Raw genomic sequence first — 57,671 nt, forward strand, 5'->3', positions numbered from 1 at the left:
GGCCTCCTTTGCGGGTTTTTTTCTTTTCCCCCCCCCCCCCCCCCCCCCCCCCCCCCCCCCCCCCCCCCAACACCCCCCCCCCCCCCCCCCCCCCCCCCCCCCCCCCCCCGTCGCCGTCGGCCAGGGGCGCCTACCGGCGCGGCTGCTGCGGCACGCGTGGCAGCACGAACGGCGGCCCGGAGTAGATCAGGTCGGCCTTCAACTCCTGGTACGCCCGCTTGGGCTGGTAGTTCTCGTCGTACACGGTGGCCAGTCCCTCGGGCGGGTTCTTGAACCAGCCCGGCACCCAGGAGTGCCTGTCGGTGAAGCCCCAGAGCGTGAACGACAGGCAGTGCGGCTCGGCCAGGCAGGCCCGCAGCAGCACGGTGAAGTTCGCCGCCGACGCCTGCAGCCTCGGGTTGATTTCGGCGGAGTCGCCGGCCCGGACGCCCTCGGTGAGCTGGCTGCGCACGTCGACCTCGGTGAACGCGGTCGCCAGCCCCAGCCCCGCGAACTTCTTCAGCGCCGCGGCGACCTGGAAGGTGTCGTAGTTGCCGTACTGGGTGCCCAGGTGGCCCTGGCTGCCGATCCCGTCGATCGGCACGCCCTGGACCCGCAGGTCACGGGCCATCTCGTAGACGAACTGCGTCTTGTCGTTCGCCGGGTCGCCGGAGCCGAAGGCCTCGATGTTGTAGTCGTTGTAGAACAGCAGGGCGGCCGGATCGGCGGCGCGTGCCCAGCGGAACGCGTCGGCGACGTAGCCCGGCCCGAGGTGCTGGGCCCAGAATCCCTTGTAGTGCAGCGTGGACGGGGTGTCCCACGGGTCGCTGACCGCCTCGTTGACCACGTCCCACTGCCAGATCCTGCCCTTGAAGTGGGTGACCACGGCGGTGATGTGGTCGCGCAGGATCTGGCGCAGCTCCGTGGTGCTGATCGAGCCGTCGGCGACCCCGCTGGTCAGCCAGGCCGGCAGTTGGTTCTGCCAGACCAGCACGTGCCCGCGGACGCGCTGGTGGTGCTGGCGGGCGAAGACGAGACCGGGCACGCACCCGGCCGGCCGTGTGGCTTCCGGAACTTCCGAAGGTTCTTCCGCAAGTAGCCCGAAAGATTACGGAGGTCGATGTCGCCCGTCAACCGCCGACGGCGCGGTCAGTCCTCCCGGTAGGTGGCCCGGTCGAAGTCGGCGTACCCGCCGTCGCCGCCGAGGTCCTGCACCCACAGGCCGAGGAAGGCGCCGGTGAAGCCCCAGGCCGCCGGTTCGCCGTCGATGATGAGCGCGGCGTGCTCGTCGGAGAGGATCGTCGCGTCCAGGTCCACCGGCAGCTCCCGCCAGCCGGCGCCCAGGTCGTACCCGAAGCGCGCCACCGGGCCGTCGAGCCGCGCGCGCAGCCCGACCCGGACCGCGTCACCGACGTCGACGGTGAGGTCCGGATGGGCGGTCCGCCGGCCCTGGTCGCAGCTGAGCAGCTCCAGCACCACCCGGCCGTCGTCGGCCCGGGTCAGGTAGAGGTAGTGCCAGTTGAGGGTGTTGTAGTAGGCGGTCAGGCCGGCCAGGTGCCGGTGGTCGACGGGATCGAACTCGACCACGGTCTCCAGCTCGCACCGCTCGGCGCCCACCCGCCGGCCGACCAGGCTCGGGGTCTGCCTGCCGACGGGCGACTGCCCACCGTGGATCCGCAGGTGCGACGGGCGCGCCCGGAGGTCGAGCCAGTCCGGGCTCGCCGGCCGGCGCAGCGTCGACCAGCAGGCGGCCAGGGCGGGCGCGTCGAAGTGGTCGGTCGCCGGCACGTCCGGCCAGGGATGCGCGGGCAGGTCCGGCGCGGGGATGGCGTCGGCCGGCACCCCGCCCGGGATCCGCGGCCACCCCCCGGCGGGCCAGTCGACCCGCTGTATCGCGGTCTCCCGGCCGAGCACGCACCTGCCCCGGGGCGAGTACGGGCGTGCCACCAGGTGGGCCAGGTACCAGTCGCCGCGCTGCGTTTCCACCAGGCAGCCGTGGCCGGCCTTCTGCAACCGCAGGTCGGGGCGGCCCGCGGAGGTGAGCAGCGGACCGGTGGGGTCGGCCAGGTACGGTCCGAGCAGGTGCCGGGAGCGGGCGACCGTGACCTGGTGCTCCCAGCTGGTGCCGCCCTCGGCCGTGACGAGCCAGTACCAGCCGTCCCGCCGGTACAGGTGCGGCCCCTCGGTCAGGCCGGCCGCCGTGCCCTGGAAGATGATCCGGGCCTCGCCGACCAGCCGCCGCCGCTCACGGTCGTAGCGCTGGATCTCGATGCCGGCGAAGCGGTCCCGCCCCGGCCGCCAGTCCGCGCTCATGCTCAGCAGCCAGGTGCTGCCGTCGGCGTCGTGGAAGAGCGAGGCGTCGAAGCCGTGCGCGTGCAGCTTCACCGGATCCGACCACGGCCCGCCGATGTCCGGGGCGGTGACCAGGTAGTTCTGCGGGTCCCAGTAGCCGCTGGCGAAGCTGGCGACGTCACTGTAGACCAGGTGGAAGAGGCCGTCGTGGTACGTCAGGTCGGGCGCCCACACGCCGTTGGAGTCGCCGCAGCCGCGCAGGTCCAGCAGCCGGCGGTCGGTGATGATCCCGCCGAGCGCGCGCCAGTGCACGAGGTCGCGGGAATGGTGCACGCGGACCCCCGGGTACCACTCGAAGGTCGAGGTGGCCAGGTAGTAGTCGTCACCCACGCGCAGGATCGAGGGATCGGGGTGGAACCCGGTGAGGACGGGGTTGCGGATCGACCGGGCGGTCGTGGTCACGTCTGCGATCTCGGTCGACATGTACGGCTCCTCGGGGTCGCTTCGGCGCCGAATTTCCGGAACGTCCACGCCGGAAGTTTCAGGAATCCCGCCCACCGTATCGGCATGCGGCGACGGACGACAGAGCCTTGACCCTGACCGGAGCGCGCCGTAACGTACCCGCCATCACCCCGAAATATGTCGGCACTTCGATGGAAGTTCCGGGACCAGTTCTCGCGGCCGTCGTCGGCTCAAGCGATGTCGAAGGGGCGGCCCGTGACCTCAGACGATTCCCGGAAAGTCACCATCGCGGCGATTGCACGCCTGGCCGGCGTCTCGGTGCCGACCGTCTCGCGGGTCATCAACGGCCGCTCCGACGTCTCGCCGCAGACCCGGGAACGGGTCGAGGAACTGCTCGCCCGGCATGGTTACCGCCGCCGCCCGCCGCGGATGCGGGCCAGCTCCGGTCTGGTCGACCTGGTCTTCAACGACCTGGACAGCCCGTGGGCGGTGGAGATCATCCGTGGGGTCGAGGACGTCGCGCACGGGGCCGGCGTCGGCACCGTGGTGTCCGCGATCCACCGGCGCAGCTCGTCGGCCAAGCAGTGGCTGCACAACATGCGCATCCGCTCCACCGAGGGGGTCATCTTCGTGACCTCCACCCTGGAGCCGCCGTTGCAGGCCGAGCTGCGCCGGCTCAACATCCCCGTCGTCATCGTCGACCCGGCCGGGGTGCCGCCGCAGGAGGCGCCCACAATCGGTGTCACCAACTGGGTGGGCAGCCTGCGCGCCACCGAGTACCTGCTCGGTCTCGGCCACCGGCGGATCGGCTTCATCGCCGGGCCGCCCCAGCTGATGTGCAGCCGTGCGCGCCTCGACGGCTACCGGGCGGCGCTGGAGGCCGCCGGTCTCGGCGTCGACGACAAGCTGGTCTGTTCGGGCAACTTCTATCACGAGGCCGGGTTCGCCGGCGGCAACCGGCTGCTGGGCCTGGCCGACCCGCCCACCGCCATCTTCGCCTCCAGCGACCAGATGGCCCTCGGCGTCTACGAGGCCGTACGACGACGCGGCCTGCGGGTGCCGGACGACGTCAGCGTCGTCGGCTTCGACGACCTCCCCGAGGTCCGGTGGTGCTCCCCGCCGCTGACCACCGTCCGGCAGCCCTTGGCCGAGATGGGCATGCTCGCCGCCCGCACGGTCCTGCGCCTGGCTCAGGGGGAGCGGATCGAGAGCCCCCGGGTGGAGCTCGCCACCGAACTCGTCGTGCGCGACAGCGCCGGTCCCCTGGTTGCCTGACCACGGCGAGGCGCTGCGGCCTCAGCGGTAGGGGCGGCAGGACGACCGGATGACCAGCTCCGTGGGCAGCCGGATGTGCGTATCGCGTTCGACGCCGCCGATCAGGTCGATGAGCAGGCGCAGCGCCTCGGCACCCATGCGCTGCAGCGGCTGCATGATCGTCGTCAGCGGCGGGTTGACCAGCGCCGACTCCGGGACGTTGTCGAAGCCGATCACCGACAGGTCGTCGGGCACCGTGAGGCCCATGCTCCGGGCGACGTCCATCGTGGAGATCGCCGAGAGGTCGTTGCCCGCGAAGATCGCGGTGGGCCGGTCGGGGAGCGCGAGCAGTTCCGCGGCCGTGCCGGCGGCGCTCTCGATCCGGAACCCGCCGACGCGTACGAGCCGTTCGTCCACCGGCACGCCGGCGTCGGCCATGGCCTTGCGGAAGCCGGCCTCGCGCAGGCGGGCCGACTCGAGGTCGGCGCGTCCGCTGATGTGCCCGATGCGGCGGTGACCGAGGGACAGCAGGTAGTTGGTCGCGAGTACGGCGCCGGCGAAGTTGTCCGAGTCGACGGTGGGCAGGCCGGACGGGCCCGTGTGCGGGTCGACGGCCACGACGTGGAAGCCGTGTTTGGTCTCGACCACGGTCGGCGTGACGATCACGGCCCCGTCGATGAGGGTGCCGGACAGGCGGGCCAGCGAGCGCCGTTCCCAGCCGATGGCCGCACCCTCGCCGTCGCCGCTCGAGTAGGCCAGCAGTTGGTAGCCGCTGCCGGCGACCTCCCGGGACGCCCCCTTGAGCAGCTCGGTCGAGAACGGCTCGAACTCGGCGACCAGGATGCCCAGCACGTTCGTGCGGTGGCTGCGCAGGCTCTGCGCCCCCAGGCTGGCCTCGTAGCCGAGCTCGTGGATCACCTGCTGAACGCGCTCCACGGTCGCCTGTGCCACGCCGTACCGCCCATTGACAACCTTCGATACAGTTGCCACCGAGACGCCGGCGGTACGTGCCACGTCCGACATCTTGACGCGCTCCGGGAACACCACGCCGACGATGATAGAGCCGCCGCGGCGGCCCCGTCATCGGCGACTCGAAAACGTTATCGATACCGATTGACATCAAGTTACACGGCTGTAAAACTCCCCCGCAGGCCGAGTACCGCGACTGACTAGTCGAGGAGACATCGATGGCGACGAAGCGCCGTGCAGGTGCCGTCCTGGCACTGCTTATGACAAGCACTCTCGTTGTCGCCGGGTGCAACAGCGGCGGCGACGACGAAGCCTCCACCACGAGCGAGCTCTACAAGAACCCGGTGACCCTGACCTGGTGGCACAACGCGCCGCAGGACGGGCCCGGCAAGACCTACTGGGAGAAGGTCGCCAAGGACTTCTCCGCGCTGCACCCGACCGTCAAGATCGAGATCGAGGCGATCGAGACCAACCAGCTGCAGCGCACCCGGATCCCCGCCGCGCTGCTGAGCAACGACCCGCCGGACGTCTTCATGTCGTGGGGTGGCGGCGAGCTGCGCGAGCAGGTCGAGGCCGACTACCTCAAGGACATCACCGACCAGGTCAAGACCGAGGTCGCCAACATCGGCAGCGCGGCCGAGATCTGGCAGGTGGACGGCAAGCAGTACGGCCTGCCGTTCCGGATGGGCATCGAGGGCATCTGGTACAACAAGGACATGTTCGCGAAGGCGGGCATCACGGCTCCACCGGCCACCTTCGAAGAGCTCAACGCCGCGGTCACGAAGCTCAAGGCCATCAACGTCACCCCGATCGCCGTGGGTGCCGGTGACAAGTGGCCCGCCGCGCACTGGTGGTACAACTTCGCGCTGCGCGACTGCTCGGTCGACACTCTGAAGAAGGCGTCCACCGACAAGGCCTTCGACGATCCGTGCTTCGTGAAGGCCGGCCAGGACCTGAAGGCGTTCATCGACACCAAGCCGTTCCAGAACAACTTCATCGCCACGCCGGGCCAGAACGACCCGACCAGCGCCAACGGCCTGCTCGCCAACGGCAAGGCCGCGATGGAGCTGATGGGCGACTGGAACCGGGGCACGCTGGACAACGTCGCCACGGACAAGGCCAAGCTCGCCAAGTTCCTCGGCTGGTTCCCGGTGCCGGCGGTCTCCGGTTCCGCCGGTGACCCCAAGGCGGCCCTCGGCGGCGGCGACGGGTTCGCCTGCGCCAAGAACGCCCCGGCCGAGTGCGTCGAGTTCCTCAAGTACATCGCGAGCCCCGAGGTGCAGAAGGGCTACGCCGCGACCGGCCAGGGCCTGCCCGTGACCAAGGGTGCGGAGGCCGGCATCCAGGACCCCGCCCTGAAATCCATCCTGCAGGCCACCGCCGAGGCGAGCTACGTCCAGCTCTGGCTGGACACGGCCTACGGCAGCACCGTCGGCACCGCGATGAACGACGGGATCGTCGCCATCTTCTCGGGTAACGGGACGCCGGAGAAGGTCGTCTCGGGGATGAAGGCAGCCGCAAGCAAGTGACCTCCACCGACGAGACCCGGTTCCCCGCCGGCGGCGTCTCCGCGCCGCCGGCGGGCCTCCGGCCCGCCGGGCGCACATCGTCCCGCCGGGCCGAAACCCGCCGTAAGTGGTACGAGATCATCGGGCTCACGACACCGGCGCTCGTGATCTACGTGATGTTCGTGCTGGTGCCGATGGGCTTCGCGGTCTACTACAGCCTGTTCCGGTGGCGTGGGGTCGGACCACCCACCGAGTACGTGGGCTTCAAGAACTATGTCCTCGCCTTCCAGGACCCGATCTTCGTCGACGCGCTGCGCAACAACGCGATCATCGTCTTCGGGTCGCTGCTGATCCAGGGACCTCTCGCCCTGGGCATCGCCCTGCTGCTCAACCGTCGCTTCCGCGGGCGCGCCGTGTTCCGCCTGCTGGTGTTCGTGCCGTACGTGCTCGCCGAGGTCACCGTCGGCATCATGTGGAAGCTGATCCTGACCGACGGCGGCACGGTCGACGCCCTGATGCGGTCACTCGGACTGGGCGGCCTGGTGCAGGCGTGGCTCGCCGACCTCGACATCGTCATCTGGACGATGCTGTTCGTCCTCACCTGGAAGTACGTCGGCTTCGCCATCATCCTCCTGCTCGCCGGCCTGTCGAACGTGCCGGACGAACTGACCGAGGCCGCGGCGATCGACGGCGCGAGCTGGTGGCAGACCCAACGCCACGTCACGCTCCCGCTGCTCGGCCCGACGATCCGGATCTGGATGTTCCTGTCGATGATCGGTTCGCTGCAGGTCTTCGACGTGATCTGGGTGACCTCGGTGCCCGCGGTGCGGTCCCTCGGGGCGTCGGACACCATGGCGACGTACATGGTGGACAACGGCTTCTTCGCCCGGCTGTGGGGCTACGGCAACGCGGTGGCCGTGATCCTCTTCGTCATCTCGTTCGTCGCGGCGCTGCTGTTCCAGCGCTTCCTCCTCCGCCGGGACATCGAGGGCGCCATCACCAGAAAGGCGAACTGACTGTGGCCACGAACTCCGTCCTTACCCGGTCCGCCGAGCGCCGGCCGGTGCAGTGGAGCACGCCGCTCACGTACGCGCTGGCGCTCGCGGTCGCGGCCGTGTCGATCGCCCCGATCCTCTACGTGGTCGTCGGCGGTTTCCGCACCACCCCGCAGATCGTCGCCGACCCGGCCGGCCTGCCCGACCCGTGGGTCTTCGACAACTACGCCCGGGTGCTGACGAAGAGCAACTTCTGGCAGCAGGCGTTCAACAGCGGAGTGATCGCCCTCGGTACCACGCTCGGCGTCGTGGTGCTCGGCATGGCCGCCGCGTTCGTGCTCGCCCGGTACGCCTTCCGGGGGCGTGAGGCGCTCTACACCTTCTTCACCCTCGGCCTGCTCTTCCCGGCCGGGGCGGCGATCCTGCCGCTCTACCTCATGCTGCGTGACCTGGATCTGATCAATTCCTACTATGCGGTGATCCTCCCGCAGGTCGCCTTCCAGTTGCCGCTGACGATCGTGATCCTGCGGCCCTTCCTGTCCGCCATCCCCCGCGAGTTGGAGGACGCGGCGGCGATCGACGGCGCGAGTCGGCTCGGCTTCCTCTGGCGAATCGCGCTGCCGCTGTCGCGGCCCGCGCTCGTCACCGTCGGTGTCCTGGCTTTCGTGGCCAGTTGGAACGCGTTCCTCCTGCCGCTGCTCGTCCTCGGCGACGTCAGCCTGCACACCCTGCCGCTGGGCGTGCAGAACTTCTCGAGCCAGTTCTCCACCGACACCGCCGGCGTCCTCGCCTTCACGTCGCTGGCGACGCTGCCGGCGCTGTTCTTCTTCACGCTCGCCGAGAAGCAGATCGTCGGTGGCCTGCAGGGTGCGGTCAAGGGCTGAGCGGCAGCGGTACGAGCACAACCAATGGAAAGGCACAACATGACAGAGGTCCACGCGGTGGTGGACGGGCCGGCACCGGCCCAGGCAGGTCCGGACCACGACCGGACGGACGGGCAGGCCGGCGAGGCACGCGTACGTGAGCTGCTCGGCCGGATGACGATCGAGGAGAAGATCGCGCAGCTCGTCGGCTTCTGGGAAAAGGAGGACGGCGAGGCGGTCGCACCCCTGCAGGGCGAGTTCGGCGACACCGTCAAGCTCGAGGACTTCGCCCGGCACGGACTGGGCCATCTCACCCGGGCCTACGGCACCCGCCCGGTCGACGCCGCGGCCCGCGCGGCCTGGCTGTGGAAGTTCCAGCGGGACCTGGTGACGGGCACCCGGCTGGGCATACCGGCGATCGTCCACGAGGAGTGCCTCACCGGGCTCTCGGCGTGGAAGGCGGCGACCTTCCCCACGCCGCTGGCCTGGGGTGCCGCGTTCGATCCCGAACTGGTCACCGAGATGGCTGCGGCGATCGGGGCCTCGATGCGGGACCTGGGCGTCCACCAGGGGCTCGCGCCGGTGCTCGACGTGATCCGGGACCCGCGCTGGGGCCGGGTCGACGAGTGCATCGCCGAGGACCCGTACCTGGTCGGCACCATCGGCACGGCGTACGTGCGTGGCCTGCAGTCGCAGGGGGTGCACGCCACTGTGAAGCACTTCGCCGGCTACTCCGCCTCGCGCGCCGGGCGCAACTTCGCCCCGGTGCACGCCGGCCCCCGCGAACTCGCCGACGTGCTGCTCCTCCCGTTCGAGATGGCGATCCTCGACGGCGACGCGCGCAGCGTCATGCACTCCTACGCGGAGATCGACGGCGTGCCCGTCGCCGCCGACCCGACGATGCTGACCGGCGTCCTGCGGGACAGGTGGGGCTTCGACGGCACGGTGGTGGCCGACTACTACGCGGTCGCGTTCCTCAACCTGCTGCACCACGTGGCGGGCGACCACGCGGAGGCGGCCGCGCAGGCGCTGACCGCCGGGGTCGACATCGAGCTGCCGACGGGCGACGCCTACCTGACCCTGCGGGAGACGGTGGCGGCCGGCACGCTCGACGAGGCGCTCCTCGACCGGGCGGTGCTGCGGGTGCTGCGCCAGAAGCGGGACCTCGGGCTGCTCGACGCGACCTTCACGGACGAGCCGCCCCAGGCGGCCGACCTCGACTCGCCGGAGCACCGGTCGATCGCCCGCCGCCTCGCCGAGGAGTCGGTCGTCCTGGTCGCCAACCGGGACGTCCTTCCCCTGCCCGCGGGCCGGCGGGTGGCGGTCATCGGCCCGAACGCGGACCGGCAGGGCGCGCTCTTCGGGTGCTACTCGTTCCTCAACCACGTACTCGTCCAGCATCCCGGCGTGGAGACGGGTATCGAGGTGCCGACGGTGCTCGACGCGATGCGCGTCGAGCTCGGCGCCGACCTCGTCACCCGGGCGCGCGGCTGCGACGTGGACAGCGACGACCGGTCCGGTTTCGCCGAGGCCGTCGCCGCGGCAGCCGCCGCGGAGGTCGCCGTACTGGTCGTCGGTGACCACGCCGGCCTCTTCGGACGCGGCACCGTCGGCGAAGGCTGCGACCGGGACGACCTGGAGCTGCCCGGGGTCCAGCGCGAGCTCGTCGAGGCGGTCCTGGCGACCGGCACGCCGGTCGTCCTCGTGCTGGTCACGGGCCGGCCGTACGCGATCGGCTGGGCGCTGCCGCGCTGCGCGGCGGTGGTACAGGCGTTCTTTCCCGGTGAGGAAGGCGCCGCGGCGATCGCGGGCGTGCTCTCCGGGCGGGTCAACCCGTCCGGCCGGCTGCCGGTCAGCCTACCCGGGTCGGCCGGGGCGCAGCCGTACTCGTACCTGCATCCCACGCTCGGTGAGGGCAGCGAGGTGACCAACCTGCCGGCGGCGCCCGTGGCACCGTTCGGCCACGGCCTGTCCTACACGACGTTCGCGCACGCCGGCCTCACCGCGCCCGCCACGGTGCCGACCGACGGGCCGCTGCAGGTGACGGTGCGGGTGACGAACACCGGCGCGATCGCCGGCGACGACGTGATCCAGCTCTACGGCCGCGACCTGGTGGCCTCGGTGACCCGGCCGGTGGCGCAGCTGCTCGGATACCGGAGGGTCCACCTGGAGCCCGGCCGGTCCGTCACGGTCGAGCTGACCGTCCCCACCACCCGCCTGGCCTTCTCCGACCGCACGCTCACCCGGGTCGTGGAACCCGGTGACGTCGAACTCTGGGTCGGCACGAGCGCGCGGCGGGACACGCAGGCGCTGACCACACTGGTCGGTGACACCGTTCCGGTCACCAACGCCTCCCCGCGCTGGACGACCGCCGAGATCAGGTGAGGTCGCTCCGCTGCGGCCGACCAGCAACCATCATCCGCGGAGCGACCCGGCCGGTCGACAGTCAGAACAGCGTTGACGGCCCGACCGGCGCCGGCTCGGGCAGCGGCGCGACCCCGAGCAGCCGCGCCCGGACCTGGTCGTGGAACCGGCGGGCGAGCTCCGGCGCGTCGGCGTTGTCCGGCGTGTGCACGAACACCGTCGGCGACCGGCCCTCCCGCAGCCAGCCGGTCACCACGTCGAGCCACGGCTGCCACCCCGCCACCGTCCGCGCCGGGTCGTCGCGGCCGAGGTACCGAAGGATCGGCCGGTCGGTCAGCGCGCGGGTGCGCAACGGCGTACGCGGCTTCTTCAGCCACGCGTCCCGCTCCGCGTCGCTGGTCGGCGGGGTACGGAAGAAGGCGGTGGTGTCGAAGGGCACCCACTCCGCGCCGACCGTGGCGAGCGCCTCCTCCAGCGTCCGGACCGCCCGCGGGTCGTCGAAGAACGCCGGGTGGCGGACCTCCACGGCGTACCGGTGCGCGGCGGGCAGCCCGCGCAGGAAACGGGCGAGCGCGGGCACGTCGGCGGGGCCGAACGAAGCCGGCAACTGGACCCACAGGGCGTGGGCGCGCCGGCCGAGCGGCTCGATCGCGTCCAGGAAGCCGCGCAACTGCTCGTCGGCGCCGGTGAGCCGGCGTTCGTGCGTGACGACCTTCGGCAGCTTGAGTACGAACCGGAAGTCCGGGGCGGTCTGCCGCGCCCACGACGCCACCGTCTCCCGCGACGGCGTCGCGTAGAAGGTGGTGTTGCCCTCGACCGCATTGCACCAGCCGGCGTACGCCCGCAGTCGCTCGTCGGCCCGCAGCGGGTGTGCCAGGAAGCGTCCCTGCCAGGACCGGTGCGTCCACATCGCGCATCCCACGTGCAGGCGCATCCGACCCTCCCTCGTCCACCCGGCGACCCGGCCGCGGGTACGGTATCCGCCCGGACGATGCGGCGGCGTCGCCGGGGCGGCTCAGCGGACGATCACGAGGTTGGCCATGTCGACCACCGGCCGGTAGCCGAGCGCGGCGTAGATCTTGTTCGAGGTCGGGTTGGCCTGGTCGGTGAAGAGGCAGGCCCGGGCGCCCTCGGCCAGGATCCGCCGGGACACCTCGGCGACCGCGTTGCTGGCCCAGCCACGCCCGCGCTCGGCCGGCGGCGTGTACACCGGACCCACCCGGGCCACCCCGAACGCCGGCGGGTTGGCGGCGGTGAGGTGCACCCGTCGCCCGGCCTCGTCGACCCAGAACCACACCCGCCCGCCCCGGATCCGGCGCAGTATGTCCGCCCGGTCGGGCACCTCGTGCGCGCTGGCGCCGCGCGGACGTCCCGCCTGCTCGTCGGCGTCGCCCATGAACGCGGCGAACCACTCCGTCGCCAGCTCCAGGTCGTCCTCGGTGGCGACCGTCAGGTGCCCGGGCACGGGCGCCGGCGGGACCAGCTCGCCCAGCTCGTGCAACCGGGTGTGCTGGCCGACCTCGACCCGGCCGCCGCCGAGCCGGGCCAGCTCGGCGGCGCACAGCTCGGCGGCGGGAAGGGCGCCGTTGACCGCGAGCACCTCCTCGCCGCGCTCGTGCAACGTGGCGGCCAGCGCCATCGCCGCCGCGTCCGGCATCGGCAGCAGGAACGGCGGGTACGGCGCGAACGGCGCCGCGCGCATGCCGACGCCGACGATCGCGCCGGCGGTGCCCCGGACCACCAGCCACCAGTCCCGCGCCGGCGGCACGAGTCCGTCGGCCCGGTGGGCCGACAGTCGGTGCGCGACGGTGGTCACCACCGTGCTGACCACCGGGTCGGCGGCCAGATGGTCGCCGGCCGCGGCGAGGAACTCGCCGGCATCACGGAGGAACTGCAGACGGGGGCGGGTCGTCGGGTGCGCGCTCATCAGCGGACGCTAACCGGGCCGGACGGCACACCGCACCGGGATTCCGCCGCCGCCGGCCGGCGCTCAGCGCAGCCCGCGTACCGCCCGCACCGCCGCGTCGACCTCGTCCTCGCTGTTCGCGATGGTCGCGCCGAACCGCAGGTACGACCGGTTGTACGGGGTGCTGCTGGCGATCACGCCGGCGGCGGCGAGGCGGCCCACCGCCTCACCCACCGGCACGTTGGCCACGTCACAGCAGGCGATGCCGGCGGAGAGGTCGGCCGAGCGCGGGGTGACCAGCCGTACCCCGCGGATGCCGGCCAGGCCGTCCTTGAGCCGGTCGGCCAGTTCCCGGGTCCGCGCGGCGACCCGCTCCCGACCGATCTGGCGGTGGAACTCGAACGCCGCGGCCAGCGCCCACCGGTGCTCGAAGGAGTGGTAGCCGCCCGGCGTGTGCGCCGGGCCGCCGGACGGCGGCCGCGGGCCCGTGCCGCCGTACAGCCACGCGCCGATGCTGCGCCGGTCGAAGGAGGGGATCACCGGGGTCATCCGGTCCCACGCCCGCGCGCTGCCCCAGACCAGTCCGGTGCCCCGCGGCCCGAGCAGCCACTTGTGGCAGCCGGAGACCAGGACGTCGCAGCCGAGCTGGGCCGGGGTCACCGCCTCGGCGCCGAAGCCGTGCACCCCGTCGACGCAGACCAGCGCCTCCGGGCTGCGCGCCCGGACCACCTCGGCGAGCTGCCGGATCGGCAGCCTCACCCCGGTGCTGGAGTGCACCCAGGTCAGCGCGACGACCCGGGTACGCGTGGTGACCGCCGCGGCGAGGCTGGCGGCGATCTCGTCGACCGAGGTCACCGCCGGGTCCCGGTAAAGGCGCACCCGGCGGACCCGCACCCCGTCCCGCTCGGCCCGCAGCCGCAACGACTCGTGGGTGGCGTAAAAGTCGTGCTCGGTGGTCAGCACCTCGTCGCCGGGAGCCAGCCGTACCGAGGTGTAGAGCAGGCCGAGGCCCATCGTGGTCGAGTCGGTCAGCGCGATCTGCTCGGGGCGGGTGTCGAGGTGGTCGGCGGCCGCCGCGAGCACGCCCTGGTCGAGCTGTTCCTCGTTGGCGCCCAGGTAGCCCAGCGCGTCCCGGTCGAGGCCGTCCCGGTACGCGGCGACGGCGGCCCGGACCGGGGCGGGGTGCGCCGCGAAGACGAAGGTGGCCAGGTGCGCCCGGCTGCGGTCGAGGGCGAACTGGGCCCGCACGCTCGCCCAACTCGTCGGGTCGAAGGCGGGTGCGCCGGCGCTCGGGGTCGCGGCCGGCGGCGGGTCCGGTTCGCAGCCGGCGGCCAGACCGGTGACGCCGGCCGCCGCGGTCACGCCGAGCAGACTCCGTCGGGTGAACTGCATGGCATCCATCGTCCACGGTGAACGTCACGTCCCGGTCACCGTGGCGCCGGGGCCTGCGGCTCGCGTCTGCCGCGTACGCTGCCGCGGGTGAGCGCACCGACCCGCATCCTGGTCTACGGGGTGTACGGCGCCGGCAAGTCCACCCTCGCCGCGCGTCTGGCCGAGCGGCTCCGGCTGCCCTGGTACTCGGTCGACGACCTGCTCTGGCAGCCCGGCTGGGTCGAGGTGCCGGTCGCCCGGCAGCGCAGCCGGATCGAGGAGATCTGCCGGCGGGACCGCTGGATCCTCGACGGGGCGTATCACGGATGGCGGGACGTCCCGCTCGGCCGCGCCGACCTGGTGGTTGGCCTGGACTACCCGCGCTGGCGTTCGTTCGGGCGGTTGCTGCGCAGGACCCTGCGCCGGCTGGTGACGGGGGAGGAGATCTGCAACGGCAACCGCGAGTCGTTGGGCAGCGTCTTCTCCGGGGAATCGATCCTGGTGTGGCACGTCGCCGCGTTCGGCCGGGCCCGCCGCCGCATGCGGGCCTGGCAGGCCGACCCGTCCGGGCCAGCGGTACTGCTGTTCCGGTCCCCGGCGGCCCTGGAGGAGTGGCTGGCCGGCCTGCCGCGGCGCTGAGGGGCGGCTCACGCCGTCATCGGACGGTGATGACCACCTCGGCGTCCAGGGTCGACTCCGTCTGCGGGGAGCGCCGTCTGACGCCCGGCCACCCCGTCCGTTCGGTGAATCCACGCGTCGTCCCGCGCCGAGGGACCTAACGTCGGTCGGCAGGGACGATCGGCCGGGCGACGGGAAGGGACGGCGGGATGGGGCGCGACAGCGCGGGGTGGCGTCCGGCCTGGCCGCGACCGCCGCAGCCGGCGCCCCGGGACCGTACGGTGACCCCGTTCGAGATCTTCTTCGACGTGGTCTTCGTGTTCGCGCTGACCCGGATCATGGCCCTGATCGGGCGCGAGCCGACCCCGGCGTCCATGGCGCAGGGGCTGCTCCTGCTGGTGCTGCTCTGGTTCGCGTGGTCGTCGTACGCCTGGCTGGGCAACCAGACGCGGGCCGACGTGGGCCTGGTCCGCGCGGGTTTCCTGGTGGCCATGGCGGCGCTCCTCGTCGCGGCGCTGGCCATGCCCCAGGCCTGGACGTCCGGGCCGGGCCTGGACGGGCCGCTGCTCGTCGCATCGGCGTACGTGCTGCTGCGCGTGGTCCATCTGGTCCTGTACCACTGGGCGGGGGCGGGCGTGCCCGGACTGCGGGCCCGGATCCGGTTCTTCGGGGCGGTCAGCGCCGTCGGCTGGGTGCCGCTGTTGCTCGGCGCGTTGCTGGGCGGGGCGGCGCACGCCGTGCTCTGGGTGGTGGCGTTCGTCATCGAGATCGGCGGCCAGCGCCTGTCGTACGCGTGGCGTGGCGCCTGGCCGCTGCACAGCGCGAGCCACTTCGTCGAACGGCACGGGCTGGTGCTGATCATCGCGCTCGGTGAGTCGTTGAGCGCCGCCGGGGTGGGCGCGGCGTCGGCGGTCACCGCGCCCCCGGTCCTCGGCATGGCGCTGGTCGGCCTGGCGGCGACCGCCTGCCTGTGGTGGCTCTACTTCGTGCACGCGGCGCCCACCGGCGCCCGTGCGCTGGCCGGGGCGGCGGGGGAGCGGCGCGACCGGGTGGCCGCGGACGCCTACAGCCAGACCCACCTGTTGCTGATCACCGGGGTCATCTACCTCGCGGTCGGCGTCGAGCAGGTGCTCGCGCACGTGGCCGAGGCGCACCTCGGCGACCGGCCCGGTGAGCCGAGGCTGAGCTGGTCGGCCGCCGTCGCCCTGTTCGGCGGGGCCGCGCTCTACCTGGCCGGCCGGCTGCTCTTCCGCCGGTTCACCGGACAGCCGGTCCGGCCGGACCAGCTGGCCGTCGCCGTGGTCGCGCTGCTCCTGCTGCCGCTGGGCCGGGTGCTGGCGCCGGCCGCGGCGCTCGGCGTGCTCGCCGCCCTCCTGCTCGCCGGGGTGCTCGCCGAACGGCTCGTCGCATTGCGCCGGGGCGGCCGGGCGCCGGTGACGGGTGGGAGTCGAATATCCGATCGACGTGACGGAGGCGGCACCGGGCTCCCCTGACGCGCCGCCGGCAAGTACTCTCCGCTCGGAGAGGAACGCGATGATCAGTCGTCGAAAGTTGATCGCCACCGGTGTGGGTGTCACAGCCGGCCTGGTGACCGCAGGATGCACCAGGGGTGGCTCGTCCGCCGCCACCTGGTCGCAGCCCGGTCAGGCCGGCGAGAGCAGTCCCGCCGCGGGCGAGGTACGGGTGACCGTCACGCCGGCCGCCGATGCCACCAAGGTGTCGCCGCTGGACCAGGTCGTGGTGGCGGTCGAGGCCGGCAGCCTCAAGGACGTCACGGTGACCGCCGGTAGCAAGACCATCGCCGGGAAGCTGGACGACGACGGCCTCACCTGGCGGTCGACCGGCAAGCTGGCCTACAACAAGACGTACACGGTCAGCGTGTCGGCGGCCGACGCCGCCGGCACGGTGACCCAGCACAAGAGCACCTTCCGCACCCTCAAACCGTCGGGGGTCGCCTCCGTCGTGTTCCAAGCGAACAAGCTGGCCGCCCTGCAGGACGGCGGCACGTACGGGGTCGGCCTGCCGATCATGGTCAACTTCAGCCGATCGGTGAAGAACCGCGCCGAGGCGGAGAAGTCGATGCTGGTGGAGACCACGCCGGCGGTCGAGGGGCGGTGGCGCTGGATCGACGGCCAGAACGCGCACTGGCGGCCGGCGAAGTACTGGACGCCGGGCACGAAGGTCTCCGTCAAGATCAACCTGTTCGGCAAGGACCTCGGCAAGGGCGTCTACGGCGGGACCAATGCCAGCACGAGCTTCACCATCGGCCCGTCCCGCATCGCCATCGCCGACGCCAGCACCCACCGCATGAAGGTCTGGATCGACGGGAAGATGGTGCGGGACATCCCGATCAGCATGGGCAAGGGCGGCACCGCGATCGGGGCGAACGGGGAGGAGATCAGCTACTGGACCCGATCCGGCCCGCACGTGGTGATGACCCGGGAACCCTCGCACCGGATGACCTCGGCCAGCTACGGGGTCACCGATCCGAAGGACCCCAACTACTACGACGAGGTCATCAAGCTCTGCCTGCGGATCTCCTACTCGGGCGAGTTCGTGCACATGGCCGACTGGAACATCGGCGTGCAGGGCAGCCAGAACACCTCGCACGGCTGCATCAACGTCGGTCCGGACAACGCCCGCTGGTTCTACGACACGTTCCGGCTCGGCGACGTGGTCGACGTGCGCAACACCCCGCGGCGGATGACGCTCACCGACGGTGTGGGCGACTGGACCATCCCCTGGGACAAGTGGTGACCTCCGGGTCACCGGCCGGGGTCGCCATCGGATGACGGCGGCCCCGGCCCGTTCCGGCCGGAACACCGTCACCTCCTTCCCCAGCCGACACACGGACGACGCGAAGGGCGGGCGGCCGCCGCCCGAGCCGCCGCCGCGACCAGGACCGGGCAACCGGTACGTCCGCGACCGCCCGGGTGTGGAACCGACGCCAGCGGGAAGGCACCCCGCGGCGCCCGCGAACCGCTCGTGCGCCACGGCGTTGGGGGAGGCATGAGCGCCAGGACGTTCATCGTGGTCGGCGGAACCAGCGGTCTCGGTCTCGCGGTCGCCCGGCTGCTCGTCGACGAGCACCAGGTGGTCGTGCTCGGCGACGTGGCCGACGAGGTCGACGCGACGGCCGAGGAGCTCGGCTGCGGTGCGATCCTCTGCGACATCTCCTCCTACCAGCAGGTACGGGACGCCTTCGCCGAGGCCGCGGACCGGTACGGCACCATCGACGGGGTGGCCGACTGCGCCTCCGTGTGGGCCGGCGGAGACCTGGCCGAACTGCCCCCGGAACGCATCCGCCGGGCGATCGAGGTCAACGCGCTCGGCACCACGTACGTGCTCAAGGTGGCCCTGGACCACCTGCACCGGCAGGGCTTCGGCAACGTGGTGTACGTCGGTGCGATCGCGGTGACCCAGCCACGCCCCGGCATCCCCGTCTACCGGGCCACCAAGAGTTACGGCAGCAGCCTCGTCGAGTCGCTGGCCGAGGCGCAGCACAGCAACCGGGTCAAGGTGATGCAGGTGCTGCCGGGGCCGATGCCGACCCGGTTGCAGGAGCGGGTCGGCGACCAGTTCCTCGACGAGGTCTACGCCCTGCCCGACCAGGTCGCCACCGAGGTCGTACGCCTGCTCCGGCTCGCCCCCGACGACCTGTACGTCTCCGGCGAGCTCGTGCTGCGCGCGGACGGGCGGTGGTAAGCGCCACCGACGCCACCGCCGAGCCGTCCGTCTCGGCGTGGTCGCCGCTGCGCACCGCGGTCTACCGCAGCCTGTGGCTGGCCCTGCTGGCCGCGAACATCGGCACCTGGATGCAGACCGTCGGCGCCCAGTGGCTGCTGGTGCACCAGGCGAACGCGTCCACCCTGGTCGCCCTGGTGCAGACCGCCAGCCTGCTGCCGATGCTGCTGCTGGCCCTGCCGGCCGGCGCGCTCGCGGACACCTTCGACCGTCGGCACCTGCTCATCTCCGTACAGCTGTTCCTGGTCGCGGTGGCCGCGGCGCTGACGCTGCTCACCGCGACCGGCCGGATGCCGCCGGCCCTGCTGCTCACTCTCACCTTCGCCTTCGGCGTCGGTCAGGCGCTCACCCTGCCGGCCTGGGCGGCGGTGATCCCCGAGCTGGTGCCGCGCGAACAGCTACGGGCGGCCTCCGCGCTCGGCTCGATCAGCGTCAACGTGGCCCGGGCCGTCGGGCCGGCCACCGCGGGTGTGCTCATCGCGAAGGTGGGCGTGGCGCCGGTGTTCGGCCTCAACGCGGTCGCGTTCGTGGTCTACGCGCTGGCGCTGTTCCGGTGGCGACCCGGCGACGCTCGCGCGGTGGAGGTGCCCGAGCGGTTCACCGCGGCGCTGCGCGCCGGCGGCCGGTACGTGCGGCACTCGCCGACCGTGCGCCGGCTGCTACGCCGCGCGCTGGTCTTCGTCATCCCGGCCAGCGCGCTGTGGGCGCTGCTGCCGCTGGTGGCGAGCCGCCGGCTGGGCCTGGACTCCAGCGGGTACGGCCTGCTGCTGGCGGCACTCGGGGTGGGCGCCATCCTGGGCGGCCTGCTGTTGCCGTGGATCCGCACCCGGCTGACCGCCAACCAGTTCCTGCTGGTGGCCGGTGCCCTGTACGGGGGGACGCTGATTGTGGTGGCCTCGGTCCGGATCGTCCCGGTGGTGCTGATCGCCCTGCTGCCGGCCGGGCTAGCCTGGGTGACCGTGCTCGCCAACGTCAACGCCGAGATCCAGCTCTTCCTGCCCGGCTGGGTACGCGCCCGCGGGCTGGCCGTCTACCAGGTGGTCCAGGGTGGCGGGCAGGCGGTCGGCGCGCTGATCTGGGGTCTGGTGGCCGACATCGGCGGCCTGGTCATTGCCTTCGGTGTGGCGGCCGCCCTGATGCTGGTCGGCGCGGTGACCTCGCAGATCTGGCCGCTGCCCGACCTGCGCGGGGTGACCCGGGACCCGGCCGCCTACCGGCCGCCGCTCACCCTGGCACTGCAACCGGATCCCCGGGTCGGGCCGGTGCTGGTGACCGTCACCTACACGATCCGGCCCGAACGGGAGGCCGAGTTCCTCGACGCGATGGAGCACGTCCGGGGGTCGCGGCAGCGTACCGGGGCGATGCGGTGGGGGCTGTTCCGGGCGGGTGAGACGCCGGACCAGTTCACCGAGGTCTACCTGGTGCCGTCGTGGGACGAGCACCTGCGCCAGCACGGCGGCCGGTTGACCGAGGCGGACGAGCGGGCCGAGTATCGGGCGCGGGATCTTGCCGACGGCGCACCGGAGGTGCGGCACCTGCTGCCGGCCGCGGCCGAGTGGACGGTCGACGTCGGCCGGCAGGCGGCCTGACCGAAGCGGCCCAGCCACCGGGGCCGGCGGCCAGGTGAGCCCGGTGGCTCCGCCACGTCCCGGCGAGCTCTCAAGGCCGACCACCTCACACCCATTGACATGAACCTATGTCCGGATGGGATCATTCGGCAAAGCCGGCGGCGCGGTCACGAGCCGGCGCCGCGACTGCAGAGGAGTCCGAATGCGTCCACGTTCCCTCCGGCTCGTCGTATCGTCCCTGGGCCTGGCGGCGACCACCCTGATCGCCGCGACGGCGACACCGGCCCTGGCCCGTCCGGACGGCGCCCGGCCGACCGCCCCGGCGCCGTCCACCGTTGCACCCGTCCACTCGGCCACCGACCGGCTCGCCCGCGAGGTGGCCACCGCGCTCGCCGACCCCGCCGTCCGCAACCGGGTCGTCCCGGCGGTCACCGCCGGACCGGTGGACCTGATGACGGCCCGGCTCGACGCGCGCGCCGACCGGGCCACCCGTACGGTCAACCAGGCCGTGCTGGCGGCGAAGGGCCTGCCGGCGGCCACCGGCTCCGTGCTGCAACTGCGGCTCGGGCACCGGGACATGGCGGCGATGCTGACCCGGGACGCGATCCCGCTGGTCGCGGCGGCGTCGACCGACGACGCGCCGACCGGCGTGGTCGGCTACGAGCCCGCCGGGGGGCAGGTCCTGCTGGATCCGGTCCGACTGCCCGACCGGCCGGTGCTGGTGGTCGAGGTCGACGTGACGAAGGCGATGGCACGGGGCCTGGCTCAGGTCCGCCAGGAACTCGCCGCGCAGGGCCTCACCGGAGCCACCTCCACGCTGACCACGCAGTCCGGCTACTGGGCGACCAAGGTCAACGCCATCCGGCTCAACGACGACAAGGAGCCGTGGGTCAAGGGCAGCGCCGAGATCTTCAACGTCGTCGGCGGCTTCGGGCTCGACGGCAAGGCCACGGTCACCGTCGTGGAGATGCCCTACCTCGACAACGACGGCACGACCTACTACCCGAACCAGTTGCTGGTCCACTTCAACAACTACAAGTACAACCTCGCCGACGTGGTGATGTGGGAGGACGACGGCGACACCAACTACCGCGACCTGGCCAAGGCGCTGATCACCGCGCTGCTGACCGTCGTCGACTACGGCACGTACACCCCGCTGGTCAACGCGATCATCGACGCGATGCCCGCCAGCTGGTGGACCGACGACCCGGACTACGTCGACTCCTGGTACACGCTGAGCACCGGTAGCTCCGGCCGGCTCAACGGCGCCGCCGCCAACGGCTGGATGGACGTCGTCCCGTACTGGGTGCAGCAGCTCTGAACCCCCGCGTGGTCGCCCCGGCGCGGGCCGGGGCGACCACACACCCCTACGATCGCCTGATGTTCCGGCCGACGTACCCGATCCGCACCGCGCGGCTCACCCTGCGCCCGGTCACCCTGGACGACCTCGACGACGTGTACGCGTACCAGCGGCGACCCGACGTCGTCCGCTGGATGCTCGCCGAGCCGCGTGACCGCGAGCAGTCGCGGGCGTCGGTGGCCGCCATGGCCGGCGAGGACGCGCTGCGCGCGGAGGGCGACTGCCTGACCCTGGCCGTGGCCACCGACGCCGGGGTGGTCGGGACCGTGGAGCTGGTCTGGCGCAGCCAGGCCGACCGCACGGCGGAACTCGGGTACGTCTTCCATCCCGACCACGGCGGCCGGGGGCTGGCCACCGAAGCCGCCACGGCGCTGCTGGACTGGGGGTTCGGCGAGTTCGGGCTGCACCGGGTCTACGCCCGGTGCCACGCCCGGAACGAGGCGTCCGCCCGCCTGATGACCCGGCTCGGCATGCGCCAGGAGGCGCACCACGTCCAGAGCTACCTGTTCCGGGGGGAGTGGGCCGACCAGCTCGTCTTCGCCGTCCTGGCGCACGAGTGGCGGCCCCGGACCGCGTGAGGCCACGCCAGGCAGGGCGGTTCCCCCGCCCCGCCCGGCGTGGCGCCTCAGCCCGCGCAGTTGTAGTTGCGCGCCGGCTGGGTTAGCTTCTCCTGGCTGCCGAACTTCGCGTAGAGCCGCAGGTAGCAGGGCAGCTCGATATCGCCGTAGTAGCTCGTGACCTGGTTGTCGTAGTACGTGGTGCCGCTTTCCGCGACCTGCCAGCTGCCGCTGTCGCCGGACTGGATCTCCCAGTAGACGTCGCCGGCGCAGCCCTCCAGGCCGCGCGACCAGGCGATGATGTTGGCCCCGTTGTAGATCTCGGACTGCACCAGGGTGCAGGTCGCCGCCTGCGCCGGCGCGGCGCCGACGAACAGCCCGGCCGTCAGCAACGCGCCCGCTCCGACCGCTGACATCAGCTTGCGCATGGTCCGGCACCTCCATAGTGGATCGTGGATCGTCCCTCGCAGGGTAGCCCGCCGAGAAAACCAGCTTCAATATCAGAAAGCACATTGGCGAAAAGTTTCACGGGGTGGCCGGGTTCCCCGGGCGGCGGTCGACGTGGTGCGTACCCTGGTCGGCGACCTTCCGCGACCCTGGAGCCCCGCCGATGACCAGCCCTGGATCCCGCACCGCCCGCGCCGCCGACGTCGACGCCCTCGCCGATCTCGTCGAGTCGGCGTACCGGGGAGACCGCAGCCGGGCCGGCTGGACCCACGAGGCGGACCTGCTCGACGGCCAGCGCGCCGACGCGGACATGGTGACCGCCGCGGTGACGAACCCGGACGGGACGGTGCTGGTCGTCGAGGACGGGACGGACATCGTCGCCTGCTGCCAACTGGAGCGCCACGACGACCACGCCTACTTCGGCATGTTCGCGGTCTCCCCACGGCGTCAGGGCGACGGGCTCGGGCGGCACCTGCTCGCGGAGGCCGAGCGGTTCGCCCTGCAGGAGTGGGGCGCCGGCGAGATGCGGATGACGGTCATCACCCAACGGGAGGACCTGATCGCCTGGTACCTGCGGCGCGGCTACACCCGTACCGGCGAGCTGACCCCGTTCCCGTACGGCGACGAGCGGTTCGGCCTGCCGCGCCGGCCCGACCTGGCGTTCGAGACGCTGATCAAGAAGCTCGGCTGACGGCCCGCACGCCGGGCCGTCGCCGCTCGGTCGGTCGACCGTCCCGACCGTCGACACGGGGATCCTCCAGACTGGAGGCGCCGGCCAGAATGGCCCGGTGACGAACGCGAAGCAGGCCAGGCGCAACGGCTCCCGGGACCGAGTGGGCCGGGGAAAGTCGGCCCCGCCTCGGCAACCGGCCGCCCAGCCCCGGCCGGACCTGCCGCCACCCAGCGGAGACCCCTCAGCCGTAGCCCCTCGGATCGTGCCCTGGATGGTGCTGGTGGTCGGCGTCGTGCTGCTCGCCGACGTCAGCCTGCCGGCCCGCTGGGTCTACGTCTGGACCGCGGACGACACGCCGGGCTGGGCGCGGGCGGCCTTCCTCTGGTCCGGCCTGACCGCGGCGGTCACCTTCGTGCACGCGTGCATCGCCGCGCAGGCCGCCGCCGTGGCCCGGAACGCGGGCGCGCGGGAGCGGCGTGCCGCCACCTCGGTGTACCGCGTGTCGGGCGCCTTCACCGCCGGCGGCGCGCTCGCCGGGACGCTGCTGGCGTTCGTCTCGGCCGACCAGTTGCCGGCCGGGCTGAAACTGACCGCGCTGGCGAGCGACCTGGCGATGGTCGGTACCGTGGCCGCCCTGGTGGCGGCGTCCCCGTATTACGTCATCCGCACCTGGACCGCGCTCGGCAACCTGTACGTGCTGGACCGGCGGAACTTCCGGAACGCGGTCATCGCGTTGGTCATCTTCGACGCGTGGATCGGGGACCGGATCATCCGGCTGCTGCCGGACGGTCTCGGCTTCCTGCATCTGATCACCGCGGTGCTCTGAGAGTGCGGGGAGGCGCCGCTTCCTCGCCAGCCGGCCGGGGTGCGACAGTCTCCGCGAAGCCTGCCGCTACCCCGATGTTCGCGCCAGGAGCCCTGCCACGGCGTCGGCCGTGGCCGGGTGCGCGGCCACCAGCGCCACGGCCCGGCCCGCCCCGGCCGAGGCCGCGCCCCGCCGCCATTCGCCGGTGCAGCCGAGCAGCGCGGCCACCGCGTCCACCGTCTCCGGATGCCCGGCGAGCAGCGCGGTCACCGGGCCGGCCGGGGCCACCCGTACGTCCGACGGCGCCTGACCGGTGGCGGCCCGCCACGGCGGCACCCAGGCGTCCAGCGCCGGCAGGGTGCCGGGGAAGGTGCGCTCCGCCTCGCGTACCAGCAGGGGCACCAGGTCCGGCCCCTGCTCCCGCAACGTCGTGATCAGGTTGGGCAGCCAGGGCAGCAGCACCGGGTCGGGCAGTCGGGCGAACGCCGTCGACATCGTCTCGACCACGAACGGGGCCAGCGCCGGCACCGGCTCCAACGCGTGCACGAACCCGGACAGGTACTGCGGGAACGCCGGCACCACCAGCGGGTTCGCCAGCAGCTCCGCGCAACGGGCGCGCAGCTCGGCGAGGGGCAGCAGGCCGAGCTGGTGGCGGGACGCCCAGAGCAGGGCAACCTTCGCCGGCGCCTCCGGGTGGGACTGGGCGACGGCCAGTTCCAGCTGGGACCGGTCGCAGCCCAGCGAGAGCGCGAGGCCCTCCATGCTGAACAGGAAGCCCAGCATGGCCCCGACCTGCCGGACGCCGGTCGCCTCGTCGACGAATGCGGTGGGCAGCAGGGTGCAGTAGTGCGCGTACCCGGTGGTCACGAACGCCTCGCACCAGGCCGGCAGCCGCGCCGCGGTGCTGCGGTAATGAGCGAGCAGCCGACGGATCCGCCGGAGCACCTCGGGGGCGTCGTCCACGGTGCGTTCGGCGGAAAGCAGCTCCACCGCCCGCACGCCGAGCTCATCGACCAGACGTGGGCTGTCGAGCAGGCGGATGGCGTCCTCGACGGCGGCGAGCGCGGTCGCGGCGGTCGCGTCCGCCCGACGGACGGATCGGCGCAGCCGCTGCTCGAGGACCTGTTCGACCGTGACGCCCTCGTAGCCCAGCTCGATCAGGGCGCGCTGGTGGCGACCGAGCGCCAGGTCCCAGCTCTCCTGCAGCGACCGGTGCCCGAGCCGCCGCTCGCCCATGATCGGGCGGACCGCGTCGGCGGGCAGCAGGTGCCGCAGCATCCAGAGCAGGTCCGAGCAGGCCGGCAGCGCCGGGTGCGCGCGCAGGTCCAGCAGGGCCCGTTGCACGGTCCGCCGCTCCAGGTCCAGGCCGAGCGGACGGAGGCGGTCGAGGACGTCGCGCGCCAGCGGGGGGAGCGAGTCGTACCCGACCTGGCCGACCCGGTCGCCGCCGAGCAGGATCTCGCAGAGCCGACGGACGTCCCGCCGGCCCGGTACGACGTCCTTCTCGATGCAGGTCACCGCGGCGTCGGCGAAGTCGTACGGGGTGGGCCGGGCCCGGTTGCGCAGCCCGGCGAGCAGGATCGAGGTCTCGAAGACGGCGATCGCGTCGGCGGTGCTGGCCAGGTAGCCGTTGCGCCGGGCGAGCCGGACGATGTCCACGCACCAGCCGCGCAGCTCCGCCTCGTCGAGTCCGTCCAGCGGGGGTGGCGCGGCCAGGAAGCCGGTGAGCCGGTCGGCGACCGGCGCGGCGGCCGCCGGGGTGACGGCGGCCCGGCCGCGCCGGCCCCGTTTCGTCCCACCCTGCTGGCCGTGCAGCCGGTGCGGGACGAGCCCGGCACGGCTGAGCGACTTCGTCCACGCCGCCGCGGCGATCGACACCGAGCCGGGGGCGAGGCCGAACTGCGCCTCGATGGCCGAGTGGCTGGACGGGATCAGCCCGTACCGCCAGTTGGTGCCGGTGCGCGGGCTGATCACGAAGTCCGGCGCGGCCGAGTCGAGGCCGAACTGCGCGACCCGGCTGGCGGCGTGGAACGCCCCGCACACGTACAGGCAGTCGGCCGGGTCGGCACCGGAGGCGGCCAGGTGCTGCCGGATCCGGGTCCACATGTGGCGTTCCCGGTCCTCGTCCCGGTCCAGCCGGTCCGCCTCGGTCGGCCGTAGCCGCCGGAAGAGGCTGCCGATGAGCACCATCACCTGCCGGTAGGTGTCGTGGTCGGCGTCCGCGAGCGGCCGCTCGACGTACTGGTCCCACCACGCCGACCAGTGCCGCACCTTGCCGTGGTGCAGCAGGTAGGCCTCCAGTTCCGCGAAGCGGGGCCGCAGGTCGCCGATCTCCACGCCGACCGCGTCGCCGTGCAGCGCCGCCTCCTCGGCCGCCTCGGTGCCGACCGTCGCGCCGGCCTCCGGACCGACCGGTGCGGGGCCGGTCTCCGGTCGGGGCGTCCACTGGAAGACGTGGTCGGTGGAGCGGTCCACCAGCACCAGCTCCACCCCTGGTGTGTCCAGGGCGTACGCGATGGCCTGATATTCGGCGGAGGCCTCGGTGATCGGGGCGACCACGCTCAGCGGCGCCCACTCGGCGGGGAACCCGGCCAACTCGGTGGCGAAGGCCTGCACGGCGACCGGGAGGCGGCAGTTGCGCAGCTCGGTCAGGAGCGGCTGGAGGTCCTCGCACAGTTCCAGGTAGACGACCTTCGGCTGCTTGGCGCGCAGCCGCCGGAGCATGGCCAGCGCGGAGGCCGGCGAGTGGTGGCAGACCGGGAAGATCTCCAGCCGCTCGCCGAGGGCCCGGTCGACGTCGTCGACCATGCCGGCGAGGATGCCGGCCAGCGCGTCGGGGGAGTCGGCGAAGGCGGCGGCCGCGTCGGCGAGCTGTTCGCGCAGCGCCCCGAACAGGCCGGTACCGGTGGGCGCGGTCATGACAGCGAGGCGATCGCCTGGCGACCGCCGTCGAGGAAGCCCGCCCAGTCGCCACCGTCCTGCTTGGCCCGCGGCTCCACGACCCCGTGCAGGTACTTGTTGAGGATGGCCAGGTCCTCGGGGCTGCGCCGGGCCAGCGACCCCATCAACGACCCGGCCAGGGTCTCCGGACGCAGGGTGCGGTCACCGAAGAACTCGCTGTGCAGGATGGCGTCCTCCAGCACCCCGATCTGCTCGGCGGTGGACAGCGCCGACTCCAGCTTCTCGTCGTCGCTGGCCGCCGAGGCGGCCGCCGCCCGCAGGTCGGCGAAGGTCTGCAGCAGGATGTCCAGCAGCGTGGGCGGCACGTCCAGGTCGATGGCGTGCCGGCGGAGCAGTTCCTCGGTACGGAAGCGGACGATCTCGGCCTCGCTGCGCTTGTTGGTCACCACCGGGATCCGGACGAAGTTGAACCGCCGCTTGAGCGCCGACGACAGGTCGTTCACGCCGCGGTCCCGGCTGTTCGCGGTGGCGATGACCGAGAAGCCCGGCCGGGCGAAGACGATGTTGTCCCGGTCCAGCTCGGGAATCGAGACGTACTTCTCGGACAGGATCGAGATCAGCGCGTCCTGCACGTCGCTGGTGGACCGGGTCAGCTCCTCGAAGCGACCCACGACGCCCTGCTCCATCGCGGTCATGATCGGCGACGGGATCATCGACTCGCGGGACTGGCCACGAGCGATGACCATGGACACGTTCCACGAGTACTTGATGTGGTCCTCGGTGGTGCCGGCGGTGCCCTGCACGACCAGCGTGGAGTTGCGGCAGATCGCGGCGGCCAGCAGCTCGGCCAGCCAGCTCTTGCCGGTGCCCGGGTCGCCGATCAGCAGCAGGCCCCGGTCGGACGCGAGGGTGACGATGGCGCGTTCGACGAAACTCCGGTCGCCGAACCACTTCTGTCGGATCTCCCGGTCCAGGCCGTCGGCCCGTTCCGAGCCGAGGATGAACAGCCGGACCATCCGCGGGCTCAGCCGCCACGAGAACGGCTTCGGGCCGGTGTCGACCGACTCCAGCCAGTCGAGCTCGTCAGCGTACTTGACCTCGGCGGGGGCACGCAGCATGTCGGACATCAGGGGTGGTCTCCTAGGTGAGGAAGCTCTTGAGCTCGACGACGAGCTTGCGGATGTGGCCGGAGATGACCGGGGTGCCCAGGTCCTTGAAGCGCTGCCGGAACCAGGGGTTGACGCTCTGCTGACCGGAGCTGTTGACCGAGCCGACCGGGATGAACCGCACCCCGGAGCGGTGCACGGCCTCGATCCCGTCGAACAGCGGCTGCGACCGGTCGAACTCGTAGAAGTCCGAGATCCACACCAGGACGGTGTTCCTCGGCTCGACGATCTTGGGGCGGGCGAGCGCCAGCGCGACTGGCCCGTCGTTACCGCCGCCGAGATTGGTCCGCAGCAGCACCTCGAACGGGTCGTGCACCCAGGGGGTCAGATCCAGCGCCCGCGTGTCGTACGCGATCAGGTGCACGTCCACCTTGGGCAGCCCGGCGAAGATGGACGCCAGGATGGTGCAGTTGACCATCGAGTCGACCATCGACCCGGACTGGTCCACCACCACGATCAACCGGGCCGGGGTGGTGCGGCGTGCGGTCTGCCGGTAGTAGAGCCGGTCGACGTAGAGGCGCTGGTCCTCCGGGCTCCAGTTGGTCAGGTTATGCCAGATGGTGCGGTCGAGGTCCAGGTTGCGGAACACCCGCTTCGGCGGCATCGACCGGTCGACGACGCCGACGCTGGTCTGCTCCACCTGGGTCCGCAGCACCTCGGCGGCCTCGTCGACGTAGCGGCGGATCAGCGCCTTGGCGTTGGCCAGCGCCACCCCGGACAGGTTGGCCTTGTCCCGCAGCAGCTGCTCGATCAGCGACATGCTGGGGGTCAGCCGGCTGGCCAGCTTCGGATCGGCCAGCACCTCCCGCAGGTGCATCCGGCGGACCAGGTCACCCTCCAACCCGGCGAGCGTGCCGCCCAGCCCGCCGCCCTCCCGGCGCAGCTCGCCGGGCTCCGCGCCGAGCGCCTGCTCGAACCAGCCGGCGTCGGACTGCCAGCGGGCGAGCTGGCCGGCGCTGACCGACCCGGTGCCGGTGGCGAACACGTTGAGCAGCAGCTTCGACACCAGTGCCGCCCGACGCACCTCGTCCTCACCGGGTTGGCACGAGCCGGCCGCCGGGGCAGGGTCGTCCTCGGGGCTGGTGAGCAGCCCGCGCAGCTCGCCGGCGAGCGCCGGGAAGCGCTGGACCACCGTGTCGACGGAGACCGTCGGGTCGAGCAGCGCGGCCGGCAGGCCGAGGTCCTCGACGACGGCCATGCTCGCCGACTCCAGGGCGGGCTGCTCGTCGGGGCTGAACAGCCGGGCCAGCAGCCGCCAGTAGAGGACCTGGCGGCGGTTCTCGTCGTTGCGGTCGTCGGCGGTCACCGGCGCAGCAACCGTCCCGCGCGCTCGCGCAGCACGGCCACGGCGTCGCCCGCCTTGGCCTCGGCCTTCGCGACCTTCGGGTCGGTGATCCCGCCCGCCCAGTCGCCGTTGTGCGCCTCGGCCACCTGCCGCTTGCCGGTGCCGCGCACGGCGAGCGGGTGCAGCAGCCAGCGGCCGTCGTCCCAGCGCAGCAGGCCGATGCAGGCGGACGAGCCGGCGACCCGGTCGCGGGTGAGCGGACCGCCGGCCGGCAGCCGGTCGACGGCCACCGGGACCGGCTCGCCGCCGAGGTCGAAGAGCAGCTCCTCCTCGTCACGCACCTGGTAGCCCTCGACGAGTACGGGCTCGGCGATCGCGGCCGGGTGCCGATCGAGCGGCGACGCCGACGCGGCGTACGCCGAGGCGAGCAGCACCCGCGCGGTCGCGAACGGGTCCGCCGGCTCGCCCAGCTCGGCCCGGTTGTCGTCCCAGCGCAGGTCGCCGGCGTGCAGAGGCAGGCCGGTGATGGTCAGCGCGCGCCGCTCGGCCAGCGCCCGCAGCAGCGTGGGCTGCCCCGGGAACAGCCGCCAGATCGCCGGCCCGACGATGGTGGCCACCTTGGCGGCGCCCACCGCGGCGCGGACCAGCCGGGGCGTCCCGCCGTCGCCCGGCTCGAACACCGCGTGCAGCTGGACCTGCACCGCGGTGTCGTGCTCGTGGACCTCCACGCCGAGCGGCAACAGCCGCCCGGAGACCAGCTCGGCGTCGGCCGCCGCCGCGACCGGCGCGCCCTGCGCGAGCAGCACACCGCGCGCCCACAGGTCCGCCCAGCGCCGGGCCGGCACCTGCGGCATCGCCGCCACCGGTACGCACGCCCGCAGCTCGGCCGCGAAGCCGTCGAGCAGCACGGCGAGCCGACGCAGCCCGGGCTCCGCCAGCGCGGCCTCCACCGGCGTCCCGGCGGCGGAGACCAGCTCGTGGTCGAGGCCGCGCCAACCGGTGACCGCCACCTCGTGCAGCCAGGCGCCGGCGCCCAGCAGGGCGGGGGACGTCTCCGTCGCCCCGGCGGCCGCCCCGGTCCACGGCGAGCGGTCCCGCCCGAGCGCCGCGTCGAGCTGCCCGAGCAGGGCGTCGTGGGCCGCGCCGAGCAGGGCCGAGCGGGCACCGGCCAGCGCGGCGAGGTGCTCCTGCACGACCGATCCGGCGGTCACCTTGCCGGCCGCCTCCGCCACCCGCTCACCGAGCGGGGTGCCGGCCACCGCGCCGGCCAGCGCGGCCAGCGCCGCGGCGTCCTCGTCGCCGACCCGGGCGAAGCCCCGGGTCAGCACGTCGTCGAAGCCGGCCACGACGCCGAGGGTCTCGGCCAATCCGGCCACCACCTCGGCGCGCAGCCGCGCCACCTGGTGCGCCAGCATCAGCCCACCGCCGGGGTCGCCGGGAACCACTGCAGCTCCGGCAGCGGCACGGTGCTCTCCGGCACCTCCAGGTAGCCCAGGTGGCGCAGGAAGCGGCTGAACACCACCGCCGCCGGGCTCGGCTCGTGCCGGGGGTCCATCCGGGCGATCAGCCCGGCGCCGGTGTCCACCCCGTCGCCGGGGTCCACCCGCAGGTAGCGGGCGACCTGCTCGACGCCGTACTGGATGATCGCCTCGTCGGCGAGGGCGTGCAGGTGCTTGCAGGGATGGCCCCGCAGCCCGCCGCACGGCCGGTTGTTGTTGGTGCTGCAGTGGTAGGCGTGGGTGCCGGCGGCCACCGACGAGACGTACACCCGCTCGATGTCGGAGCCGCTGGACACCACGCCCTGCAGTCGCCCGTCGGCCAGCTCGACGAAGGGCACCTTGGCCAGCTTGCGCGCCCGGGCGGGTGGCACCACCCGCAGCACGCTTCGTCGCCGCCACGAGGCTGTTGTCGCCTCCGTCATCTCCGACCTCCCCGCCGGCGACCGGCCGCGGGCAGCGGGTGCCCACGCCGGCCCACATCCGCCGCTGTGACGACAGGGATCATGGACCATCGGTACGACATCGCCGCGACCGACCGGAACGCGGAGACCGGCGGCCGCGAACCGCGGCCGCCGGTCGGGGGGGAAGGCCCGGCTCAGTCCGACCGGCGGGCGAGTCCGCTCATCTTGACGGCGGTGAAGACGGCGGCGGCCAGCGCCACGTCCGACAGCAGCATGAGACCGATCGCGTACGAGCCCTGTGCGCCGTACACCCAGCCCATGACCAGCGGCGGGACGAACCCGCCGAGCCCGCCCGCCGCCCCGACCAGCCCGGTGACCGCGCCCACCTGTTCGGCCGGGGCGACCTTGCCGACCAGGGCGAAGACGGCTCCGCTGGCGGCGCCGAGCAGGATCGCCATGCCGAGGAAGGCCACGGTGGCCACCGGCATCAGCGGGGGCTCGAAGGCCTGCACCACGGCCAGGGCGGCCACCAGGGCGAAGCACCAGACCAGCACCGGGACCGGGTGCAGCCGGTCGGACAGCCAACCGCCGACGGGCCGGGCGGCCACGGCCAGCACCACGAACCCGGCGGTCCGCAACGCCCCGTCCGCGGGGCTCAGCTCGTACGTGGTGCGCAGGTACGCGGGCAGGTAGACGCTGAAGGCCACGAAGCCGCCGAAGCCGACCGCGTACAGGAAGCACAACTGCCAGGTGACGGTGAGCCGTCCGACGCCCGCCAGCCGCTGCCAGGCCGAGCCGGTGGGCCGGGTGCGGCCCGGGGCGTCGCGCAGCAGCAGGAACGCCAGCACGGCGTACCCGGCGAGGATCGCGGCGACGAGCAGGAACGGCGCCCGGTCGCCGTAGGCGTCGGCCAGCCGGACGGTGGTGAAGTTGGCGATCGCCGTGCCGCCCATGCCGACGCCGAACACCCCGATGGCGAAGCCGCGCCGGGCCGGGGGGTACCACCCGGAGACGTGCGGGACGCCGACGGCGAAGGCGGTCCCGCCGATGCCGAGGAAGAGGCCGGTCACGATCAGGGCGGCGTACGAGGAGACCACGGTCAGCGTCAGCACCGGAACGATCGTGGCCAGGGTGACCAGCGGGAACACGACCCGTGCCCCGTACCGGTCGGTGAGCGCGCCGACCGGGATGCGGCCGAGCGACCCCACCACCACCGGGACGGCGACGAGCAGGGACTGGGCCGCGAAGCTCAGCCCCAGCCGCTCCTTGATGCCGGGGCCGAGCGGGCCGAGCAGCGCCCACGCCCAGAAGTTCACCAGGAAGCCGAGCGTGGCGACGGCGAGCTGGAGCGGGGCGGCGGCGCCGGTGGTGGGTGCCGGGCCCGGCCGGGCCGGTGCCGGCTGCGTGTCACGGGTCATGGTCATCGCTCTCTCCGTCGAGGTCGTCGGGACGGTGCCGCTGGGCCGGGAAAGAGGATCGCTGGAATCCGCTTCACCGTTCTGAGGGTGCCGCAGCCGAACCGGACGGATCAGGGCCGGAAGTCCCGGCCGGTGCGGGCCCTCCGGGTGCGTCACCGCCCGAGACGCAACAGCCCCACCGGGCCGTCGCCCCGCCAACCGGGCGGCACGACGGCGAAGGCGTCCGCAGTGGCCGCGCCGCCCAGGTAGCCGGGCTGCCCGCCGCCCAGCGGGTGTAGCCCGACGGCCGAGCACCGGACCGGCAGGATCCGGGTACGCCGGTCGTCCGGCGGCAGCGCACCGGCGAGCGGCGCGGTCTCCGGTTCGGTCAGCGGCGCCCCGGCGAGCCCGGCCAGCAGCGGGCCCGCCAGGGTGAGCGCGGCGACGAGGGCGGCGTACGGATTGCCGGGCAGCCCGACCACCCACCTCGCGCCCACCTGCGCGAGGACCTGCGGGTGCCCCGGCCGGCAGGCGACCCCGTCGACGTGGACGGTGGCGCGCAGCCGGTCCAGCGCCGGGTGCAGCCCGTCGGCAGGGCCGACCGACGACGCGCCGCAGACGACGGTCACGTCCGCGTCGGCGAGGCTGCCGGCGATCGCGGCGGCGAACCAGTCCGGCTCGTCGCCGACCATGCGGGAGTCGAGCAGCTCCGCCCCCCACGAGCTGAGCAGCGGTTGCAGCATCGGACCGATCGCATCCCGGACCCGTCCCCAGCCGGGCCGGCCGGCGGGGACCAGTTCGCTGCCACTGACGATCAGCCGCACCCGGGGTCGGGGGTGGACGGTGAGCGTGTCGAGGCCGACGCTGGCAGCCAGTCCCAGCACCGGCGGGGTGACGGGTGCGCCGGCCGGGACCAGGTCCCGTCCCGGCCGGGCGTACTCGCCCCGCCGGCGCACGTGCCGGCGCTCGCTCGGCGGCGACCACACGGTGTCGTCGCGGCGCTCGGCGGCCTCGTACGGCACCACGCGGTCGGTGCCGTCGGGTACGGGCGCGCCGGTAGCGATCTCGACGGCCGTCCCGTCGACCAGCGGCGCGGGTACCCGGGTGCGGCCGGCGAGCACCCGGTCGACGACCCGCCACGGACCGGGACCGCGTACCGCGTACCCGTCCATGGCGGAGTTGTCGAAGCCGGGCACCGGCACCGCCGCCCGCAACGGCGCCGCCAGCGTCCGACCGGCCGCGGCGGCCAGCGGTACGGTCTGCGGGGGCAACGGGGACGCCAGGTCGTGGGCGAGCCGGCGGGCCTGCGCCCAGCCGGTGGGCGCAACGGCCGGCTCCTGTCGATGGCGTTCGACGGCGATGGTCATGGCACCTCCCGTGCGGCTCACCGTCCCGCCCGGCTGCGGTCCCGGCCGGGCAGTCGGGGTGGCCCGTCCCAGCCGGGCCGGGTGGGACGCAGCCCGGGCCGCCGCCGTTCGTCGCGGCTGCGGTAGACCACGTACGGGCGGGTGGCGTACCCGACCGGCGCGCTGAAGGCGTGCACCAAGCGGGTGAAGGGCCAGAAGGCGAAGAGGCCGAAGGCGGCCAGGACGTGGATCTGGAAGCCCACCGGCACACCCGCCATGATCTCCGGGTCGGGGCGGAGGTAGAACAGCGAGCGGAACCACGGGGAGACGGTCTCCCGGTAGTCGTATCCGTCGCCGATCACGTTGGCCCGTACGGTGGCCAGCAGCCCGAGCACGATGACCCCGGCGAGCACCACGTACATCGCCTTGTCGTTGCGGGTGGTGGCGGCGAAGACCGGTCCGGTGAGCCGCCGCCGGGCGACCAGGATGGCCAGGCCGATCAGGGTGCACAGGCCGGCCACGGTGCCGATGAAGACGGCCATCAGGTGGTAGACGTGTTCGCTGACGCCGACCGCCTCGGTCCACGCCTTGGGCACCAGCAACCCGCCGATGTGCCCGATCAGGACCATGAGCACGCCGAAGTGGAACAGCGGGCTGCCCCAGCGCAGGATCGTGCTCTCGTAGAGCTGGGACGAGCGGGTGGTCCAGCCGAACTTGTCGTACCGGTGTCGCCAGATCAATCCGCCGACCAGGACCGCCAGGCACAGGTACGGGTAGACCACCCACAGCAGCGTGTTCATCGGCGACCTCCCGAGGTCGTGTCGACGAGTCCGAAGGGTTCCAGGCCGACCTGCTCCGCCGGGGGGCCGGTGCGGGCCAGTCGGGCGGCGGCGGCCAGGTCCGCCGGCTGGGCGGGCGGCAGCATCTCCCGTACGGCGGTCACCGCGTGCCGGTAGCCGGAACCCTCCCGGCCCAGCGCCTCGACCAGCAGGTCCAGGCCGACCCGGTTGTCCCGCAGCAGCCGCCAGCCCCCCTCGTCGAGGGCGGCCAGGTCGAGCACCGCGGGCAGGAAGTCGGGCAGCTCACCGTCGACCACCTCCAGCCCGGCCGCCCGGTACGCGGCGGCGAAGCCGACCAGCGCCTCACCCCGCCGCCGGGTGTCCCCGCAGGTGTAGTACGTCAGGTGCAGGCAGCAGCGGCGGCGGAAGTCGAAGACCTGCACGTACTCGGCGCGCAGCTGCACCGGCGTGGCGGCCGACCGGTGCGCGACCACCTCCCGCAGCGACGTCGCCACCTCCGGCGGCAGGCCGTCCAGGGCGGCCCGGATCGTCGGCAGCGCGGCGAGCACCTCGTCGTCGGGGTAGCGCAGCAGCAGAGAAGCGGCGCGGGCGGCCACCGCCCGCCAGGTCGGTTGATTCACGGCTGGCCTCCGTCGGCCGGTTCGGGCTGGGGACGGCGGGGCGGGAAGAGGCCCTTCGGGGTGCCCTTGCCGTCCCAGTTGAGCAGGTTCACCCGGCGCGGCTCGTCACCCGGGTCGACGAAGCCGTCCGAGGTCTGCCGGTCGCGCAGCATGTGGAAGGTCTCCACCTGCACCGGCACCGGGGTGCCGGAGGACTCGCCGAACGGCCCCTGCCCGTACGGGCCGCCGCCGCCCATGCCCGGGCCGCCCTCGTAGTCGAGGCTGCACTCGGTGGCGATCTTCTCCAGCCGGTGCGCGTCCTCGGCGTGCGCGGCGGGGATGACGTAGCGCTGCTCGTACTTGGCGATGGCCAGCAGCCGGTACATCTCGTCCATCGCGGCGCCGGTCATCCCGACGGCGGTGGCGATCGACTCGTCGGCCGCCTCGCCCAGGTTGATCCGCCGCTGGTACGCGCGCATCGCGGCCAGCCGGTTGAGCACGTTGCGCACCGGGACCGGGTCACCGGCGGTGAACAGCTCGGCGAGGTACTCCACCGGGATGCGCAGCGCGTCGATGGCGCCGAACAGGTTGCCGGCCGCCTCGCCGTCGTGCCCGGTCTCGCGCAGCACGTCGACCACGGGGGACAGCGGCGGGATGTACCAGACCATCGGCATGGTCCGGTACTCCGGGTGCAGCGGCAGCGCCACCTCGTACTTCATGATCAGGTCCCAGATCGGCGAACGCTGCGCGGCGTCGATCCAGTCGTCCGGGATGCCGGCGTCCCGGGCGGCGGCGACCACCGCCGGGTCGTGCGGGTCGAGGAAGACCGAACGTTGCGCGTCGTAGAGGTCGTGTTCGTCCTTCATGGCGGCGGCCTCGGCGACCCGGTCGGCGTCGTAGAGCATCAGCCCCAGGTAGCGCAGCCGGCCCACGCAGGTCTCGGAGCAGATGGTGGGCAGGCCGATCTCGATCCGCGGGAAGCAGAAGGTGCACTTCTCCGCCTTGCCGGTGCGGTGGTTGAAGAACACCTTCTTGTACGGGCAGCCGGTCACGCACATCCGCCAGCCCCGGCAGCGGTCCTGGTCGACCAGCACGATGCCGTCCTCGGCCCGCTTGTAGATCGCGCCGGAGGGGCAGGACGCGGCGCAGGACGGGTTGAGGCAGTGCTCGCAGATCCGCGGCAGGAAGAACATGAACGTCTTCTCGTACTCCTGGCGGACCTGATCGGAGACCTTCGCCAGCACCGGGTCGCCGGCCGCGATCTCGTTGCCACCGGCCAGCGAGTCGTCCCAGTTGGCGCTCCAGGTGATCTTCGTGTCCTGGCCGGTGAGCAGCGACTTGGGCCGGGCCACCGGGGTGTCCTCGCCGGCCGGCGCGTTGATCAGGTGCTCGTAGTCGTAGGTCCAGGGCTCGTAGTAGTCCCGCATGGCCGGCAGTTTCGGGTTGGCGAAGATGCTGAACAGCTTCTTCACCCGCCCGCCCGAGCGCGGCTTGAGCCGGCCGGAGCGGGTCCGCACCCAGCCGCCCTGCCACCGCTCCTGGTCCTCGTAGGTGCGGGGGTAGCCCTGCCCGGGGCGGGTCTCCACGTTGTTGAACCAGACGTACTCGACGCCGGAGCGGTTGGTCCACGCCTGCTTGCAGGTGACCGAGCAGGTGTGGCAGCCGATGCACTTGTCGAGGTTCATCACCATCGCCATCTGTGCCATGACCCGCATCAGTACTGCACCTCCTGGGAGCGGCGGCGGATCACGGTGACCTCGTCGCGCTGGTTGCCGGTGGGTCCGAGGTAGTTGAAGGCGAAGGAGAGCTGCGCGTACCCGCCGATCAGGTGGGTGGGCTTGACCAGCAGCCGGGTCAGCGAGTTGTGGATGCCGCCGCGCCGGCCGTTGACCTCGGCCTTCGGCACGTCGATCACCCGCTCCTGCGCGTGGTACATGTAGACGGTGCCCTCGGGCATCTTGTGCGTCACCACCGCGCGGCAGACCACCACGCCGTTACGGTTCACCGCCTCGATCCAGTCGTTGTCCCGGACGCCGATCTTCGCCGCGTCCGCCTCGCTCATCCACATCGTCGGGCCGCCCCGGGACAGCGTCAGCATGATCAGGTTGTCCTGGTACTCCGAGTGGATGGACCACTTCGAGTGCGGGGTGAGGTACCGGACGGTGATCTCCAGCTCGCCGTTGCGGCCGAGCCGCGGTTCGCCGAAGAGTCTGTGCATGTCCAGCGGCGGGCGGAAGATTGGCAGCGCCTCGCCGGCCTCGTGCATCCAGTCGTGGTCGAGGAAGAAGTGCTGCCGCCCGGTCAGGGTGTGCCAGGGCTTGAGCCGCTCGGTGTTGATGGTGAACGGCGAGTAGCGCCGGCCGCCGTGCTCGCTGCCCGACCACTCCGGGCTGGTGATGACCGGCACCGGGCGGGACTGGGTGTCGGCGAAGGTGATCTGCTTGCCCTCGTGCTCGGCGGCCAGGTCGGCCAGGCGTACCCCGGTGCGCTTCTCCACGTCGTGGAAGCCGGCGGTGGCCACCCGGCCGTTCGTGGTGCCGGACAGCGCGAGGATCGCCTCGCAGGAGTGCACGTCGGTGGCCAGCGACGGCCGCCCGTCGGCCGCCCCGCCGCGCACCTCACCGTTCTTGCGGCGCAGGTACTCCACCTCCGGGCGGACGTCCACCGCCACGCCCTTGCCGGTGGTGCCGAGGGAGTCCATCAGCGGCCCGAGTGCGGCCATCTTGTCGGCGACCGCGCCGTAGTCCCGCTCGACCACCACCAGCTTCGGCATGGTCCGGCCCGGGACCGGCGTCTCCCCGGTGACCGCCCAGTCGCGGACCCGGCCGTGCGGGGTGGCCATCGCGTCCGGGGTGTCGTGCAGCAGCGGGGCCGCGACCAGGTCCTTCCGGACACCGAGGTGGCTCCCCGCGAGCGTGGAGAATGCCTTGGCGATGCCGTGGAACGCCTGGAAGTCGGTCCGGGTCTGCCACGGCGGGTTGATCGCCGGAGTGAACGCGTGCACGAACGGGTGCATGTCGGTGCTGCTCAGGTCGTGTTTCTCGTACCAGGTGGCGGCCGGCAGCACGATGTCGGAGAAGAGCGTGGTGGAGGTCATCCGGAAGTCCAGGCTCAGCAGCAGGTCGAGCTTGCCCTCTGGGGCCTCCGCCCGCCAGGTCACGTCCTTCGGCCGCAGTTCCGCCGGCGCCTCCGCCGCGCGCAGGTTGGCGTCGGTGCCGAGCAGGTGCCGCAGGAAGTACTCGTTGCCCTTCGCCGACGAGCCGAGCAGGTTGGCCCGCCACACGGTGAGCACCCGCGGCCAGTTCTCCGGCGCGTCCGGGTCGGTGCAGGCGAACCGCACGGCACCCGCGCCGACCTGCTCCGCCACCCAGCCGGTCGGGTCCTCCGGCCGGGCGGCGAGCGCCTCGTCGGCCAGGTCCAGCGGGCTGCGGTCGAACGTCGGCATGGACGGCATCCAGCCGGCGCGGGCCGACTGCGCCAGCAGGTCCATGGTGTGCTTCCCGGCGAACGCCCCGGTGCCGGTCGGCGCGGACACCACGTCGGCGGAGTACGTGTCGTAGCGCCACTGGTCGGTGTGGACGTACCAGAAGGCGGTGCCGATCATCTGCCGGGGCGGGCGCACCCAGTCCAGGCCGAACGCCAACTGCTGCCAGCCGGTCACCGGCCGGCACTTCTCCTGCCCGACATAGTGCGCCCAACCGCCGCCGTTGACCCCCTGGCAGCCGGTGAGCGTCACCAGCGCGAGGATCGCCCGGTAGGTGGCGTCGGAGTGGAACCAGTGGTTGGTGCCCGCGCCGAGCAGGATCATCGACCGGCCGCCGGAGCGCTCGGCGTTGTCGGCGAACTCCCGGGCCACCCGGGCCACCTGCGCCGCCGGCACCCCGGTGATCGGCTCCTGCCACGCCGGCGTGTACGGCACCTCGACGTCGTCGTAGCCGGCCGGCCACTGCCCGGGCAGGCCGTCGCGGGCCACCCCGTACTGCGCCAGCAGCAGGTCGAACACGCTGGTCACCAGCTGGCCGTCAACCGTACGGGTCGGCACGCCGCGCCGGAGCACCTGCGGGGTGTCGGTGTCGAAGCGGGGCAGTTCCACCTCGACGGCCGTGCCGCCCAGGCAGGTCAGCGCCGGCTCCAGGTCACCCAGGTCGAGGTTCCACTGGCCCGGCTGCTCACCCCAGCGGTGCCCGAGACTGCCCCGCGGCACGGCGGCGGAATCGGTCGCCGAGTCCCAGAGCACCGTCCTGAACGCGGCCTCCTTGTCCGACTCGCCGAGGTCGGCGGCGGTGAGGAACTTGCCCGGCCGGTAGCCGCCGTCCGCGCCCGGCTCAAGCGTCACCAGGAACGGCAGGTCGGTGAAGCGCCGGACGTAGTCGACGAACTGCGGCGTGCGCCGGTCGACGAAGAACTCCTTGAGGATCACGTGCCCCATCGCCATGGCGAGAGCGCCGTCGGTGCCGGGCTGCGCCGGCATCCACTCGTCGGCGAACTTCACGTTGTCCGCGAAGTCCGGGCTGACCACCACGACCTTCTGGCCCCGGTACCGGGCCTCGGCCATCCAGTGCGCGTCCGGGGTACGGGTCACCGGGACGTTCGAGCCCCACATGACGAAGTAGGACGCGTCCCACCAGTCCCCGGACTCCGGCACGTCGGTCTGGTCCCCGAACACCTGCGGGGAGGCCACCGGCAGGTCGGCGTACCAGTCGTAGAAGGACAGCATCGAGCCGCCGAGCAGGGACAGGAACCGGGCGCCGACGGCGTGCGACACCATCGACATCGCCGGGATCGGGGAGAAGCCGGCGACCCGGTCCGGGCCGTACTCCTTGATCGCGTGCACGTGCGCGGCGGCGATCATCTCCTGGGCCTCGTCCCAGGTGATCCGGACCAGGCCGCCCTTGCCGCGCGCCCGCTGGTAGCGGCGGCGCCGCTCCGGGTCGGCCTGGATGTCCGCCCAGGCCGCCACCGGGTCGGAGAGCCGGTGCCTGGCCTCCCGGTACATCTCCACCAGCACGCCCCGGGCGTACGGGTAGCGCACCCGGGTGGGGGAGTAGGTGTACCAGGAGAAGGCGGCGCCCCGGGGGCAGCCGCGCGGCTCGTACTCCGGCCGGTCCGGCCCGACGCTCGGATAGTCGGTCTGCTGCTGCTCCCAGGTGATGATGCCGTCCTTGACGTACACCTTCCAGGAACAGGAGCCGGTGCAGTTCACGCCGTGCGTGGAGCGGACCACCTTGTCGTAGGACCAGCGGTCCCGGTAGAAGGCGTCCGCCTCCCGGCCGCCGATCTGGTGCAGCGTCCGGCCGTCGGCGGACACCTCGGCCCGGCGTACCAGGCCGCCCACCGCCAGCAGCGCCCGCTCCGCTTTCTCGGTCGCTCGCGACATACGCCTCATTCCCTCGATCGTTGCCGTGCCGTCCACCGTCCAGCCGGTCGCGGTGTCGTGCAACCGGAGCAAGGTTTGGGATCATCCTGCCCAGGCGCTACGTCGTGGGCCCGGGCCGAAGGTCCCGAGATCATCCGTCGTACGCCCCGCCGCGGGCGCGTCCGCGCCGCCGAAGCGGCCGGTGCCGGGCCCTGCGGCCCGTGCCGGTCGGGACCAGCGCCCCTGGTCCCGACCGTTGTCACGAATCAGCGTCGGCGCCGTGACCGGGGTGCTGAGGACGCGACAACAACAGGACGGGCCGCGCCGGGCGGCGGGCGGCTCCGTTCGGGTGCCGAAACGGGACGTGCGGGACGCGCCGTTCATCGTCATCTGGGAGGCCACCCGGGCCTGCCCGCTGGCCTGCCTGCACTGCCGTGCCTCCGCGCAGCCGCTGCGGGACGGGGCGGAACTCGACACCGACGAGGCGGTGGCGCTGATGGCGCAGGTCGCCGACTTCGGCCGGCCGGCCCCGCTGTTCGTGATCACCGGTGGTGACCCGTTCCAGCGACCGGACCTGGAGACGCTGGTCCGCCGGGGCACCGAGCTGGGCCTGCCCGTGTCGGTGTCCCCCTCCGGGACACCCACCCTCACCCGCGCCGCTCTCGCCGGGATCCGGGCCGCCGGCGCGCGGGCCATCTCGTTGAGCGTGGACGCCGCGACCGCGGCGGCGCACGACGGCTTCCGCGGCGTACCCGGGGTCTGGGACCTCACCGCGCGGGCCTGGCGGGACGCCACCGACCTGGGGCTCAAGGTCCAGGTCAACACGACGGTGACCCGGGACACGGCGGTCGACCTGCCCGCGATCGCCGCCCAGGTACGCGACCGGGGCGTGCTGCTGTGGAGCGTCTTCTTCCTGGTCCCGACCGGCCGGGGCCGGTCCCTGCGGAGCCTCGACGCGGCGCGGACCGAGGACGTCCTGCACCTGCTCTACGACCTCGGCGAGACGGTGCCGGTCAAGACCACCGAGGCGCACCACTTCCGCCGGGTCTGCCTGCAACGCGACGCGCTCGCCGCCCGCGGCGTCGACCACGTGGCCGCGCTGGGCCTCGGCCCGCTCTACCGGGAACTGCGCGAGCGGTCGGTGCGGCTGGGCCTGCTCGGGCGCCCCGGCCGGGTCCGGCGTCCGCCGCTGCGGGTGGGCGCCGGCAACGGCTTCGCGTTCGTCTCGCACCGGGGCGAGGTGCACCCCAGCGGCTTCCTGCCGGTCTCCGCCGGCAACGTGCGGCGGCGGTCGCTGGTGGACATCTACCGCGACTCGGACCTGTTCACCGGCCTGCGGGACCCGGGCCGGCTCGGCGGCCGGTGCGGCGCCTGCGAGTTCCGCACCGTCTGCGGCGGGTCGCGGGCCCGGGCGTACGCGGTGACCGGTGACGTGTGGGCGGAGGACCCCTCCTGCGGTTATCAGCCCGGCTCTTTCCCACCTCCGGAGGAGTCGGCGCGGTTCTTCGACACCTGACGCACCCCTGCTACCGGGGGTGCGTCGCGCGAACTCTCGGCGTAGCTGGTTCCCCCGCGAGCGTGAGATAGCGGTAGCCGAGGGCGGTCAGCCGCCTGCCATCGAGCGAATGCCGGCCGTCGAGCAGGTGCGGCGAGCGCATCAGGCCGATGAACTTGGCCCAATCCAGCTCCCTGTAGTGGTTCCACTCGGTCACCAGCACCACGGCGTCGCTGTCGTCGAAGACCTCCTCGACCGACTCGCACAGGAACTCGGCGAGGTCCGGCTGCTCGCGGCGGAACCGCTCGGCAGCGACCGGGTCGTGCAGCTTCACCCGGGCACCGCGTTCCACGAGCCGCCGGGCGATGTCGATCGCGGGTGCGTCCCGCAGGTCATCGGTCTGCGGCTTGAACGCCAGACCGAGCAGGCCCACCTTGCGGCCCTTGAGGATGCGCAATTCGGCCAGCAGCCGCTCGACCACTGCGTCGCGCTGGCGCTGGTTGACCTCCCGGGCCGCCTTGACGATGGGCATGTCGTGGTTGTATTCGGCCGCCGTGGAGATCAGGGCCGCGGTGTCCTTGCCGAAGCAGGAACCACCCCAGCCGACGCCCGGCTGCAGGAACTGTCGGCCGATGCGGGCGTCGAGGCCGGCGCCGCGGGCCACCTCGAGGATGTCCGCGCCCACCCGCTCGGCCAACTGCCCGATCTCGTTGATGTAGCTGATTTTCAGGGCGAGGAACGCGTTCGCCGCGTATTTGATCAGCTCGGCCGAGGCCAGGTCGGTGGAGACCAGCGGCACGGCACCGATCTCAGCCGGGCGTGGCGCGAACGCCGGCGCGGTGAACGACTGGTCAAGGATCGGCCGGTAGAGCCGGTTGAGCACGTCAAGGCTGCGCTCGTTGTCCGAACCGATGACGATCCGGTCCGGATAGAGCGTGTCGTGGATGGCCGAACCCTCGCGCAGGAACTCCGGGTTGGACGCCACCGAGAACTCGCCGTCGACCCGCCGCCCGTGCGCGCGCTCGAACGACTCACGCAGGATCAGATCCACCCAGTTGCCACTGCCGATCGGCACCGTCGACTTGTTGACCACGACCGTGAACCCGTCGCCGACGTGCTCGCCGATGCTCTCGGCGGCCGAGCGCAGGAAGCGCAGGTCCGGCCCGCCATCGAGCTGCTGCGGTGTCTGCACGGCGACGAAGACCACCTCCGCACCGGCGAGAGCCTCGGCGTAGTTGGAGGTGAATTGCAGGTTCGGCGCCGCCTCGGAGAGCAGCTCGTCGAGGAATGGCTCGTAGATGGGCGACCCGCCGCCGCGCAGCAACTCCACCTTCGCCTCGTCGATGTCCAGGCACGTCACCTTGTGCCCGAGGAACGCCAAGCTGGCGCCCGTGGTCAATCCGACATAGCCCGTTCCGACGACGCAGACCCTCATCCTCGAGCGCTCCCTTGCAGTGCGGCGTTTCTCGGCTGAGCGGCGGGAGTTTACCCCTCCCACGTGGAGGGTGGGGTCCGTATCAGGTCGCTCGCACCTTGGGAGACCGGGTCGGGCAGCTGCGGACCCGCCGGCAGCTCATCGAACGGGCACGTGGGGCGAGGAGAACGTCAACGGGCGCTCCCGGCGGCCGGGGTGATCCGGTCCCAGGCGGGGATCGGCAGCGCGATCACCGCGGCCGGGAAGAGCCCGTGCTCCTCGTTGTCGATGTGCCGGTGCAACCGGTCGAGGGCGGCGAGCACCGCCGGCCAGTCCGGCGCGGCCCGGTCGACCCGGCCGAGCACGCCGTGAATGTCCCGATGCTCGGCGCAGAGCCGGGCCACCGCCTCGGCGAGGCTTCCCTCGGCGCGCAGCTCGGCGAAGAGGCCGTCCTCCTCGACGGTGGTGTGCGGCGTGAGCAGGGCCAGCAGCTCGTCGAGCGCGGTCAGGGCGTCCGGGTCGCCGCGGCGGACGGACGAGCGCAGCCGGCCGGCCGCGTCGGAGATCGACTCGTGTTCGGCCGCGAGCTGGCCGATCAGCGGAAAGTCCCGGCAGCCGCAGTAGTTGCACACGAGTTCCACCTCCCCGCCGGGCGGCCGTACGCCACCCGTACGTGCCTCATGGTGTCCACCGGTTACCGCCGGGATCAGGGCCGAAGGACCCGGGTGCGCCGGGACGGCGGGCCCTGACCCGGCCGTCCCGGCGGCGGCAGACTGCTCAGGCGGTGATCGGTTGGCGGGACAACCGGATCTGCCAGGTGTCCGGTCCGTCCTGGAGCCACTCGGCGGCCATGCCGCCCCGGTAGCGCGACGCGATCTCGGCCAGCAACGGCCGGGGCGCGTGCGGCGCGACCAGCACCAGCGCCCCGCCGTCCGGCAGCGCGTCCAGCGCCGCCAGCACGGTGGCGTGCCGGCGGTCGTGCGGCAGCGCCCGCACGTCGAGCCGCGGGTCGATGGCCAGCGTCGGGGCCGGCGCGTCGGCCGACACGCGGTCACCGCCGCACCCGCAGGTGCCACCGCAGCCACCCGACGAGTCCGCGGAGCCGAGCACATCGTGCATGCCGTCCAGCAGCGTCGCCAGGGACACCTCCGTGGCGTCCACCAGCAGCGGGACGACCAGCTCGTTCTCCTTGATCAGGTGGACGGCGAGGACCGCGGCGAGGGCCCGCGCCGTCGCGGCCGCCCGGACCGGCCCCGCGGCGGCTTCGAGCTCGGTCACCAGGTCGGTGATCGCCCGGTGCTCCGCGCGCATGCCGCGGATCAGCAGCGCGGCCTCCGGCCGGCCGGCGGCCACCGGGTAGAGGGCGCTCTCCTCGGCGTACGCGTGCGGCAGCAGCTCGTCCCGCAGCCAGGTGACCAGGCCGCCGCGGGCCTGGTCGGCCCGGACAGGGTCGCCCTGCTCGGCCGCCGCCAGCAGGTCCTGGACGTGCCGGTCGAGCGCCGCGGCGAGCTGGGCGTGGTGGCGGACCACCGCTCGGGTGGCCTCGCGGTCGGCTGTTGATCGTGCCTGGGACATGGGGACTCCCGTGGTTTCGACGATGAACGACGTTGTAACGTTATTCATCGTGGAAACCCTGAGAACAGGGCCGATCGGGGAACCGATCGACGCCGACCGGCACCGCGCCCTGGGCACCGAGAGCCGGGCCTCGATCATCGGCATCATCCGGGCGGCCGGCGGGGGCATGACCATCGCCGAGGTGGGGGAGCGGACCGGGCTGCACCCGTCCACGGCCCGCGCCCACCTGGACCGGCTGGTCGACGCCGGCCTGCTGGTCAAGGCCCGGGCCAGCGGCGGGCAACCCGGCCGGCCGGCCTGGCGCTACCGGATCGCCGCGAACGAGGCCCCAGCGCCGGCGCCGTACCGGGCGCTGGCCGCCGCCCTGCTCGACCACCTGTCCCGGCGAACCGGCGGGGACGCACGCGCCGAAGCCACCCGAGCCGGACAGGACTGGGGCCGCCACCTGGCCGCCGCCACCCCGGCCGGCGCGGACCCGCTCGACACGCTGCTCGGGGTGCTGCGCGGCCTGGGCTTCAGCCCCCGGCTGCACCACACCGGCGACGGCCGGACCGAGATCCATCTGCACACCTGCCCCTTCCTGGAACTGGTCAACCGCAACCCCGACGCGATCTGCAACCTGCACGTCGGCGTGGTACGGGGGGCCCTGGAACACGCCGGGGCGCCACCGGCCGCCGCCGTGGTCGAGCCGTTCGGCGCCCCCGACGCCTGCGTGGTGCGCCTGGCCGTACCCGAGGTCGGGCCGACCCGGGGCCGGCGCCGGCCGGCGGCCGACCCGACGCCGCGATGACCACCCGGGCGGGTGGGCGGCTCCCGGTCCTCGCGGCCGGCGGCCTGGCCCTGCTCACCGGCCTGTACGCCGCACTCCTGCTGCTCGGCCTGCCGCTGCCCGCCCCGCGGGCGCCCGTGGAGCAGGTGCACGGCCCGCTGATGGTGCTCGGCTTCGTCGGCACGCTGGTCGCCCTGGAACGGGCGGTGGCGCTCGGCGCCCGGTGGGCTCTGCTCGCCCCGGCCTGTTCCGGCGCCGGCGCGGTGGCCCTCGTGCTCACCGGCCCGAGCGTCCCCGCCCGGCTGCTGTTGATGCTCGCCGCCGTGCTGCTCCTGCTGGTCTACCGGCGGCTCTGGCACCGACAGCCCGGCCCGTCCCTCCTGGCGCAGGGCCTCGGCGCGCTCGCCTGGTACGCCGCCGTGCTGCTGTGGCTGGCCGGCGCGGCCGTGCCGGAGACCGTGCCGTGGCTGGCCACCTTCGTGGTGGCCACCATCGCCGGGGAACGCCTCGAACTGGCGCGGCTCGCGCTGCCCCCGCACGGGGTCCGCTGGTTCCTCGCCGCACTCGGCGCGCTCACCGCGGGGGTCACCGCCACCGCGCTGTGGCCGGACGCCGGGGCGCACCTGTTCGGGGTGGGCCTGCTCGCCGTGGTCGGCTGGCTGCTGGTCCACGACGTCGCCCGCCGCACGGTGCGCGGCCGTGGCCTGCCCCGCTACGTCGCGGTCGGCCTGCTCGCCGGGTACGCCTGGCTGGCGGTCGCCGGCCTGCTCTGGGCCGGTGCCGGGCCGGTCACGGCCGGCCCCCGCTACGACGCCACGCTGCACGCCACCTTCCTGGGCTTCACCATGTCGATGCTCTTCGTGCACGCCCCGGTCATCCTGCCGGCGGTGCTCCGTCGCCCGCTGCCCTACCGGCCCTGGCTGTACCTGCCGCTGGCCCTGCTGCACGGCAGCCTGCTGGTACGGCTCGTGGTCGGGGACGGCCTGGCCGTGTCGTCGGTCTGGCGCTGGGCGGGCGTCGCCAACGTCGTCGCCGTCCTCACCTTTCTCGGCTGCGCGCTGGCCGGCGCGCTGACCGGCGCCCGGCCCGTCCACCGGCCCGCGGTCGGACCCGTCCCGGCGGTGGGCTGATGGCCAGCCCCCCGACCGCAGGCCGGTCGACCGACCCCGGGTCGGCGACGCCCACCGGCCCGGACCCGACGGTCGGGGCGCGGCGGGCGCCGGTGGGGGAGACCGGGCGGGCGGCGTGGCACCGCCGGGTCGGCCTGCTGCCCACCGCGTACCTGGCCACCCTCGTCGTCCTGGGCTTCGTCCACCCGTTCCTGCCCGCCTGGCGTTGGCTGGCGATCCACCTGCTGCTGCTCGGCGCGGTCACCAACGCCATCCTGGCCTGGTCCGCGCACTTCACGGCGGCGGTGCTGCGAACTCCGCTGCCGGCCGGGCACCGGACCGAGGCGGTCCGCCTCACCGTGCTGAACGTCGGTGTGGTGGCCGTCCTCGGCGGCGGGGCGGCCGACCGGCCGTGGCTCGGGGTCGGCGGCGCCGTGCTGGTCTTCGCCGCGGTGGCCGCCCACCTGGCCTGGCTCGCCCGGCGGCTGCGGCGGGCCCTGCCGGCCCGGTTCAGCGTGACCGTCCGTTACTACCTGGCCGCGAGCCTGGCGCTGCTCGCCGGTGTCCCGGTCGGGGCCGGCATGCTGCTGACCGACGACGCGCACCGCCCCCGGCTGCTGCTGTTCCACGCGCACGTCAACCTGCTCGGCTGGGTCACCCTGACCGTGCTCGGCACGCTGCTCACCCTCTGGCCCACCATGCTGCGGACCCGAATGGCCGACGGCGCGGTACGGGCCGCCACCACCGCCCTGCCACTGGCCGCCACCGGGCTGCTCCTGCTCGGCCTGGGTCTGCTCGCCTGGTGGCGGGCCGTCATCGCGGTCGGGCTGGGCCTGTTCGTGCTCGGCGTCCTGGTGGCTCTGCGACCCGCGGTGGCCGTGGCGCGGGCCCGTCCCCCGTACGCCTTCGCCACCTGGTCGGTGGTGGCGGCGGCCGGGTGGCTCCTGGTCGCCCTGGCCGTGGACTCGGCCACCCTGCTGACCGCCGCCGAGCCCGCCGCGGCCGTCGACCGCTTCGGCGCGGTGCTGGTCCCGCTGCTGGTGGGCTTCGTCGGGCAGGTCCTGGTCGGCGCCCTGACGTATCTACTGCCGGTGGTCCTCGGCGGAGGTCCGGGGCCGGTCCGGGCCCGTGCCGACCGGCTGGACCGACACGGCCCGCAGCGGGTCGCGATGACCAACGCCGCCCTGGCGGTCTTCGCGCTGCCCAGCCCGCCGTACGTCCGTATCACCACGTCCCTGCTGATCCTCGCCGCGCTGGTGCAGTTCCTCGTGCCGGCCGCCCGGGTCCTGCTCACCGCCCGGAGGTGACCCGTGACCACGCCCCCCGCCCCGGTCCGGCCGCTCGGCGGCGTCGCCGCCGGTCTCGCCCTCGTCCTGGTCGCCGTGCTGGTCGGCGTGGCCGCCCAGCGGGTGACCGCCGGCCCGTCCGGGAACGGTGCCGCGACGGCGGTCACGCCGACCGGACACACCACGACCGTGCAGGTGGTGGCCGAGGGCATGCGGTTCCACCCGGCCCGGATCGAGGTGCCGCCCGGCGACCGGCTGGTGGTCGAGTTCCGCAACCGGGACCAGCGCCGGCACGACCTGGTTCTGGACAACGGGGCCCGTACCCCCTTGCTCGGCGAGGGGGCGTCGGCCCGCCTGGACGCGGGCGTGATCGGGGGTGTGACCCGGGGCTGGTGCTCGCTGCCGGGGCACCGGCAGGCCGGCATGACCCTCCAGATCGTCCCGACCGGCGTGGCGGCGTCACCCGCCGCGACCGGGTCCGCCGCGCCGCAGCCGAGCCTCGACGTGATGGCCGACCCGGGGCCGGGCTTCGCCGCCCGCGACGCGGCCGCGCCGCCCACCCCGCCGGGCCGGCTGCACCGTCGGGAGCTGCACGTGCGGGAGGTGGTGCGGGAGGTCGCCCCGGGCGTACGCCAGCGGCTCTGGACGTTCGACGGCACCGTGCCCGGGCCGGTGCTGCGGGGACGGGTCGGCGACACGTTCGAGATCACCCTGGTCAACGACGGCACGCTGGACCACGGGATCGACTTCCACGCCGGCGCCGTCGCGCCGGACGAGGTGATGCGTCCGATCGACCCGGGGGAGAGGCTCACCTACCGCTTCACCGCCACCCGGGCCGGCATCTGGATGTACCACTGCTCGACCATGCCGATGCTGCACCACGTCGGCAACGGCATGTACGGCGCGGTGATCATCGACCCGCCCGACCTGCCCCGGGTCGACCGGGAGTACGTCCTCGTCCAGTCCGAGTTCTATCTCGGGCCGGACGGCCAGCCCGGTGACCTGGCCAAGATGCAGGCCGAACGACCCGACGCCGTGGTCTTCAACGGCTATCCCGCCCAGTACGTCCACCGTCCGCTGCCCGCCCGCCCCGGGGAACGGGTCCGCGTCTGGCTGCTGGACGCCGGCCCCAACCGGGGCAGCTCCTTCCACGTGGTCGGCGCCCAGTTCGACACGGTCTATCGGGAGGGGCACTGGGAGAACCGGGTGACCGACCCAGGTGGGGCGCAGGTGCTGTCCCTCACCCCGGCGGCCGGCGGGTTCGTCGAGCTGTCCTTCCCGGCGCCCGGCGACTACCCGTTCCTCAGCCACGCCATGGTGGACGCCGAACGGGGTGCCCGCGGCCTCTTCGCCGTCCGTTGAAGTATTTCTACGGACAGTGGAGGCACGTTGTAGACAACCTACCTCGCTCCGTCTATCGTCGGCGGCAATCGAATGACATCCGTCGATTGATGGGAGCCCCGTCGGCGCCCCTCGGCGCACTCCCGGGCCCCGCCGAGACGAAGGAGCGTCCATGCCCGTGTCCGTAACCGCCCGTCGCCGCGTCCGGCTCCTGCTCGGTGGCGCCCTCGCACTGGTCACCGGGCTGGCCGCGCCCGCCACGCTCGCGCCACCCGCGGCCGCCGCGCCGGTCGGCGCGACCGCCGCCACCAGCCCGCTGGAGACGGCCTTCGCGACCGCGGCGGCCCGGTACGACGTCCCCCGGGACCTGTTGGTGGCGCTCGGGTACGCCGAGTCACGGCTGGACATGCACGCCGGCGCGCCCAGTGCCAGCGGCGGGTACGGCCTCATGCATCTGGTGCACAACCCCGCCGTCCGCACCCTCGACGAGGCGGCCCGCCTCACCGGGCTCGGGCAGCCGGCGCTGCGCACCGATCCCGCCGCGAACGTGCTCGGCGCCGCCGCGGTCCTCCGCTCCTACGCGGACCGGGACGGCCTGGGCCACGCCGCGCGCATCGACGTCAACCGGTGGCACACCCCCGTCGCCCGGTATGGCGGCGCGACCGAGCCGGCCGTCGCGCGGCTCTACGCCGACACCGTCTACGACCTGCTCCGCACCGGCACCCCCGCCGTACGCGGCGTGGCGGTGGCGGCACGTCCGGTTGCGCCGCAGCGAGGCGAACTGGCCCGGGTCGCCCCGCTCGGTGAGATCAGCACCCTGAGCACCGACTACGGGCCGGCCGCCTGGGCGCCCGCCAGCACCAGCAACTACACCGTCGCCAACCGGCCCACCAGCCACCCGATCAAGTACGTCGTCATCCACGTGACGCAGGGCTCCTACGCCGGCTCCATCAGCTGGTTCCAGAACCCGGCGGCGCAGGTCAGCGCGCACTACATCTTCCGTTCCTCCGACGGTGCCGTCACCCAGTCGGTGCGGGAGAAGGACATCGCCTGGCACGCCGGCAACTGGACGTACAACACCCAGTCGATCGGCATCGAGCACGAGGGCTACGTCGACGATCCCGCCTGGTTCACCGACGCGATGTACCGGGCCTCCGCGGCGCTCACCCGCACCCTCGCCGACCGGTACGGCATCCCCAAGGACCGGTCGCACATCATCGGGCACGTCGAGGTGCCCGGCGCCACCCACACCGACCCGGGCCCGAACTGGAACTGGACCTACTACATGCAGCTGGTCCAGGGGATCACCGGCATCGGATCGGGGACGGTGCACACCTCCTCGTCGGTCAACGTCCGCTCCGGTCCCGGCACCGGGTACGCCGTCGTCGGTTCGTTGACCGACGGCGCGAGCGTCTCGATCTACTGCCAGGCGATCGGCACCACCGTGACCGGGACGTACGGCACCAGCAGCATCTGGAACCGGATCGGCACCAACCGCTACGTCTCCGACGCCTTCGTCCTCACCGGATACGACGGCTTCATCCCGAACGTGCCCCGCTGCTGAATCCCCGCGCCGACCCGCCACCGGCCCTGTCCGTCAGCCGGTGGCGGGCCGGCCCGACTCGGCGAGGATCCCGGTGGCCTGGCCGAGCTCGATCAGGTAGCCGTCGGGGTCGCGCAGGTAGCACCGGATCTCCACGCCGTGGTCCTTCGGCTCGGTCAGGAACTGTCCACCCCGGGAGCGCCACAGCTCGTAGACGGCGCGGACGTCGGTGACCCGGATGTTGAGCGCGCTGCTGAGCACGTCCGGGTCCGCCGGAGCCTGGGCCCGGACGGTCGGCTTGTCGTCGGTCGGGCCGCCCTCGTCGTTGATCACCAGGTAGCCGTTGTGCAGCCGGAGGATGGCCGGCTGCCGTTCCCGGACGACCGTCGCGCCCAGCACGGTGCGGTAGAACTCCCGGGAACGGTCCACGTCCCGCACGATCAACAGGTGGGTGAGCACCAGCCCGTGCTCGGGCTGGAAGTAGTCCGGCGCCTCGTCCGTCACGGCGGCCCTCCTCCTGGTCGGCCCGAGGGGTACCCGCGCGCCGGCGGCGCACACTTCGGCGGCCCGCGCCGATCGCGCGGAGCGGGGCGGCGGGGCCGGTGGCCGGCCCCGCCGCCGTGCCGGGCGGATCAGCCCTTGTGCCACTTCTGGTTGGCCGTGCCCGCGCAGTCCCAGAGCTGGAGCTTCGCGCCGTCGCTGCCGTTCCAGTCCTTGATGTCGACGCACTTGTTGGCCTGGAGGTTGACCAGGTCACCGGCCGCGTTCAGGGTGAACTGCTGGGCGCCGGTGCCGTTGCAGGTGTAGAGCTGGACCACCGCGCCGTTGGCGGTCGACCCGCCGTCGACGTCCATGCACTTGTTGTTCTGGCTCTGCAGGGCCGTGCCGGTGAACGTCCACCTCTGCGCGTTGGTGCCGTTGCAGGTCCACATCTGCAGCTGGGCGCGGTCGACGAAGTTGGCGCTCGGCACGTCGATGCATTTGTTGTTCCAGTTGCTGACCACGGCCACCCCGGCGCTCGGGCCGCCGCCACCGAACGGGCTGAGGATCAGTCCGGCCGCCCGCGGGTCGCCGTCGTACACCAGCGACTCGAAGCCGCCGACGTCGTCGAAGGCGAACGCGTACGCCTTGCCGTCGACCATGTTGGCGTGGATCAGCCGCGCGTACTGGTTGGTGGGGGTGTTGCGGTAGAAGTCGGCGGCGTTGGTGCTGGGCTGGGTGTCGACGGTGCCCAGGGTGCCCCGGTTCAGCGCGGCGCAGAGCGTACGCGAGATCGGGCCGACCACCTGGTCGTTCGGCGCGGGCAGGTCGCCGTCGCAGCCCCAGACGCTGGCCGAGGAGGGCCGGTTGAAAGACGCGACCACCTGGCCGGCGCCGTTGGTGAAGGTCATGGTGCTGCCCGAGGTCCGGCCGTAGTACCGGACGGTCGGCTGGTCGGCGAAGGGAATCACGGTCAGCGTCTTCGTGGTGTACGCGTTCCACGCGGCGGCGATGTAGGAATCCAGGTAGGTGGGGCTGAGCAGCCCGGCGCCGGCCGCCTTGCCGGGGGCCAGGACGCGCAGCACGGTCCCGTCGGAGCGGGTGTAGACGGTGTTGGCCCAGCCCGACTGGGCCCGGATCCCGTCGATGACCGCGTTGCGCCCGTTGGCCACCAGGTCACCGGTCCGCTTGGTGACGCCGTTGGCGCCGGTGACGGTCACCGCGTGCGGCACCGCGAACATGTCGACCTGGGAGCTGTTCAGCCACAGCCCGGAGTCGTTGTAGGTGAACTCGCTCCAGTCGAAGAGAATGTCGCGGTTGGCGTCGCCGGCCGCCCACGGGGCGGGCTGCACCAGCCCGTCCGGGGTGAGGAAGAACTTCAGCTTCTGCCCGAGGGCGAAGTAGACCCGGCCGGAGAAGCCGCGCGGGAACTGGATCGTGGTGCTGCCGCCGTTGCCGGGACCCGGGATGGAGGCGTCGGGCGCGGGCGAGGGCGGTATCTGCCCGCCGGTCCAGGGCACGAAGGCGCCGCCGGAGGTGACGTAGCCGAGCCGGCCGGTGGTCAGTTGGACGCCGATGACGTAGAGGTAGACCGGGTCGGCGCGGCCGGTGGTGTTGGCGACGGTGACGGGCAGCAGAGGCGGGCCGGCCGCGCGGGCGGGGGCGGCGGCGACGGTGCTCGCGAGCCCGGCGAGCAGGGCGGACGCGACGGCGAGCAGCTTTCTTCGGAGACTCATGGCGACACCTCGCAGGCGAGCGGGACGGGAGAGAGCGCTCTCACAGGCTCTAATTGGCAACAACCTTTGTCAATAGTCGGTTGCCGATGTTTACCGCCGACCACCGCGACCTGCTGGCCCACAGCTAGGGTGCTGGCCATGATCGAGCCGCTGCCCTGGCCACCCCTCGCCGAGCTGCGCCGGCGTACCAGCGAGAAGTGGCGCCGGTATCCCGAGGACGTCCTGCCGATGTTCGTCGCGGAGATGGACGTGCCGCCCGCGGATCCGGTGGTGCGCGCGCTGACCGAGGCGATCGCACGCGGCGACACCGGCTACCCGCACGGCCCGGTCTACGCGGAGGCCTTCGCGGACTTCGCCGCCCGCCGGTGGGACTGGTCGGTCCGTCCGGAGCACACCGCCATGGTGCCGGACGTCATGCTCGGCATCGTCGAGGTGCTGAAGCTGCTCACCGACGACGGGGACGCGGTGATCCTGAACCCGCCGGTGTACCCGCCGTTCTTCATGTTCGTCGGGCATCTCGGCCGGCGGATCGTCGAGGCGCCGCTCGGTCCCGACGGCCGCCTCGACCCGGACGCGCTGCGCGCCGCCTTCCGCACGGCCACCGCCGGCGGGCGCCGGGCCGCGTACCTGCTGTGCAGCCCGCACAACCCGACGGGAACGGTGCACACCCGGCAGGAGCTGACCGAGGTGGCCGAGCTGGCCGCGCGGCACGGGGTGGGGGTGGTGGTGGACGAGATCCACGCGCCGCTGGTGTACCCCGGGGTCGAGTTCGTGCCCTACCTGACGGTGCCCGGCGGCGAGGACGGCTTCGCGCTGGTGTCCGCGTCAAAGGCGTGGAACCTGGCCGGCCTCAAGGCGGCGCTGGCGGTGGCCGGTCCCGCGGCGGCGGGGACGCTGAAACGAATGCCGGAGGAGGTCGGCCACGGCCCCAGCCACCTGGGGATCGTGGCGCACGCCGCCGCCCTCACCGAGGGTGTCGACTGGCTCGACCGGTTGCTCGTCGGCCTGGACCACAACCGCCGGCTGCTCGTCGACCTGCTCGCCGAGCGGCTCCCGGAGATCGGCTACCGGCCGCCGGAGGGCACGTACCTCGCCTGGTTGGACTGCCGGGCGCTGCCGGTGGGCGACGACCCGGCGGCGGTGTTCCTCGACCGCGGCCGGGTGGCGCTGAACCCCGGCCCCGACTTCGGTACGGGCGGGGCCGGCCACGCCCGGCTGAACCTGGCCACCGCGCCGGAGCACCTCCGGGAGGCGGTGCACCGGATGGCGGACGCCGTCACCCGTCGATCCGGGTGACGTTGCGGATCTTGTTGGCCGCGTCCAGGGCGGCCACCTTGTACGCCTCGGCCAGCGTCGGGTAGTTGAACACCGTGTCGACCAGGTAGTCGACCGTGCCGCCGCAACCCATCACCGCCTGTCCGATGTGCACGATCTCGGTGGCGCCGGTGCCGAACACGTGCACGCCCAGCAGCCGGCCGTCCTCGGGCGCGACGAGCAGCTTCAGCATGCCGTACGAGTCGCCCACGATCTGGCCACGGGCCAGCTCGCGGTAGCGCGCGATGCCCACCTCGAACGGCGTCGAGCTGTCGGTCAGCTCCTCCTCGGTCTTCCCGACGAAGCTGATCTCCGGAATCGTGTAGATGCCGATCGGTTGCAGCTCGGGCAGCTCGCGGACCGGTTCGCCGCAGGCGTGCTGCGCGGCCAGCCGACCCTGCTCCATCGACGTGGAGGCCAGGGCGGGGAAGCCGATCACGTCGCCGACGGCGTAGATGTGCTCCACCGCGGTGCGGTAGTTGGCGTCGACCGCGATCCGGCCCCGCCGGTCCGCCGTCAGCCCGGCCGCCGCCAGCGCCAGGTCGTCGGTCTGGCCCTGGCGGCCGGCCGAGTACATGACCGTGTCCGCGACGATCTTCTTGCCGCTCTTCAGGATGCACAGCGCGGCGGTCTGATGCTTCTCCACCGCGGCGACCTCCTCGCCGAAGCGGAACGTCACGGACAGGTCGCGCAGGTGGTACTTGAGTGACTCGACGACCTCCTCGTCGCAGAACTCGAGCATCCGCTCGCGGCGTTCCACCACGGTCACCCTGGTGCCGAGCGCGGCGAACATGGACGCGTACTCCATGCCGATCACCCCCGCGCCGACCACCACCATGCTGCGGGGCACGGCCTGGAGGTTGATGACGCCGTCGGAGTCCACGATGGTCCGGTCGTCGAAGTCGACGCTGTCCGGGCGGGCCGGGCGGGTACCCGCGGCGATGACGACCTTGTCGAAGGTGACCCGGGACTCGCGCCCGGAGCCACCGTCGACCCAGACCGCGTGCGGGTCCGCGAACCGTCCGGTTCCGGTGATCATCGCAACCCGGTTACGGGCCAGCTGATTGCGGATGACGTCCGTCTGCCGGCTGATCACGTGCTGGGTCCGGGCGGCCAGGTCGGCGACGGTGATCTCCTCCCTGACCCGGTAGCTGCTGCCGTACAGGTCCCGCTGGTTCAGCCCGGTCAGGTAGAGCACAGCCTCGCGCAGCGTCTTGGAGGGGACGGTGCCGGTGTTGATGCAGACCCCGCCGATCATGTCGCGCCGGTCCACGATGCCGACCCGTCGGCCGAGCTTGGCGGCGGCGATCGCGGCCTTCTGCCCGCTGGGTCCGGAGCCCAGGACCAACAGGTCGTAGTCGTACACAGCGTCCAGCGTCGCAGGATGTCGCCGGCGGCGCCAGACGAGCCGGCGGCGGGGCCGGTCGCGGATCATGCGCCCCGACCGACGACATCGGCAGGCCGGTACGTACGGTCGGGGACGTGGACACCGATGTGATCGTGGTCGGGGCGGGCCTCGCGGGCCTGGTCGCCGCCGCCGAGGCGGCCGACGCCGGCCGCCGCGTGCTGCTGCTGGACCAGGAGCCCGAGCAGAACCTCGGCGGGCAGGCGTGGTGGTCGTTCGGCGGGCTCTTCCTGGTCGACTCGCCCGAGCAGCGGCGGATGGGCATCCGCGACTCCGTGGAGCTGGCCTGGCAGGACTGGACCGGCAGCGCCGCCTTCGACCGGCCCGAGGACCACTGGCCGCGCCGCTGGGCCGAGGCGTACGTGCACTTCGCGGCCGGGGAGAAGCGGGCCTGGCTGCGCGGCCAGGGCCACCGGATCTTCCCGGTGGTGAGCTGGGCTGAACGCGGTGGCGGAGCGGCGCACGGGCACGGCAACTCGGTGCCCCGGTTCCACGTCACCTGGGGCACCGGCCCGGGCGTGGTCGAGCCGTTCGCCCGTCGCGTGCGAGCCGCCGCCGAGCAGGGCCGGATCCGGCTGCTGTTCCGGCACCGCGTCGACGAGCTGGTCACCAGCGGGGGCGTGGTCACCGGCGTCCGCGGCGCCGTCCTGGCCCCGGACGACGCCCCCCGCGGCCGTCCCACCTCCCGCACCGTGGTCGGCGACTTCGCGTACGCGGCGCAGGCCGTGATCATCACCTCCGGCGGGATCGGCGGAAACCACGACCTGGTCCGGCGCGCCTGGCCGGCCCGGCTGGGCACCCCGCCCGACCGGATGGTCACCGGGGTGCCCGCGTACGTGGACGGCCGGATGCTCGCCGTCACCGAGGCGGCCGGCGGCCGGATCATCAACCCCGACCGGATGTGGCACTACACGGAGGGGCTGCGCAACTGGGACCCGGTCTGGCCCGGCCACGGCATCCGGATCCTGCCCGGACCCTCGTCGCTCTGGCTGGACGCGACCGGCCGGCGGCTGCCGGCGCCGCTCTTCCCCGGCTTCGACACCCTGGCCACCCTGCGCCACCTGCGCGGCACCGGCCACGACTACAGCTGGTTCGTGCTCACCCAGAAGATCCTGGAGAAGGAGTTCGCGCTCTCGGGCTCGGAGCAGAACCCGGACCTGACCGACCGCAGCGTCCGGCAGCTGCTGCAACGGGTACGACCCGGCGCGCCCGCTCCGGTCGAGGCGTTCAAGCGGCACGGCGCCGACTTCGTGGTGGCCGACGACCTGGCGACGCTGGTCGACGGGATGAACAAGCTGGCCGCCGAGACCGGCGGGCCGCAGCTCGACGCCGCCGAGGTGCGCCGGGTCGTCGAGGCCCGCGACCGGGAACTGGCCCACCCGTTCGGCAAGGACGCCCAACTGCACGCCATCCGGGACGCCCGCCGCTACCGGGGTGACCGGCTGATCCGGGTCGCCACCCCGCACCGGCTGCTCGACCCGGCCGCCGGCCCGCTGCTCGCCGTGCAGTTGCACGTGCTCACCCGCAAGACGCTGGGCGGGCTGCACACCGACCTGTCCGGAAGGGTGCTGCGCCCCGACGGCGAGCCGCTCGCCGGGGTGTACGCGGCCGGCGAGGTCGCCGGCTTCGGCGGTGGCGGCATGCACGGGTACAACGCCCTGGAGGGCACCTTCCTCGGCGGCTGCCTCTTCTCCGGCCGGACCGCCGGCCGGGCCGCCG

General features: G+C 73.1%; 46 protein-coding genes (1 of these 46 running past the window's edge). 22 read left to right on the plus strand and 24 right to left on the minus strand.

Annotated features, from left to right (window positions below; all coding sequences use genetic code 11):
- Window positions 1–130 precede the first annotated feature (130 nt).
- The gene (locus ACZ6S5_RS18150) at window positions 131–1,024 is read right to left on the minus strand and encodes an endo-1,4-beta-xylanase (RefSeq protein WP_466001760.1); all 894 of its coding nucleotides are present in this window, start codon (window positions 1,022–1,024) and stop codon (window positions 131–133) included.
- Between the two features lie 104 nt (window positions 1,025–1,128).
- Window positions 1,129–2,754, minus strand: coding sequence for a glycoside hydrolase family 43 protein (locus ACZ6S5_RS18155; RefSeq protein ID WP_466001762.1), 1,626 nt, complete (start codon window positions 2,752–2,754; stop codon window positions 1,129–1,131).
- Window positions 2,755–2,988: 234 nt separating this feature from the next.
- Between ACZ6S5_RS18155 and ACZ6S5_RS18160 the strand changes: the two genes are divergently transcribed.
- Complete coding sequence (locus ACZ6S5_RS18160; protein WP_466001764.1) at window positions 2,989–4,008, plus strand: LacI family DNA-binding transcriptional regulator; 1,020 nt, start codon at window positions 2,989–2,991, stop codon at window positions 4,006–4,008.
- Window positions 4,009–4,029: 21 nt separating this feature from the next.
- On the opposite strand, the gene ACZ6S5_RS18165 is transcribed toward ACZ6S5_RS18160, so the two are convergent.
- On the minus strand, window positions 4,030–5,034 hold the full coding sequence (locus tag ACZ6S5_RS18165) for a LacI family DNA-binding transcriptional regulator (RefSeq protein ID WP_466001766.1): 1,005 nt from the start codon (window positions 5,032–5,034) through the stop codon (window positions 4,030–4,032).
- Window positions 5,035–5,216: 182 nt separating this feature from the next.
- Between ACZ6S5_RS18165 and ACZ6S5_RS18170 the strand changes: the two genes are divergently transcribed.
- Genes ACZ6S5_RS18170 through ACZ6S5_RS18185 form a run of 4 tightly spaced genes read left to right on the plus strand, consistent with a single transcriptional unit; the run spans window position 5,217 to window position 10,707 of the window.
- Complete coding sequence (locus ACZ6S5_RS18170) at window positions 5,217–6,485, plus strand: extracellular solute-binding protein (protein ID WP_466001768.1); 1,269 nt, start codon at window positions 5,217–5,219, stop codon at window positions 6,483–6,485.
- Entirely contained in the window at window positions 6,482–7,480 is a 999-nt protein-coding gene (locus ACZ6S5_RS18175; RefSeq protein WP_466001770.1) for a carbohydrate ABC transporter permease, read from the plus strand. Before ACZ6S5_RS18170 ends, ACZ6S5_RS18175 begins: the two co-directional genes overlap by 4 nt.
- Entirely contained in the window at window positions 7,477–8,343 is an 867-nt protein-coding gene (locus ACZ6S5_RS18180) for a carbohydrate ABC transporter permease (protein WP_466001903.1), read from the plus strand. The genes ACZ6S5_RS18175 and ACZ6S5_RS18180 overlap by 4 nt, the downstream gene beginning before the upstream one ends.
- Window positions 8,344–8,382: 39 nt before the next feature.
- Window positions 8,383–10,707: a beta-xylosidase/alpha-l-arabinosidase gene (locus ACZ6S5_RS18185; protein ID WP_466001772.1), complete on the plus strand. Its 2,325-nt coding sequence runs from the start codon at window positions 8,383–8,385 to the stop codon at window positions 10,705–10,707.
- A 61-nt stretch (window positions 10,708–10,768) separates the two neighbouring features.
- Here the strand turns inward: ACZ6S5_RS18185 and ACZ6S5_RS18190 are convergent, their stop codons facing one another.
- The 3 genes from ACZ6S5_RS18190 to ACZ6S5_RS18200 all read right to left on the minus strand — a co-directional run bounded on the left by ACZ6S5_RS18190 (window position 10,769) and on the right by ACZ6S5_RS18200 (window position 13,984).
- Complete coding sequence (locus ACZ6S5_RS18190) at window positions 10,769–11,596, minus strand: DUF72 domain-containing protein (protein WP_466001905.1); 828 nt, start codon at window positions 11,594–11,596, stop codon at window positions 10,769–10,771.
- Between the two features lie 105 nt (window positions 11,597–11,701).
- Window positions 11,702–12,613: a GNAT family N-acetyltransferase gene (locus ACZ6S5_RS18195; RefSeq protein WP_466001774.1), complete on the minus strand. Its 912-nt coding sequence runs from the start codon at window positions 12,611–12,613 to the stop codon at window positions 11,702–11,704.
- Between the two features lie 63 nt (window positions 12,614–12,676).
- Window positions 12,677–13,984 carry an aminotransferase class V-fold PLP-dependent enzyme gene (locus tag ACZ6S5_RS18200; RefSeq protein WP_466001776.1) on the minus strand — a complete coding sequence of 436 codons (1,308 nt, stop codon included), beginning with the start codon at window positions 13,982–13,984 and terminating at the stop codon, window positions 12,677–12,679.
- A gap of 87 nt (window positions 13,985–14,071) precedes the next feature.
- Between ACZ6S5_RS18200 and ACZ6S5_RS18205 the strand changes: the two genes are divergently transcribed.
- The 7 genes from ACZ6S5_RS18205 to ACZ6S5_RS18235 all read left to right on the plus strand — a co-directional run bounded on the left by ACZ6S5_RS18205 (window position 14,072) and on the right by ACZ6S5_RS18235 (window position 21,831).
- Window positions 14,072–14,602, plus strand: coding sequence for a P-loop NTPase family protein (locus ACZ6S5_RS18205; RefSeq protein WP_466001778.1), 531 nt, complete (start codon window positions 14,072–14,074; stop codon window positions 14,600–14,602).
- Between the two features lie 260 nt (window positions 14,603–14,862).
- Window positions 14,863–16,074: a low temperature requirement protein A gene (locus ACZ6S5_RS18210; RefSeq protein ID WP_466001780.1), complete on the plus strand. Its 1,212-nt coding sequence runs from the start codon at window positions 14,863–14,865 to the stop codon at window positions 16,072–16,074.
- Window positions 16,075–16,114: 40 nt separating this feature from the next.
- On the plus strand, window positions 16,115–17,338 hold the full coding sequence (locus tag ACZ6S5_RS18215) for a L,D-transpeptidase (RefSeq protein WP_466001782.1): 1,224 nt from the start codon (window positions 16,115–16,117) through the stop codon (window positions 17,336–17,338).
- Window positions 17,339–17,590: 252 nt separating this feature from the next.
- Window positions 17,591–18,286, plus strand: coding sequence for an SDR family NAD(P)-dependent oxidoreductase (locus tag ACZ6S5_RS18220; RefSeq protein WP_466001784.1), 696 nt, complete (start codon window positions 17,591–17,593; stop codon window positions 18,284–18,286).
- Complete coding sequence (locus ACZ6S5_RS18225; protein ID WP_466001786.1) at window positions 18,280–19,914, plus strand: MFS transporter; 1,635 nt, start codon at window positions 18,280–18,282, stop codon at window positions 19,912–19,914. The genes ACZ6S5_RS18220 and ACZ6S5_RS18225 overlap by 7 nt, the downstream gene beginning before the upstream one ends.
- Window positions 19,915–20,095: 181 nt before the next feature.
- The gene (locus ACZ6S5_RS18230) at window positions 20,096–21,214 is read left to right on the plus strand and encodes a DUF3103 family protein (protein WP_466001788.1); all 1,119 of its coding nucleotides are present in this window, start codon (window positions 20,096–20,098) and stop codon (window positions 21,212–21,214) included.
- 59 nt (window positions 21,215–21,273) lie between these two features.
- Window positions 21,274–21,831: a GNAT family N-acetyltransferase gene (locus ACZ6S5_RS18235; protein ID WP_466001790.1), complete on the plus strand. Its 558-nt coding sequence runs from the start codon at window positions 21,274–21,276 to the stop codon at window positions 21,829–21,831.
- Between the two features lie 47 nt (window positions 21,832–21,878).
- Here ACZ6S5_RS18235 and ACZ6S5_RS18240 read toward each other — a convergent pair whose 3' ends face one another.
- Entirely contained in the window at window positions 21,879–22,238 is a 360-nt protein-coding gene (locus ACZ6S5_RS18240; protein ID WP_466001792.1) for a hypothetical protein, read from the minus strand.
- A gap of 182 nt (window positions 22,239–22,420) precedes the next feature.
- On the opposite strand from ACZ6S5_RS18240, the gene ACZ6S5_RS18245 reads away from it, so the two are divergent.
- Window positions 22,421–22,948 (plus strand): GNAT family N-acetyltransferase, encoded by a 528-nt coding sequence (locus ACZ6S5_RS18245; RefSeq protein ID WP_466001794.1) that lies wholly within the window; start codon window positions 22,421–22,423, stop codon window positions 22,946–22,948.
- Between the two features lie 253 nt (window positions 22,949–23,201).
- Window positions 23,202–23,756 (plus strand): hypothetical protein, encoded by a 555-nt coding sequence (locus ACZ6S5_RS18250; protein ID WP_466001796.1) that lies wholly within the window; start codon window positions 23,202–23,204, stop codon window positions 23,754–23,756.
- A 66-nt stretch (window positions 23,757–23,822) separates the two neighbouring features.
- On the opposite strand, the gene ACZ6S5_RS18255 is transcribed toward ACZ6S5_RS18250, so the two are convergent.
- The 11 genes from ACZ6S5_RS18255 to ACZ6S5_RS18305 all read right to left on the minus strand — a co-directional run bounded on the left by ACZ6S5_RS18255 (window position 23,823) and on the right by ACZ6S5_RS18305 (window position 40,506).
- Window positions 23,823–26,654, minus strand: a complete 2,832-nt coding sequence (locus ACZ6S5_RS18255) for a DUF5682 family protein (protein ID WP_466001798.1) — start codon at window positions 26,652–26,654, stop codon at window positions 23,823–23,825.
- Window positions 26,651–27,763, minus strand: a complete 1,113-nt coding sequence (locus tag ACZ6S5_RS18260; RefSeq protein ID WP_466001800.1) for an ATP-binding protein — start codon at window positions 27,761–27,763, stop codon at window positions 26,651–26,653. The genes ACZ6S5_RS18255 and ACZ6S5_RS18260 overlap by 4 nt, the downstream gene beginning before the upstream one ends.
- A 13-nt stretch (window positions 27,764–27,776) precedes the next feature.
- Window positions 27,777–29,108 carry a VWA domain-containing protein gene (locus tag ACZ6S5_RS18265; RefSeq protein ID WP_466001802.1) on the minus strand — a complete coding sequence of 444 codons (1,332 nt, stop codon included), beginning with the start codon at window positions 29,106–29,108 and terminating at the stop codon, window positions 27,777–27,779.
- Entirely contained in the window at window positions 29,105–30,502 is a 1,398-nt protein-coding gene (locus ACZ6S5_RS18270) for a hypothetical protein (RefSeq protein ID WP_466001804.1), read from the minus strand. The genes ACZ6S5_RS18265 and ACZ6S5_RS18270 overlap by 4 nt, the downstream gene beginning before the upstream one ends.
- Window positions 30,502–30,969, minus strand: coding sequence for a hypothetical protein (locus ACZ6S5_RS18275; protein ID WP_466001907.1), 468 nt, complete (start codon window positions 30,967–30,969; stop codon window positions 30,502–30,504). The genes ACZ6S5_RS18270 and ACZ6S5_RS18275 overlap by 1 nt, the downstream gene beginning before the upstream one ends.
- A gap of 212 nt (window positions 30,970–31,181) precedes the next feature.
- Entirely contained in the window at window positions 31,182–32,411 is a 1,230-nt protein-coding gene (locus ACZ6S5_RS18280; protein ID WP_466001806.1) for an MFS transporter, read from the minus strand.
- Window positions 32,412–32,557: 146 nt separating this feature from the next.
- A complete protein-coding gene (locus ACZ6S5_RS18285; RefSeq protein ID WP_466001808.1) occupies window positions 32,558–33,751 on the minus strand; it encodes a molybdopterin molybdotransferase MoeA in 1,194 nt (397 codons plus the stop codon).
- 17 nt (window positions 33,752–33,768) lie between these two features.
- The gene (gene narI / locus ACZ6S5_RS18290; RefSeq protein WP_466001810.1) at window positions 33,769–34,530 is read right to left on the minus strand and encodes a respiratory nitrate reductase subunit gamma; all 762 of its coding nucleotides are present in this window, start codon (window positions 34,528–34,530) and stop codon (window positions 33,769–33,771) included.
- Entirely contained in the window at window positions 34,527–35,150 is a 624-nt protein-coding gene (gene narJ, locus ACZ6S5_RS18295) for a nitrate reductase molybdenum cofactor assembly chaperone (protein ID WP_466001812.1), read from the minus strand. Before narJ ends, narI begins: the two co-directional genes overlap by 4 nt.
- Window positions 35,147–36,844, minus strand: coding sequence for a nitrate reductase subunit beta (gene narH / locus ACZ6S5_RS18300; protein ID WP_466001814.1), 1,698 nt, complete (start codon window positions 36,842–36,844; stop codon window positions 35,147–35,149). Before narH ends, narJ begins: the two co-directional genes overlap by 4 nt.
- Window positions 36,844–40,506 carry a nitrate reductase subunit alpha gene (locus ACZ6S5_RS18305; RefSeq protein WP_466001816.1) on the minus strand — a complete coding sequence of 1,221 codons (3,663 nt, stop codon included), beginning with the start codon at window positions 40,504–40,506 and terminating at the stop codon, window positions 36,844–36,846. Before ACZ6S5_RS18305 ends, narH begins: the two co-directional genes overlap by 1 nt.
- A gap of 268 nt (window positions 40,507–40,774) precedes the next feature.
- Here ACZ6S5_RS18305 and ACZ6S5_RS18310 point away from each other — a divergent pair, with 268 nt between their 5' ends.
- A complete protein-coding gene (locus ACZ6S5_RS18310) occupies window positions 40,775–42,001 on the plus strand; it encodes a TIGR04053 family radical SAM/SPASM domain-containing protein (protein WP_466001909.1) in 1,227 nt (408 codons plus the stop codon).
- 10 nt (window positions 42,002–42,011) lie between these two features.
- Here ACZ6S5_RS18310 and ACZ6S5_RS18315 read toward each other — a convergent pair whose 3' ends face one another.
- The 3 genes from ACZ6S5_RS18315 to ACZ6S5_RS18325 all read right to left on the minus strand — a co-directional run bounded on the left by ACZ6S5_RS18315 (window position 42,012) and on the right by ACZ6S5_RS18325 (window position 44,969).
- Window positions 42,012–43,415: a UDP-glucose dehydrogenase family protein gene (locus ACZ6S5_RS18315; RefSeq protein WP_466001818.1), complete on the minus strand. Its 1,404-nt coding sequence runs from the start codon at window positions 43,413–43,415 to the stop codon at window positions 42,012–42,014.
- A 170-nt stretch (window positions 43,416–43,585) separates the two neighbouring features.
- Window positions 43,586–44,026, minus strand: coding sequence for a hemerythrin domain-containing protein (locus ACZ6S5_RS18320; RefSeq protein WP_466001911.1), 441 nt, complete (start codon window positions 44,024–44,026; stop codon window positions 43,586–43,588).
- A gap of 145 nt (window positions 44,027–44,171) precedes the next feature.
- On the minus strand, window positions 44,172–44,969 hold the full coding sequence (locus tag ACZ6S5_RS18325) for a DUF2249 domain-containing protein (protein WP_466001820.1): 798 nt from the start codon (window positions 44,967–44,969) through the stop codon (window positions 44,172–44,174).
- Window positions 44,970–45,027: 58 nt separating this feature from the next.
- Between ACZ6S5_RS18325 and ACZ6S5_RS18330 the strand changes: the two genes are divergently transcribed.
- The 5 genes from ACZ6S5_RS18330 to ACZ6S5_RS18350 all read left to right on the plus strand — a co-directional run bounded on the left by ACZ6S5_RS18330 (window position 45,028) and on the right by ACZ6S5_RS18350 (window position 51,038).
- Window positions 45,028–45,759, plus strand: coding sequence for a helix-turn-helix transcriptional regulator (locus ACZ6S5_RS18330; RefSeq protein WP_466001913.1), 732 nt, complete (start codon window positions 45,028–45,030; stop codon window positions 45,757–45,759).
- Window positions 45,756–46,868: a hypothetical protein gene (locus tag ACZ6S5_RS18335; protein ID WP_466001822.1), complete on the plus strand. Its 1,113-nt coding sequence runs from the start codon at window positions 45,756–45,758 to the stop codon at window positions 46,866–46,868. The genes ACZ6S5_RS18330 and ACZ6S5_RS18335 overlap by 4 nt, the downstream gene beginning before the upstream one ends.
- Window positions 46,868–48,154, plus strand: coding sequence for a hypothetical protein (locus ACZ6S5_RS18340; protein ID WP_466001824.1), 1,287 nt, complete (start codon window positions 46,868–46,870; stop codon window positions 48,152–48,154). Before ACZ6S5_RS18335 ends, ACZ6S5_RS18340 begins: the two co-directional genes overlap by 1 nt.
- A gap of 3 nt (window positions 48,155–48,157) precedes the next feature.
- Window positions 48,158–49,495, plus strand: coding sequence for a multicopper oxidase domain-containing protein (locus tag ACZ6S5_RS18345; RefSeq protein ID WP_466001826.1), 1,338 nt, complete (start codon window positions 48,158–48,160; stop codon window positions 49,493–49,495).
- Window positions 49,496–49,646: 151 nt separating this feature from the next.
- Window positions 49,647–51,038, plus strand: coding sequence for an N-acetylmuramoyl-L-alanine amidase (locus ACZ6S5_RS18350; protein WP_466001828.1), 1,392 nt, complete (start codon window positions 49,647–49,649; stop codon window positions 51,036–51,038).
- Between the two features lie 33 nt (window positions 51,039–51,071).
- Here the strand turns inward: ACZ6S5_RS18350 and ACZ6S5_RS18355 are convergent, their stop codons facing one another.
- Window positions 51,072–51,521 carry a VOC family protein gene (locus tag ACZ6S5_RS18355; RefSeq protein ID WP_466001830.1) on the minus strand — a complete coding sequence of 150 codons (450 nt, stop codon included), beginning with the start codon at window positions 51,519–51,521 and terminating at the stop codon, window positions 51,072–51,074.
- Between the two features lie 128 nt (window positions 51,522–51,649).
- Entirely contained in the window at window positions 51,650–53,233 is a 1,584-nt protein-coding gene (locus tag ACZ6S5_RS18360) for a glycoside hydrolase family 64 protein (protein WP_466001832.1), read from the minus strand.
- 138 nt (window positions 53,234–53,371) lie between these two features.
- On the opposite strand from ACZ6S5_RS18360, the gene ACZ6S5_RS18365 reads away from it, so the two are divergent.
- Window positions 53,372–54,529, plus strand: a complete 1,158-nt coding sequence (locus ACZ6S5_RS18365) for a MalY/PatB family protein (protein ID WP_466001834.1) — start codon at window positions 53,372–53,374, stop codon at window positions 54,527–54,529.
- On the opposite strand, the gene sthA is transcribed toward ACZ6S5_RS18365, so the two are convergent.
- The gene (gene sthA, locus ACZ6S5_RS18370) at window positions 54,510–55,982 is read right to left on the minus strand and encodes a Si-specific NAD(P)(+) transhydrogenase (RefSeq protein ID WP_466001836.1); all 1,473 of its coding nucleotides are present in this window, start codon (window positions 55,980–55,982) and stop codon (window positions 54,510–54,512) included. The genes ACZ6S5_RS18365 and sthA overlap by 20 nt on opposite strands.
- Before the next feature lie 47 nt (window positions 55,983–56,029).
- On the opposite strand from sthA, the gene ACZ6S5_RS18375 reads away from it, so the two are divergent.
- Window positions 56,030–57,671 carry the 5' portion of an FAD-binding dehydrogenase gene (locus tag ACZ6S5_RS18375; protein WP_466001838.1) on the plus strand. 17 nt of this gene lie beyond the right edge of the window, so the window shows 1,642 of its 1,659 coding nt (coding positions 1–1,642); its start codon is at window positions 56,030–56,032; its stop codon lies beyond the right edge, outside the window.

The organism is Micromonospora sp. NPDC051924 (assembly GCF_055586005.1).

Excerpts from the sequence above, each read along its gene's own strand:
- ACZ6S5_RS18155 (WP_466001762.1), bottom strand. The coding sequence starts at position 2,754 with ATGTCGACCGAGATCGCAGACGTGACCACGACCGCCCGGTCGATCCGC.
- ACZ6S5_RS18170 (WP_466001768.1), top strand. The coding sequence starts at position 5,217 with ATGACAAGCACTCTCGTTGTCGCCGGGTGCAACAGCGGCGGCGACGAC.
- ACZ6S5_RS18185 (WP_466001772.1), top strand. The coding sequence starts at position 8,383 with ATGACAGAGGTCCACGCGGTGGTGGACGGGCCGGCACCGGCCCAGGCA.
- ACZ6S5_RS18190 (WP_466001905.1), bottom strand. The coding sequence starts at position 11,596 with ATGTGGACGCACCGGTCCTGGCAGGGACGCTTCCTGGCACACCCGCTG.
- ACZ6S5_RS18195 (WP_466001774.1), bottom strand. The coding sequence starts at position 12,613 with ATGAGCGCGCACCCGACGACCCGCCCCCGTCTGCAGTTCCTCCGTGAT.
- ACZ6S5_RS18200 (WP_466001776.1), bottom strand. The coding sequence starts at position 13,984 with ATGCAGTTCACCCGACGGAGTCTGCTCGGCGTGACCGCGGCGGCCGGC.
- ACZ6S5_RS18215 (WP_466001782.1), top strand. The coding sequence starts at position 16,115 with ATGATCAGTCGTCGAAAGTTGATCGCCACCGGTGTGGGTGTCACAGCC.
- ACZ6S5_RS18220 (WP_466001784.1), top strand. The coding sequence starts at position 17,591 with ATGAGCGCCAGGACGTTCATCGTGGTCGGCGGAACCAGCGGTCTCGGT.
- ACZ6S5_RS18230 (WP_466001788.1), top strand. The coding sequence starts at position 20,096 with ATGCGTCCACGTTCCCTCCGGCTCGTCGTATCGTCCCTGGGCCTGGCG.
- ACZ6S5_RS18235 (WP_466001790.1), top strand. The coding sequence starts at position 21,274 with ATGTTCCGGCCGACGTACCCGATCCGCACCGCGCGGCTCACCCTGCGC.
- ACZ6S5_RS18240 (WP_466001792.1), bottom strand. The coding sequence starts at position 22,238 with ATGCGCAAGCTGATGTCAGCGGTCGGAGCGGGCGCGTTGCTGACGGCC.
- ACZ6S5_RS18245 (WP_466001794.1), top strand. The coding sequence starts at position 22,421 with ATGACCAGCCCTGGATCCCGCACCGCCCGCGCCGCCGACGTCGACGCC.
- ACZ6S5_RS18250 (WP_466001796.1), top strand. The coding sequence starts at position 23,202 with ATGGTGCTGGTGGTCGGCGTCGTGCTGCTCGCCGACGTCAGCCTGCCG.
- ACZ6S5_RS18255 (WP_466001798.1), bottom strand. The coding sequence starts at position 26,654 with ATGACCGCGCCCACCGGTACCGGCCTGTTCGGGGCGCTGCGCGAACAG.
- ACZ6S5_RS18260 (WP_466001800.1), bottom strand. The coding sequence starts at position 27,763 with ATGTCCGACATGCTGCGTGCCCCCGCCGAGGTCAAGTACGCTGACGAG.
- ACZ6S5_RS18270 (WP_466001804.1), bottom strand. The coding sequence starts at position 30,502 with ATGCTGGCGCACCAGGTGGCGCGGCTGCGCGCCGAGGTGGTGGCCGGA.
- ACZ6S5_RS18280 (WP_466001806.1), bottom strand. The coding sequence starts at position 32,411 with ATGACCATGACCCGTGACACGCAGCCGGCACCGGCCCGGCCGGGCCCG.
- ACZ6S5_RS18285 (WP_466001808.1), bottom strand. The coding sequence starts at position 33,751 with ATGACCATCGCCGTCGAACGCCATCGACAGGAGCCGGCCGTTGCGCCC.
- narI (WP_466001810.1), bottom strand. The coding sequence starts at position 34,530 with ATGAACACGCTGCTGTGGGTGGTCTACCCGTACCTGTGCCTGGCGGTC.
- narH (WP_466001814.1), bottom strand. The coding sequence starts at position 36,844 with ATGCGGGTCATGGCACAGATGGCGATGGTGATGAACCTCGACAAGTGC.
- ACZ6S5_RS18305 (WP_466001816.1), bottom strand. The coding sequence starts at position 40,506 with ATGTCGCGAGCGACCGAGAAAGCGGAGCGGGCGCTGCTGGCGGTGGGC.
- ACZ6S5_RS18315 (WP_466001818.1), bottom strand. The coding sequence starts at position 43,415 with ATGAGGGTCTGCGTCGTCGGAACGGGCTATGTCGGATTGACCACGGGC.
- ACZ6S5_RS18325 (WP_466001820.1), bottom strand. The coding sequence starts at position 44,969 with ATGTCCCAGGCACGATCAACAGCCGACCGCGAGGCCACCCGAGCGGTG.
- ACZ6S5_RS18335 (WP_466001822.1), top strand. The coding sequence starts at position 45,756 with ATGACCACCCGGGCGGGTGGGCGGCTCCCGGTCCTCGCGGCCGGCGGC.
- ACZ6S5_RS18340 (WP_466001824.1), top strand. The coding sequence starts at position 46,868 with ATGGCCAGCCCCCCGACCGCAGGCCGGTCGACCGACCCCGGGTCGGCG.
- ACZ6S5_RS18350 (WP_466001828.1), top strand. The coding sequence starts at position 49,647 with ATGCCCGTGTCCGTAACCGCCCGTCGCCGCGTCCGGCTCCTGCTCGGT.
- ACZ6S5_RS18360 (WP_466001832.1), bottom strand. The coding sequence starts at position 53,233 with ATGAGTCTCCGAAGAAAGCTGCTCGCCGTCGCGTCCGCCCTGCTCGCC.
- ACZ6S5_RS18365 (WP_466001834.1), top strand. The coding sequence starts at position 53,372 with ATGATCGAGCCGCTGCCCTGGCCACCCCTCGCCGAGCTGCGCCGGCGT.
- sthA (WP_466001836.1), bottom strand. The coding sequence starts at position 55,982 with ATGATCCGCGACCGGCCCCGCCGCCGGCTCGTCTGGCGCCGCCGGCGA.